This window comes from Prolixibacteraceae bacterium, assembly GCA_019856515.1.
GTDB lineage: Bacteria > Bacteroidota > Bacteroidia > Bacteroidales > Prolixibacteraceae > Halosquirtibacter > Halosquirtibacter xylanolyticus.
In genome coordinates this window covers 2,018,500-2,076,170 of record CP082230.1, presented here as the reverse complement: position 1 = coordinate 2,076,170, position 57,671 = coordinate 2,018,500, and the positions used below count along the sequence as shown (strand labels likewise).

56 protein-coding genes (2 of these 56 only partly in view) are annotated in these 57,671 nt (G+C 36.4%); 14 read left to right on the top strand and 42 right to left on the bottom strand.

The genetic code is table 11. The features are described from left to right. From K5X82_07415 to K5X82_07380, 8 genes are all read right to left on the bottom strand, one after another. On the bottom strand, positions 1-2,478 hold the 5' portion of the coding sequence (locus tag K5X82_07415) for a hypothetical protein (protein ID QZT38719.1). 636 nt of this gene lie to the left of the window's left edge; the window shows 2,478 of its 3,114 coding nt (coding positions 1-2,478); its start codon is at positions 2,476-2,478; its stop codon lies off the left edge, out of view. After that, a complete protein-coding gene (locus K5X82_07410; GenBank protein QZT38718.1) occupies positions 2,435-4,654 on the bottom strand; it encodes a hypothetical protein in 2,220 nt (739 codons plus the stop codon). Before K5X82_07410 ends, K5X82_07415 begins: the two co-directional genes overlap by 44 nt. Before the next feature lie 92 nt (positions 4,655-4,746). Then, positions 4,747-6,549 (bottom strand): hypothetical protein, encoded by a 1,803-nt coding sequence (locus K5X82_07405; GenBank protein QZT38717.1) that lies wholly within the window; start codon positions 6,547-6,549, stop codon positions 4,747-4,749. Further along, entirely contained in the window at positions 6,539-6,691 is a 153-nt protein-coding gene (locus K5X82_07400; protein ID QZT38716.1) for a hypothetical protein, read from the bottom strand. Before K5X82_07400 ends, K5X82_07405 begins: the two co-directional genes overlap by 11 nt. Beyond that, positions 6,688-7,128 carry a hypothetical protein gene (locus tag K5X82_07395; GenBank protein QZT38715.1) on the bottom strand — a complete coding sequence of 147 codons (441 nt, stop codon included), beginning with the start codon at positions 7,126-7,128 and terminating at the stop codon, positions 6,688-6,690. The genes K5X82_07400 and K5X82_07395 overlap by 4 nt, the downstream gene beginning before the upstream one ends. 2 nt (positions 7,129-7,130) lie before the next feature. Next, entirely contained in the window at positions 7,131-7,589 is a 459-nt protein-coding gene (locus K5X82_07390) for a phage tail protein (protein QZT38714.1), read from the bottom strand. A gap of 32 nt (positions 7,590-7,621) precedes the next feature. Next, positions 7,622-7,843: a hypothetical protein gene (locus tag K5X82_07385; protein QZT38713.1), complete on the bottom strand. Its 222-nt coding sequence runs from the start codon at positions 7,841-7,843 to the stop codon at positions 7,622-7,624. Beyond that, entirely contained in the window at positions 7,837-8,214 is a 378-nt protein-coding gene (locus K5X82_07380; GenBank protein QZT38712.1) for a hypothetical protein, read from the bottom strand. Before K5X82_07380 ends, K5X82_07385 begins: the two co-directional genes overlap by 7 nt. Positions 8,215-8,275: 61 nt before the next feature. Between K5X82_07380 and K5X82_07375 the strand changes: the two genes are divergently transcribed. Further along, a complete protein-coding gene (locus tag K5X82_07375) occupies positions 8,276-8,953 on the top strand; it encodes a hypothetical protein (GenBank protein ID QZT38711.1) in 678 nt (225 codons plus the stop codon). Then, on the top strand, positions 8,954-9,628 hold the full coding sequence (locus K5X82_07370) for a hypothetical protein (GenBank protein QZT38710.1): 675 nt from the start codon (positions 8,954-8,956) through the stop codon (positions 9,626-9,628). Here K5X82_07370 and K5X82_07365 read toward each other — a convergent pair. Genes K5X82_07365 through K5X82_07355 form a run of 3 tightly spaced genes read right to left on the bottom strand, consistent with a single transcriptional unit; the run spans position 9,623 to position 11,033 of the window. Further along, positions 9,623-10,111, bottom strand: a complete 489-nt coding sequence (locus K5X82_07365; GenBank protein QZT38709.1) for a hypothetical protein — start codon at positions 10,109-10,111, stop codon at positions 9,623-9,625. The two genes, K5X82_07370 and K5X82_07365, sit on opposite strands and share 6 nt — an antisense overlap. Next, positions 10,104-10,457, bottom strand: a complete 354-nt coding sequence (locus K5X82_07360; GenBank protein ID QZT38708.1) for a phage head closure protein — start codon at positions 10,455-10,457, stop codon at positions 10,104-10,106. Before K5X82_07360 ends, K5X82_07365 begins: the two co-directional genes overlap by 8 nt. Positions 10,458-10,463: 6 nt before the next feature. Continuing rightward, complete coding sequence (locus K5X82_07355; GenBank protein QZT38707.1) at positions 10,464-11,033, bottom strand: phage gp6-like head-tail connector protein; 570 nt, start codon at positions 11,031-11,033, stop codon at positions 10,464-10,466. 100 nt (positions 11,034-11,133) lie between these two features. On the opposite strand from K5X82_07355, the gene K5X82_07350 reads away from it, so the two are divergent. Beyond that, on the top strand, positions 11,134-11,325 hold the full coding sequence (locus K5X82_07350) for a hypothetical protein (protein ID QZT38706.1): 192 nt from the start codon (positions 11,134-11,136) through the stop codon (positions 11,323-11,325). Positions 11,326-11,352: 27 nt separating this feature from the next. On the opposite strand, the gene K5X82_07345 is transcribed toward K5X82_07350, so the two are convergent. From K5X82_07345 to K5X82_07280, 14 genes are all read right to left on the bottom strand, one after another. Next, positions 11,353-12,603 (bottom strand): hypothetical protein, encoded by a 1,251-nt coding sequence (locus tag K5X82_07345; protein ID QZT38705.1) that lies wholly within the window; start codon positions 12,601-12,603, stop codon positions 11,353-11,355. Continuing rightward, positions 12,593-13,228, bottom strand: a complete 636-nt coding sequence (locus K5X82_07340; GenBank protein ID QZT38704.1) for an HK97 family phage prohead protease — start codon at positions 13,226-13,228, stop codon at positions 12,593-12,595. The genes K5X82_07345 and K5X82_07340 overlap by 11 nt, the downstream gene beginning before the upstream one ends. A 1-nt stretch (position 13,229) precedes the next feature. After that, entirely contained in the window at positions 13,230-14,477 is a 1,248-nt protein-coding gene (locus tag K5X82_07335) for a phage portal protein (GenBank protein QZT38703.1), read from the bottom strand. Then, positions 14,474-16,156, bottom strand: coding sequence for a hypothetical protein (locus tag K5X82_07330; protein ID QZT38702.1), 1,683 nt, complete (start codon positions 16,154-16,156; stop codon positions 14,474-14,476). Before K5X82_07330 ends, K5X82_07335 begins: the two co-directional genes overlap by 4 nt. Next, on the bottom strand, positions 16,140-16,538 hold the full coding sequence (locus K5X82_07325; GenBank protein ID QZT38701.1) for a P27 family phage terminase small subunit: 399 nt from the start codon (positions 16,536-16,538) through the stop codon (positions 16,140-16,142). The genes K5X82_07330 and K5X82_07325 overlap by 17 nt, the downstream gene beginning before the upstream one ends. Positions 16,539-16,678: 140 nt before the next feature. Further along, complete coding sequence (locus K5X82_07320) at positions 16,679-17,050, bottom strand: HNH endonuclease (protein ID QZT38700.1); 372 nt, start codon at positions 17,048-17,050, stop codon at positions 16,679-16,681. Beyond that, complete coding sequence (locus K5X82_07315; GenBank protein QZT38699.1) at positions 17,034-17,408, bottom strand: hypothetical protein; 375 nt, start codon at positions 17,406-17,408, stop codon at positions 17,034-17,036. The genes K5X82_07320 and K5X82_07315 overlap by 17 nt, the downstream gene beginning before the upstream one ends. Positions 17,409-17,433: 25 nt before the next feature. Continuing rightward, positions 17,434-18,984 (bottom strand): HNH endonuclease, encoded by a 1,551-nt coding sequence (locus tag K5X82_07310; GenBank protein ID QZT38698.1) that lies wholly within the window; start codon positions 18,982-18,984, stop codon positions 17,434-17,436. Then, positions 18,963-19,448: a DUF4494 domain-containing protein gene (locus K5X82_07305; GenBank protein QZT38697.1), complete on the bottom strand. Its 486-nt coding sequence runs from the start codon at positions 19,446-19,448 to the stop codon at positions 18,963-18,965. Before K5X82_07305 ends, K5X82_07310 begins: the two co-directional genes overlap by 22 nt. Before the next feature lie 3 nt (positions 19,449-19,451). Beyond that, positions 19,452-19,865, bottom strand: a complete 414-nt coding sequence (locus K5X82_07300; GenBank protein ID QZT38696.1) for a hypothetical protein — start codon at positions 19,863-19,865, stop codon at positions 19,452-19,454. A 16-nt stretch (positions 19,866-19,881) separates the two neighbouring features. Further along, complete coding sequence (locus K5X82_07295; GenBank protein QZT38695.1) at positions 19,882-20,550, bottom strand: hypothetical protein; 669 nt, start codon at positions 20,548-20,550, stop codon at positions 19,882-19,884. 208 nt (positions 20,551-20,758) lie between these two features. Continuing rightward, a complete protein-coding gene (locus tag K5X82_07290; GenBank protein ID QZT38694.1) occupies positions 20,759-20,962 on the bottom strand; it encodes a hypothetical protein in 204 nt (67 codons plus the stop codon). Positions 20,963-20,973: 11 nt separating this feature from the next. Next, a complete protein-coding gene (locus tag K5X82_07285) occupies positions 20,974-21,216 on the bottom strand; it encodes a helix-turn-helix domain-containing protein (protein ID QZT38693.1) in 243 nt (80 codons plus the stop codon). Between the two features lie 49 nt (positions 21,217-21,265). Beyond that, positions 21,266-21,472, bottom strand: a complete 207-nt coding sequence (locus K5X82_07280) for a hypothetical protein (GenBank protein QZT38692.1) — start codon at positions 21,470-21,472, stop codon at positions 21,266-21,268. A gap of 121 nt (positions 21,473-21,593) precedes the next feature. On the opposite strand from K5X82_07280, the gene K5X82_07275 reads away from it, so the two are divergent. From K5X82_07275 to K5X82_07255, 5 genes are all read left to right on the top strand, one after another. Next, a complete protein-coding gene (locus K5X82_07275) occupies positions 21,594-22,229 on the top strand; it encodes a hypothetical protein (GenBank protein QZT38691.1) in 636 nt (211 codons plus the stop codon). A gap of 107 nt (positions 22,230-22,336) precedes the next feature. Continuing rightward, positions 22,337-22,894: a hypothetical protein gene (locus K5X82_07270; GenBank protein QZT38690.1), complete on the top strand. Its 558-nt coding sequence runs from the start codon at positions 22,337-22,339 to the stop codon at positions 22,892-22,894. 782 nt (positions 22,895-23,676) lie between these two features. Beyond that, positions 23,677-24,396, top strand: a complete 720-nt coding sequence (locus tag K5X82_07265; GenBank protein ID QZT38689.1) for a TIGR04255 family protein — start codon at positions 23,677-23,679, stop codon at positions 24,394-24,396. Between the two features lie 3 nt (positions 24,397-24,399). Then, on the top strand, positions 24,400-24,951 hold the full coding sequence (locus K5X82_07260) for a hypothetical protein (protein ID QZT38688.1): 552 nt from the start codon (positions 24,400-24,402) through the stop codon (positions 24,949-24,951). Further along, positions 24,944-25,348: a hypothetical protein gene (locus tag K5X82_07255; protein QZT38687.1), complete on the top strand. Its 405-nt coding sequence runs from the start codon at positions 24,944-24,946 to the stop codon at positions 25,346-25,348. The genes K5X82_07260 and K5X82_07255 overlap by 8 nt, the downstream gene beginning before the upstream one ends. A 335-nt stretch (positions 25,349-25,683) precedes the next feature. On the opposite strand, the gene K5X82_07250 is transcribed toward K5X82_07255, so the two are convergent. From K5X82_07250 to K5X82_07240, 3 genes are all read right to left on the bottom strand, one after another. Next, positions 25,684-26,739 (bottom strand): IS5 family transposase, encoded by a 1,056-nt coding sequence (locus tag K5X82_07250; protein QZT38686.1) that lies wholly within the window; start codon positions 26,737-26,739, stop codon positions 25,684-25,686. A gap of 97 nt (positions 26,740-26,836) precedes the next feature. After that, entirely contained in the window at positions 26,837-28,246 is a 1,410-nt protein-coding gene (locus K5X82_07245; protein ID QZT38685.1) for a sulfatase, read from the bottom strand. A 75-nt stretch (positions 28,247-28,321) separates the two neighbouring features. Further along, entirely contained in the window at positions 28,322-30,298 is a 1,977-nt protein-coding gene (locus tag K5X82_07240; GenBank protein QZT38684.1) for a T9SS type A sorting domain-containing protein, read from the bottom strand. 351 nt (positions 30,299-30,649) lie between these two features. Between K5X82_07240 and K5X82_07235 the strand changes: the two genes are divergently transcribed. The 4 genes from K5X82_07235 (at position 30,650) to K5X82_07220 (ending at position 40,383) form a co-directional block, all read left to right on the top strand. Continuing rightward, on the top strand, positions 30,650-32,581 hold the full coding sequence (locus K5X82_07235) for a family 20 glycosylhydrolase (protein QZT38683.1): 1,932 nt from the start codon (positions 30,650-30,652) through the stop codon (positions 32,579-32,581). A gap of 285 nt (positions 32,582-32,866) precedes the next feature. Next, positions 32,867-36,817, top strand: a complete 3,951-nt coding sequence (locus K5X82_07230; GenBank protein QZT38682.1) for a response regulator — start codon at positions 32,867-32,869, stop codon at positions 36,815-36,817. Positions 36,818-37,612: 795 nt separating this feature from the next. Then, positions 37,613-39,229, top strand: coding sequence for a sulfatase (locus K5X82_07225; GenBank protein QZT38681.1), 1,617 nt, complete (start codon positions 37,613-37,615; stop codon positions 39,227-39,229). A gap of 146 nt (positions 39,230-39,375) precedes the next feature. Then, positions 39,376-40,383, top strand: a complete 1,008-nt coding sequence (locus tag K5X82_07220; protein QZT38680.1) for a glycoside hydrolase family 18 protein — start codon at positions 39,376-39,378, stop codon at positions 40,381-40,383. Between the two features lie 311 nt (positions 40,384-40,694). On the opposite strand, the gene K5X82_07215 is transcribed toward K5X82_07220, so the two are convergent. The 14 genes from K5X82_07215 to K5X82_07150 form a co-directional block, all read right to left on the bottom strand. Then, on the bottom strand, positions 40,695-41,414 hold the full coding sequence (locus tag K5X82_07215) for an ABC transporter ATP-binding protein (GenBank protein ID QZT38679.1): 720 nt from the start codon (positions 41,412-41,414) through the stop codon (positions 40,695-40,697). A 920-nt stretch (positions 41,415-42,334) separates the two neighbouring features. Next, positions 42,335-44,353: a hypothetical protein gene (locus K5X82_07210; protein QZT38678.1), complete on the bottom strand. Its 2,019-nt coding sequence runs from the start codon at positions 44,351-44,353 to the stop codon at positions 42,335-42,337. Positions 44,354-44,415: 62 nt separating this feature from the next. Then, entirely contained in the window at positions 44,416-44,697 is a 282-nt protein-coding gene (locus K5X82_07205) for a hypothetical protein (protein QZT38677.1), read from the bottom strand. Between the two features lie 671 nt (positions 44,698-45,368). Further along, positions 45,369-45,959, bottom strand: a complete 591-nt coding sequence (locus K5X82_07200; GenBank protein QZT38676.1) for an LURP-one-related family protein — start codon at positions 45,957-45,959, stop codon at positions 45,369-45,371. A gap of 761 nt (positions 45,960-46,720) precedes the next feature. Then, positions 46,721-48,079: a 5-formyltetrahydrofolate cyclo-ligase gene (locus tag K5X82_07195; GenBank protein QZT38675.1), complete on the bottom strand. Its 1,359-nt coding sequence runs from the start codon at positions 48,077-48,079 to the stop codon at positions 46,721-46,723. A gap of 23 nt (positions 48,080-48,102) precedes the next feature. Further along, complete coding sequence (locus K5X82_07190; GenBank protein ID QZT38674.1) at positions 48,103-49,128, bottom strand: 6-phosphofructokinase; 1,026 nt, start codon at positions 49,126-49,128, stop codon at positions 48,103-48,105. A 118-nt stretch (positions 49,129-49,246) separates the two neighbouring features. Then, the gene (bioD, locus tag K5X82_07185) at positions 49,247-49,954 is read right to left on the bottom strand and encodes a dethiobiotin synthase (GenBank protein ID QZT38673.1); all 708 of its coding nucleotides are present in this window, start codon (positions 49,952-49,954) and stop codon (positions 49,247-49,249) included. 3 nt (positions 49,955-49,957) lie between these two features. Further along, entirely contained in the window at positions 49,958-50,719 is a 762-nt protein-coding gene (locus K5X82_07180) for a hypothetical protein (GenBank protein QZT38672.1), read from the bottom strand. After that, entirely contained in the window at positions 50,704-51,324 is a 621-nt protein-coding gene (locus K5X82_07175) for a DUF452 family protein (protein QZT38671.1), read from the bottom strand. Before K5X82_07175 ends, K5X82_07180 begins: the two co-directional genes overlap by 16 nt. Continuing rightward, the gene (locus tag K5X82_07170; protein ID QZT38670.1) at positions 51,321-52,445 is read right to left on the bottom strand and encodes an 8-amino-7-oxononanoate synthase; all 1,125 of its coding nucleotides are present in this window, start codon (positions 52,443-52,445) and stop codon (positions 51,321-51,323) included. The genes K5X82_07175 and K5X82_07170 overlap by 4 nt, the downstream gene beginning before the upstream one ends. A 12-nt stretch (positions 52,446-52,457) precedes the next feature. After that, positions 52,458-53,753, bottom strand: coding sequence for an adenosylmethionine--8-amino-7-oxononanoate transaminase (bioA, locus tag K5X82_07165; protein ID QZT38669.1), 1,296 nt, complete (start codon positions 53,751-53,753; stop codon positions 52,458-52,460). A gap of 13 nt (positions 53,754-53,766) precedes the next feature. Further along, the gene (gene bioB / locus K5X82_07160) at positions 53,767-54,738 is read right to left on the bottom strand and encodes a biotin synthase BioB (protein QZT38668.1); all 972 of its coding nucleotides are present in this window, start codon (positions 54,736-54,738) and stop codon (positions 53,767-53,769) included. 31 nt (positions 54,739-54,769) lie between these two features. Further along, positions 54,770-55,120 (bottom strand): hypothetical protein, encoded by a 351-nt coding sequence (locus K5X82_07155; protein QZT38667.1) that lies wholly within the window; start codon positions 55,118-55,120, stop codon positions 54,770-54,772. Between the two features lie 135 nt (positions 55,121-55,255). Then, entirely contained in the window at positions 55,256-55,804 is a 549-nt protein-coding gene (locus tag K5X82_07150) for a hypothetical protein (protein QZT38666.1), read from the bottom strand. Between the two features lie 397 nt (positions 55,805-56,201). Between K5X82_07150 and K5X82_07145 the strand changes: the two genes are divergently transcribed. After that, positions 56,202-56,702: a YkgJ family cysteine cluster protein gene (locus K5X82_07145; protein QZT38665.1), complete on the top strand. Its 501-nt coding sequence runs from the start codon at positions 56,202-56,204 to the stop codon at positions 56,700-56,702. Between the two features lie 61 nt (positions 56,703-56,763). Next, positions 56,764-57,671: the 5' portion of a PorV/PorQ family protein gene (locus K5X82_07140; protein ID QZT38664.1), read on the top strand. It continues 70 nt past the right edge of the window; only the first 908 of its 978 coding nucleotides appear in the window; the start codon lies at positions 56,764-56,766; the stop codon falls past the right edge of the window.

Here is a 57,671-nt window from a genome sequence, read left to right as displayed (position 1 = left end):
GATCTGTTTGGCATTAATCAATGATGTTTTGATATACCCCCCTTCAATAATTGTATTATCCAATCTAGCAACTCCAAACTTAAAGCCTGGTGCGAAGGTGGTGGTTCCATCAATTTGAATCTTACTTGCACTGATCTTTATTGCTTCTGCTGATTGATTGATCTCTGAGATAATCGATTTCTTAAAAACATGGTCTGTTATTGCTGGAGACCAATCCGTGGCTTTATTGCCTTTCTCTAGTTTAAAACGTTTCAGATAAACACTTCCTTTATATGTGCCTCCGCTTGGAAACATGTAAAAAGTAAGCGAAATGTTTCCAGACTTTGGAGGAGTAAAAGTGTGAGACACTTTAGACTCATCAAGTGATTTAATTGCAATTGAATGATTCCAACTCCAATCAGGGTAATAAAGAAATCCTCGTAATTCCTTTTTGTTATTAATTGCTTCTTGATTTATCTTTCCTTCAAAAGAAAAAGTATACTCTTGACCTGCATCAAGATAAACTGTTTGTGCAGCGAATCCATAAACATGATTCCAATTCTCATAAAGACTTTCTCTAAATAGGTTAATGCCTACATTCTGAATATTGCTAACCTTATCATCTACATATGTCTTACTTACCTTTAGTGATATTGCTTCGCTTGTTTGTGTAATGGAGCTTTCAAGTGTTTCTCTTACCTGTTGTATTTTAAGGTCGGTATCTTCTGGTGCAGGTGTCCAGTCCGTAGCTTTATTTCCTTTTTCTACTTTAATCCATTCTATAACACATAATGCATCGGCTTGATCTGTTTCTTGATATATACATATACCATTCCATGCTTGATCTGTTGTAATAGTAATTGGTTGATCGTTCAGCGATAAATAAGCTTTAACTGTTTGCCTTGGGTTGCCTCCATATCTGTCCGTAAAATAAACGTCTACTCGATCATTTGATTTGCTTTTCAGTTTGAATGAAAATGTATACTGTTCATTCTGGTTAAGAGGTTGAGAAAATCTGTAAAAGGTTCCGCGATACCCTCGAATTGATTTTTCACTATCTGAATCTAAAGCAAAGTTACGACCTCCAATTTTCAAGTTTGTAAGATTCTGTTCTTGGGTTGCAATTTGTCTTTTATTCTCGTCTACTTGTTGGTTTGTCCTGGATGTTTCTGCAGCAATACGATTGTTAAGCCCACGAACCATATTTGTAACACTTGAACTATTTGCTTTACTGGAAAGAACTGTTCCAATTTCATCCCCACTATCTAAAACAAAACGACCTTTGAGATAAACATTTTCGGCATACATACCATAACCAGAGAGTCTTCCCATGGCAGGGTCAGTAACACCGTCTAAGTTTCCAATACGTTGCACAAGCTTGTTATCTAAAGAAAAGCTATCTACACCACTTAAAAGATCAATGGAAGGGCTACTGCTACCCATAGAAGAGATGACAATAAGAGATTGTCGGTCGGAAATTTCAGTATTTCCAAATTGGACCAGGTGATCTCCCACTTCTGGAAGGAGTGTCCCGTCATAGGTTTCTTTGGAAAGATCGACATAGTCTAAACCGCTATCAACAACTATGGCACTATAGTATTTGGACGTAGTACCAAAGCGTTGACAACGTACAATATCATTAGTTACTAATGGATTTGAAACGGCTCCTTGTAAGGGCTCGAAATAACACCTCCATGTATCTCCTGTTTCTTGAACATGATTTACTTTTATTGCACCTGCAGAAACAACCTGTGATCCTCCAATATATTTCATTTGTTGGATAACCAAATCAAAGAAAGTGGCCTCTTTACGTACTGTTAGTTTATCTAATTCGATCATCCCATTGGGAAAATCAATAACTGCTCCAGATCCTGCAAAGCCAGATGAATAACCAGGAGAATAGAGTGCGCCTTGAACTTCTTGATGTTTGTCTCTTCTGATAAATTGAGAGGGGAGAAGGCCCCCCAAATGGTCACTATTCATTGCCTTTTTGACCTTATCCTCTACGGTATTACCATGAATCCATGACCAGGCCCTCTCCCAATTTCTTTTTTCCTCAACAGATGTATGTATTCCTGTATCATTACTATGTTGTTGTAGGGCTTTAGAAGTGGCAAAGAATGAAAGCTCTTTCCCTGCAAAAAGATCGCTGTTCAATGCTTTTATCTTCTCTCCAGACACACGAAGGTATTTGTCCCCATCTACTCGTAAAGTCTCTTTGTTCCAATAATGTGATGGTGCTTTCCCTCCAATAAGATCCGAATTTGCAGCATTAACCTTTTGACCTAAAACACGGAGATAACTTTCTTCATCCACCTTGATCTCATCTTTATTCCAAAGAAAGCGTGATTCGCTTCCCTCAGCATTTATGAAGATCTCTGTATTTGTTCCGGTGTTCGAACTGGATGGCTTTTTTCTCTCCTCAACAAACATATTTTCTTTAATATATAGACAATCATTGTCGACCTCTTCCACTTGTGGTAGGTGGTGTGGTTCCACCTTGAGGAGGATCACTTGGGTTTGTTCCTGGTTGGTTTATTGGTGGTGTGTTTTGTGACTCGATAATCTCTTCTGTATCCTCAAAAACCTCAACCATGGAGACCTCAGCACAACCATTATAATAATCAATCGATCCCCCAGAGATACGGAATACTTTATTTCCGAATACTCTACTATCTGTAATGGTTTGATGGACCATGAGATCATTGTTTAATCTGATAGAGGTTAGGCCCAAATGTGCCCTTTTGTAATTGCTCATGATAGATCTAAGAAGCAACTTCTCAATCTTGTTTTGAACACCAGCTCTTTCAAAAGTGTTGACTATGGAAGAAGTGTCCCCACTACGGAAAATTAAAGCTCCTTTTTCACCTGCAGATATTGAGGTGCCATGAATGATTTTAATCTCTTTCCCTTTCTCTTTGAAATAGTGATTCATTTTCCCTGTGTAGGTGATATCATTGCTTTTGATAGGGGCGTATTCATGGGCTTTCCCTTTCGGTTCCACTAACTCTACTTTGATATTTTTTATTTGTACTTCCCTTACAGTCTTGTAATGGTTAGATATTCCATCCTGTTGGTTGTGTCTAAACGTTTTAATATTGGATGCGAATGATATCAACATCTCTCCAGATAATCCAGGAGGAACAGGTAAAACAATTCCAGTATCACTGAGAATAACCCTAGAATTAGCATATGGAGAATATCCTTTGCCTGTGACCTTCGTCCACTTCTCGGCAATGTCTCCTCCTGCTTTTTTATCTCTTACCACTGCATAGATATAGTTGCTTGAATCTTGTTCCCAATTGTAAGTTAAATCAATTGACTTTGATCCTATTGTAACCTTAAGAGGAATGTTCAGACCTAAAACAGGATCTCTTTGATCATCAAATGGATTCTCCGAGGTTAAAACAAAAGCTTCAAAAGAGATCCTCAACATAGTATGTTCATTCCCTATTATATATTGATGTGGGATATATTTGACACTCCACTGGGGATTAAAACTGGTAGGCCTTGTCCTATTATAATTGGGATTAATCAAAGCCAAATGATTTGATTCTGTAGGATCCTCTTTATTGGTTCCACTTCCTTGTATTCCTTGAAGGTCCGCATAGTCATTCAAAAACGTAAAATATCTACTCATTGAATTTCCAGTACTCTTTTTTAGTGTCTCATATAATACTTGCGTATGGCTGCCTGCATGTCCTTCATGCATATAGGACCGTCCACGTTTCCAAAAAGAGTATTGTGGTGCTTTATCCCACATCTTTGTATCTTCTACTTTAGGAGCTCCTAACGATGGCGTGACTTTAGGAGAATAGGTGATCTCTTGCTCATTATATCCAGACATCTTTTTTAAGGTCCCACCTGTTTGATAAAAACCAATGGCAGAAATATCTTTAATGAGGTTCACTTGTAATTCTGAACGGCTCCAGTTGTTCTCCAGATCATAGCATACAGCAGAAATAATCCCCTTTTGTGCTTGATGATGGGTGTCCATAATCCAAATATTCCCATTACTGCACTTAAGCTGTAATCCAAAAGGCTTGAACATCTCCTCCAGTACTTCTCTTAGTGATAATGGCTTTTTGTCTTTGTCCAGATAGTTGTCTGTTAAAATGCTTAGATGTTCAATAGCTCCCAATTTCTCCGACTCTGAAACCACTATCTTCGTTCCAGATAGAAGATATAATTTCTTGTATGGTAGTCCTAATTTACCAATGATGGACTTAAGGACATCGAACATCTTCATCTCTCCAGTAAATAGCTTCCCATTATCTTGAATAAAGTTAATCCTGGAGAGAAGGTTCAACCCATCATTGCCCGTTAAGTTCACAGGATAATTACGGTATTCGCTGTAGTCTTCTTCGTATAGCTCTGAATCTAACCAACCACACCAGATCATCTCCTGTTCTCTGTAAAACCTCAATTGAATATCCTGCATCTGGATAGTGTAAAGATCTAATAGAGCTCTATCGCTTGGGCTATTTAGTTTTAGTTTACAACCAGTACCACAAACCACTTGGAACTTATGGCCAACGTTTGGAAGTTTGAGTTTAAAGGGTGATCCTGTCCCTGTTATTTCTCTTGTTGGACCGCTATGTCCTACTTTTAAGAAATCCAATCTAAACACGGTTCCTTGTGGATCGGTGAAATAGGTGTGGGCAAATACATTCATAATTTGAGAAATTAAGAAAGGGGACACGTGGTCCCCTCTATCATTTAAACAGTACTAAAAACTTAATGAGACATGATTCGTAATAATATATACTATCCCATTCGATCATTACGAGACCTATTATTAACTAATGTTCCTTCCATGGTGTCCCCTTCAATTCTGAAAATAACCTCTCCATTCATACCATTGTTCATAGATGATTTTTGTAACCATCCTTCTATGGTACTTCTACGTTGGATAATCTCAGGATCATATCTGGCCCCATTGTATTCGCCAACCCTTGCGATGGTGTCACCAAATACAGCCCCTCCAGTGGCAAAATGTGGGATCTTGGGTTTTGTGGCCAATGCACTTACTACCCCTGCAACACCTGCAGCAATGGCCGCAATATTTAAAGGGAAAGGTAGTGCAGCACCCGAAGCCGTTGCTTTGGTTACGGCTTCTGCTCCTTTGGCTGCGGTAACGGTGGCACTAGATGCGGTTTCCGTTGCGGTCAAAGCCAATATACTCGTGATCAATTGAGGTATGGCCTTAAGCATATTTGCAGCAAATGAAAGCCATTGACCCGTGGCTCCTCCAATAGCACCCCCAAGAGTTCCGAATGAGTTGGCCACAGACATAATCTGTTCATTAGTTGAAGGCATCTGTTCTGTGGTCGACTTTAAATCATTCATATGTTGATTAGTCTTTTCGATCTCCTCCTGGTAACTCTTCCACGCATCCAATGTTAGGGCCGATTGTTGTTTTTCTCTTAGTTCTGCAATACGATCTTCAAACCCTTGAAAGAATCCTTTTGGAGTAGTGATCTGAACTTCTTGATTTAGATCAGCATCCATCTCTTTATCCATCTCCTGTTCTAACTGCTTTGATATGGCTTCATTCTCTTCTTTGACCTTCTGAACGGCTGCTGCTCTCTGCTCTACCTCTTTGCCTATTTCCCTATTGATACGTTGTTGTGTCTCTAGCATTCTACGGCTTTGGTCTGCAATACTTTTTTGAACAGACTCAATTTTCATTTCACGATCGACGAGAGCTTGATCATCTTCAATATTGTTATCTCCTTGGTTGGCTTTCTTGTGCTCCAGGGTGAATTCATCTTGTGCCAGTTTAAGTTTCTTATTACCTAGCTCATTTTGTTTCTGAAGTGCTTGGTTAATGAATGATACTCTCTCTTTTGCTGAATATAAATCCTCTGCATTGGCTTTATTTCTAAGTTGTGAAATTTCTCTTTGCAATCGCATTTCCTCGATAGCAAAACTTTGTCGCCGATTTATTAAATCTTCCTCCAGGTCATTCATCCCAATCATAGGTTTGCCATCATCTCCGATTTTAATATTGCCAAATTCATCAACTTGTGTTTTCAAGTCGTCTAGATTTGCCGTGATTTGCCCCTTAGTTTTATCGAATGATTCAGAGGCTACCTTCCAAGCTTTTTTAAAGTCACCTGTCATCATGAGATAAACGGCTTTTCCTAGTTCTCCGATACTATGCTTAATGGGGCCGATCACTGCATTAATGCCATTCATTACTTTTTTAAAAGCAATTTCCCCATCTCTGGTACTTGTGAAGTATTCTGTTAAAGCTGCTACGGCTAACCCCAAAGCAACAACAATCGCACCGATACCCGTAGATATCAATGCGAGTTTTATTCCTTTGAGACTTGTTGAAAAACCCTTTGCGGATGTTCCTGCAGATTTAAAAACGGATGGAAGAGCGGTAAAATCACCTTGAATTACAGAAACAAGGGATTGAACCCCTCCCTTCGCTTCTCCAAATCCATTCTTTACACTGCTACCAAACTCCTTGGTCTTTTCGCTCCCTTTACGAAGTCCAGACATATAAGGCCCCATCTTGGCCTTAAACTCCACTGCTACACTGGTCGTTTTACCTGCCATGGTTCGATTGATTTAAGATGTTTGACAATGATTTACCTGCTTTATTGAGTGTGGCCACACTCTTTGTTTCTTTGGTTTTATCCCAAGGAAAAACAACTCCTTTTTTATCACCACCAATAGCACGTATAGGGTTTGCGATCATGCGGACTTTCTCCCAATCATTTTGAAAACCACGATTACAAGCGTCCAGATCTTCCAGAGTAGCATCATGCCAAAAATAATAGGGATCCAAATGGGAGCAAACCACAGCAATATAGAAAGCATCCATAACCCTAAAGTCTTCCCCATCCCCAATGTCTTCATCAACGACACTTTTTTTTTATCTTCTTTGCCATCGGTAAACTGGAAATCATTCAATAGCTCTGGATTTTCATCCATAAAAGCAATGAACTGATCTAAGTTGAGTAAGAAGGTTTTGTTCTTAGCTCTTAGAGTACAAAACATCAATAGTAGGGTGTCGTAGGTGGTGGTACATTCAGCCACGGACTTCCCTGTCAACTCTTCATACTCTTTGATGGCCATAAAAGAGAACCCCACCTTGTAGGATTCTCCTTGTATTGAAATAATATCGTGCTTCATGATTAAGGTTTGATATGTTCTAGTTCCCCAATCCCTTGCAGACTTAAACTTCCTGTGGCATTCTCCCCATTAGGGAATGAACTGGATAGTTTGACCATGGCTTGACCTCGATAGATACGTCGGGTTTTATCGACCTCTCCCTCTTTGGTGATCCATGCTCCAACGATGGTTGGTTTAACATGTTCTTTTTTCCAATCTTCCAACAGCTCAAACTTGATCACGCTGTTATCTGGATCTTTCTCGTCAATACGTTCCAAATCCACCGATACAGACCAACGCTCACGACCATACTCATAGTTTGCCCCATTACGGTCTAACTTGGTGGTGGTCTCTCTCTGATCGTTATCGTCCGAGATCTCCGCACTGGTTTGTCCTCCGATTGCCTTAAAAGTTTTATCTTCTCCAGATCCCTCCTCAACAAAGATTAAGAAGTCCGATCCACATGCAATAATATTTGCCATAACGTTCTATTTTCTTTAATATATGGGATGGTTTATTGTTCTGGAGAAAGGAGTGGAAGAAAATACCAACTGTTTAAAGTTTGTCCACATTTGATATTTTGATTTTTAACCAACTCCCACAGTTCCGCTCGAGGGAAATACCCAAGATGTTGGATATAGTCTTTAACCATCGCTTGGAATGGTCCTTTCTTTGTTTCTTTACGCTTGTTGATGATATCCACCGTAGCGTTATAGATCTCTTGTTCTTTTAACATACCACCACCTTAAAGTTGATTTTTTGCCCGTAAGTGTCCAGGTTGTATTCGTAATCATCTGTGATGCTGTTACATTGAAGATCTGCAATGGTGCGCCCATTAAACTCTTTTCGTCGTGCCTCCTCCAGTGTTTCATGGATTAACATGGATAATTCCCAGGAATCACTATAAGAGTCAAAGAAAGTGACGAGCTCCACTTGGTATTCCTGATTCTTTTGTGCCATCTTTCCTCTTCCTGGAATAAAGGTGACACGATAACATATTGCTGGTAAATCTTCGGATTGTACTTTGATGGGCTGGATCTCTTCCCCAACAATGCTTTTAATCTTTGGATTGTCAAGTAAGATGGTGCGAATAATATTTCCTATCATAGAAGTTTCTATAATATAGGACAAAAATATACCTTTGTAAGGTTGTAATAGCATAATAGTAATGGAGAAAGATACTCATAAGCCAAAAATGTATTTATTGCAGTTAAATATAAATCTGCAGATAGATCCACAGAAGATTGATTATAAATCATTTTCAAATGATTTGGTTCAGGATTTAAAAAGGTTTAAAAAGAAAATATCTATAAGCGAGTACCCTGTGAATGATTCTGATCCTGCAGATCTAAAACGTATGGTTATTACTGTAGGAGAGCTTTTCAGAATGACATTTTCAAAAATAAGAGTTGAGATATGGACGAAACCTCAAAATGATTTAACACTCAGTTTTTTGAGCAGAATAGTTGAAAAATTTAAAATTAAGAGAGTTGAGGTTGTACGTATTTCTTTTATAGAGAGTGAATATATACTTCCAAAGTTAAAAGATAAGATCCTATCAGATAAGCTGAATCCTAATGATTTTAATGATATCAATCTAAAGTTTAGTCAAAAAGATAAAGAAGAAGATGTAGATATTGTTAAAACAGAATCAATTAATACAAAGTCAATTACGTTAAATAATAAACTAACTTCTGGCTTTATTCTGACCAATAGTCATAGTACTAATAGTGAAATAGATCTTTCCACAAAGAAAAGTTATCGTAATAATCTACATGCTTTTAGTTCTTTGATAGAAAGATTAATTGATAATACAATCTATAGTATAACTAATCTTTACAACTAAATGGCTTGGGTAGATCAGACTGACGATAATTTAGAAAACATTTCAGAGGAATATCGAATTACAGAGACAGAGGATGGTTATAATGTAAACCAAGAAAACGATACAACAGATAACTTTGAAGATGATGCTGTTGCTCGTTTTAATGATCGACTTGATAGTTATGAGACTCGATTTGAAGAGTTTGAGCAGAAATTAAAATCAGCAACACATAAGAGTTTTGAGATAATTGGATTATTTTCTTCTGTAATGGCACTTTTAATTATTAATGTAAATATCGTTAGTTCATCACATTCACTGCCAAGTGCAATTGTTTTGATTATTGGATTAACGTGCTCTGTATCTGTGTTTGCAGGACTAATACACATTTTATTTGGTGCAAATAATATAAACAAATTACTTCTTTTTGCACCTCATTTTATCTTATTATTGCTTTTAATAGGTGCTATATTTATGGATTACAATTTTTATGGTAAAATTCATGATGAAGTAACGAGTAATAATATTGATAGTATTGTTGTGAATAATGTTGAAAGATTCACAGGAGAAAGAATTAATACGATTGTGAAAAAGAATATTTTTGAAGAGAATATATCAACTAAACAGTTAAATAAACTCGAATCGTTTTCTAAGATTGATAAAGATTGGAAAGACAGTATTATTGTTAATAACTTATAGAATTTTTATTTTTTTTAGCTGCTTTTGCATATATTTTTCGAGGCCATCTTGCATATGTTTGGTCATTTGACTTTCTGAAGTACGTCCTTCATTCTTGATGGTGTCGTCCCAGTAACCGAAACCAGGCATCGTTCCACGATTGGCTCCAGTCTCGGTTTTTCGGACCACGGAACCACGGTTCACTAAATAACCGTGGTATCCTTTAAATCGTCCAAAAGAACGAGCTCCTACCTTAGATCGTAATTGGTTTTTTGTCGAAAGAGGAACAAAACCAATCGATTTGGCTAGGTTTCCAGTGACCTTGTGTTTCTTAAGTCTCCCTCTCGCTCCTTGTATAATAGGTTTGGCAGCCAAACGATGTGATTCATTGACTACCTTTTTAATATCTGGATGAACATTCTTCTTTCCTGCTTCATGAAGAAATTTTGCTAGATCATCTAACATTTTTACATCCACACTACTTGATGAAATGGTATTACTCATTGCCCGGTGATTTTAATTTGATGGCTCCTTTAGGTATTTTGGTCCCCTCCAGAATCATAAAATGTTTGCGTGGATCTTTCTCTATACTCTTGATATTGTAGAATTGGTCTTCCATAAGAATGACGAGTTCTTCATTAATAATCTTTCGAAATCGGATCTTAAAACGTATTGTTTGGGATACGGTTTCCAGTTCCCCTCCGATAAGAGTTTCGTTAGATTTTTGATAAAACAATCCACACTTTAAATGAAGTAGGGGAGAATAGACCTCTTTCTCTTCTCCATAACTATTGGATTCCGTCTCTTTCTGAAAGAGCGTAATCGGTGTTCTTAACGTTGTGGCCAACATAAGCAATTACCAATAACAACGAATATAAGGAGAGACCAATCTCTCTACTAAATTTGTCTTTTGCAGTCCCGAAGCGGTATATCCACTTCGTTCCGAATCGTAGAAGTCGGCAGCCTGTACTAAAATAGCCTGTTTTAAAGGTTTTGGAATCTCATTTGAGGGATAACCCACTTCATACGTTATTTGTAGCTTAGAGGGTGTATTTGAAGGCAAAGAGGCAAACTTCAAGATAAAACCGTTATACCTTTCTGTAAGTTCATAAACCACAGAAACGGTTTCCCATTCTTGATTATCTGGGTTGATTGCCTTCACTCCTTGAATAGAAACTAATGGCGCAATAGGAAAATAGAAGGTATTCCCTTTTTCTAGGTCAATTTCTTGGATTATCTCTTTATGCTGAATATGACCATTAATCATATTCTCAATGGCCTCAACAGCCGTTCCCAAAAACGTCTCCAGTAATAGATTATCGTCTGTATATTCTTCCTCAACGTTTAATTGTTGTTTTAATTCGGAAAGTGTTATCCCTCTATCACCAATGAATTGCGAGTGTTTTCCTGTAAAAACTTGTATCATCCTTTTCGATAATATAGTACATAAAATCTTAGGGATTTCTGGGTAGATAAAAATTAAGGGACTATAATAAAAATATGTTCAGCAATTTAAAATTTATGTTATGGAATATAAAGATGAAAAAAAGTCTTTAATCTTGAGTGATAAAGAAACGATTGTTATAGTTGGAGGGGGCGTTATATTACTCGTAGTAATTTTCAAGTTTGCACCAGAATTGGCAAAGAATTTTGTTTTATTGCTCTTGGGTCATTTTGGTGGTACCAGATCAAATAACAAAGAAAGGAAGATACCTTAGTGGGGTTATCTTCCTTTAGATTCCTTTTTACCCTTCGATATGAGTACTCTTGACAAATGCAGCATTGTTTCTTACTGCCATATTTGCAAGGCGGTTTACTGTGATTTCTGTTTCACCATTCTTTTGATAAGTGTATGGGTTGATTAGAACTTCCAATCCTGACCATAAGCCGACCCACATTTCACTCCATGCACCATAAAGAAGTCGTTTATCTTTGGCTGCATCTTTGAATAGTGAGGTGTAGAAAGATCCAACACCCTCCCAGTTTAGGCCCACACCATTCTGTTTTCCAATCTCAAGTAGTCGTCTTCCAGAACCTTCATCAAATTTGATGGCTTTCCCTTTGAAGAATAAATTTCTACTCATGGCAAAAGCTCCAGGGAGTTCCACCTCTGACATTAACTTATTAAATCCAGCTTCGTCAAATGCTGCTGTAACCTCTCTTGCTGCAGCTTTCGCCTTAGCAAAAACATCCTCTGTAATTTTACGATCACAAGCCTTGTACATATCATTAAGCAAAGCCGCATGAACAGCAGGGTTTTCTTGTGAAAGAAGTTCCTGAGACCATTTATCACTCACGCCATAACGAATAGGTGATAATGTTACAGATTCTGGTTTATTGATTCCTTGTGTGATTGCTTCTCCTTCATTTTTGGTTTCTGCTGTTGCTGCTGATGCCTTACTTAGTTTCAAAACACCGTGAACACCTTCTAAGATGGTACACCCCATCATTCGATATAGCGGTTCTGGTGCAATAATGCTTAATCCTGTTTGAACTACATCTAATGTTCCAGCGTGGTTTCCTGTGTTGTGTGCTCTGGCATGAGTAGGAATTAAAAGTCCTTTGGCCTCTGGGCAATTTCTTTGAAGCTCTTGGTGTGTCTCTGCTTCTAATCCCGTCAAAGCATCACAAGATGCATTACGTGAATATTCTCGGATAGCTTTCGAAACATCATATTGATGGTTGTTTCGGTTATATGACGGAGATTTTGAACGTTTCGGTTTCTTTTTTTCGTCATCATCATCTTCTTCGTCATCATCATCTGTACCTTCTTCTCCTTTTCCTCTTTTGTGTGGGAGATAAGAGCGTGAAAAAGTGTTGACCTCTTCCATGCGTTCGATCTTCTTGTTTAAAGAACGAACTTGATTTCGCAAATTATCATATTGTGTCTCTTCTTCTTCTGAGAAATCACGGTTCTCTTTTTCCGAACGCTTTAGAAGGTTTTCAAGCTCTTCTGTCTTTTGCGCTCTTTCAATCTTTAGTTCATCAATTTTCATTGCTAAATAGTTTAAGAAATTCTACTTCTCTTTTTCGTTGTTTTAATAATATAGAGGAGGTTTTTCGTTGTTTTCCTTCCTGCTCAAACTGGAACTCTTTAGAACGTGCATTTACTTGGGTGTCTGCATAGGCTCCATCAATGACAATGGAGATATCCCATAACTTTAAGATATCTGTCACCTTTCTTACTTCAATCTCTTCGCTACGATCTACCGTTATCCCTTTTTCTGCAATAGAGAAGATGAACGAACTTTCGTAATAATCCCCTCTGGAGACCATCTCATAAATATCATTTCCTAGTGTGGTGTTCGGTACTTTGATACGATATTTCAATCCCTTTTCATCCACACTAAGTTCTAAGGTTCCAGATATTGTTCTTCCTAACATCTTACTTCGACAATGATCTACAGTGGCCAAACAGTTTAGTCCAGTATCTTGAAGAATATTGTCGAAAGCTCCAGGGGCAATCTCTTCATAAAACACGTCCCCCCATTCTCGGAGTAGCTTGGAACGATGATTGAAAATAGAGGCATACCCTTCGATATATCTTTCCCCGTTTTCGCCCTCCTCAGATCGTACCTGGATACGTTCTTTGATGTTGCGCTTTAGTGTATACTTGTCCATATTATTCTTTGATTTTGGATTTGTCTTTCAATAAAGGGTTGTACTGCTCGTAAAGTTCCAGTGGGATATATTGAGCCTGTACATAATGATATTGAGCCCATTTTGACGAAACAGGTCTATTTCCTAGCCTTTTGGCCCCCTCTTCTGGAGTCAATAATCCATTAACCACTTGTTCTTTTACAGCCCTTACTTTTTTCGTATAGTCCATCTCTAAAAGGACAGAACTATCAAACTCGATATGAGTGCCATTGATGATCTCTTTCTTTGTTAAAAGCTTTCTTTCAATTTCACTCTTATAGATCTTTGCAATCGGCCCCATGGTGTTGGTGGCAAAGTTTAAAGTCATCTGTTCGATATCCAGTTTTTCCGCACTTCCATCAATCATATACATGGGAACCCCATAAGCTGCAGCAATCTCTTCACGGGTATACTTAAGCGTTCCTAAAAGTTGAGCATCTGCAAACTGCATAGCCAATTTAGTGATCTTGGTATGTGGTGGTAGATGAATTATCTTTCCTGCATTTTGTGGCCCTGTAAAGTTTGATTTGAATTCGTCTTTCCCCTCTTTAATCATCTTTGCAGCTGGTCCCGAAAGTTGTCCAGGTAGTTCACTCTCTAAAGCCATGGGAGAGGTCGCATTGTTCTTGTAAAAGTTGTCAATAGTGGATGACGCTCTCTCATTGATTCGTGTCTCTTTCTGCAAGGCAATCAATGGTGAAAGACCAAACAATCCATCTTCCGACAATCCTCTAAAGTGGAGTATATTGTTCGAATGAACCGTATAACTACGACTATCATTCTCTTTTTGTATCTTGTAGATAATTCCATTTTTCACGATACGAGCTTCAATAATCTGTAACGGATGAATGATCTTTATCTCCGTGGGATAGGAGGAGTTCTTATCTCTAAATACTTGAGCGTACCCATTGCCGTATTGGTTACGATGGTATTCAATGGTAGACCAAAACTGTTGGGCATTCTGCAAAGGGTTGGGCGCATATCGAAGGAGGTAAAAAAGGCGGTGGTTTCGATCTTCCACGTCTGCACTTCCTTCTTCTTTCTTGATGAGAATAGGCATCCTGGAGAAGTGTTCACTAAGGCGACTATGGCAAGTGAACACCGTACTTATTCTACTGGGATCATCTGTCACCCCATTCTCTTCAATCTTTTGTACATCTGCGCCCACTACATAGTTAACGGCACGTTTCGCTCCAGAGAAAATATTTGTAAATCCACTAAAAAAACTCATTCCTTTTCATTAATATAGGAGTCAAAAATACTTTTCACGATATCACTATTGTTCTCCAGGTATGCTCCAATTGCCATGGCCAAACTTACCGCACCATCGACAGAGTCTTGAGATTGGTTTTTCATGATCTTAATATTCCCATTCCCGTCTTTATAGATGACAATATTTCGAAACATCCACCTCAACACGGGATTATCTGAAAGGTCGATGGACTGTTCAAAGATGCATTTCTCAATATACCTCAACGGGAAATTGAAGTATACCGTCGTTTGACTAAAATTTCTACAGTATAGCCCTTCGTCCATCTCCAGCGTAGGGATGATAAATCCAGAGTTCCACTTGTCATAGTTTATTTGGGTAACCTCAAAGATGGTGTTCCAATACTTGATCCTTTCGACAATAAGATTTTGATCAATGGTTTTGGTAGGGTGTTCAATGACATAGCCCTCTTCTATCCAATCCAAGATATTGATTCCGTTTTGTCGGACTCTCTTCTCTTCGTTTTGTGGAAAGTAGAACTCTGGTATCACTTTCAAACGTTGGGTTTCGGGATCTTCGAATATAATAACCAATGAGGCCAGATCTCTTGTGGCTGCAAGGTCTATTCCAATGAAGGCTGGAATACGCTCTTTGGGTAGTTGAACCGCATTAAAACAAGGTTTATAATCGTCGTCTGGTATCCATGTGTTGGGTTGGTCGACATAACGATTTAAGTTCTTTGTGATAAAATTGAACTTCTCTGTAATGGTGTTCTTTGCTTTTTTCCACTCTGCCTCCAAATCTTTTAAGTTGATGGTCACTCCGATATTGGGATTCGCTTTAATCCACACAGAGGAATCCTCCACATTATCGTCATCATCCAAACAAAACAGCGCATAGAAGGTAATGTCGTCTTCTGCGTTTCCCTCCAGGACACGACGGCCAAGGTCAACCATCTTGTAAAAAGGATACTCTTTATTGAACCCTGCAGTACTGGTAATAATTCCCAAAGGGTTCGCACGGCTCAATGTTCCAGACTTCATTACATTAAAGAAATCGAGTGTCTTATGGGCGTGCATTTCATCCAGGATATAGACGTATGGGTTTAATGAATCGTTGGCATCTGGTTTGTTGGCCAACACTTTCATTAAGCCTCTACGCTTAGGATATAGGATTTGATATTGCTGTACTTTTAAACGCCTTCTAAGCGATAGAGATTCGCCAATGATACTCTTTACATATTTCAATCCTTGCCCTGCTTGTTCTTTGGTGGTAGCACACAGATAGGCTTCTGGGTCTTTCTCTCTATCATACATGGTCATGTAGAGTTCAATCCCAACAGAGAAGACCGTTTTACCAGATTTACGGGCGGTATAAAGCACCGCATAACGATATCGACGGCGACCATCATCAAAGAACCATCCAAAGATCTCATACAACATCCAAGCCTGGTATGGAGAAAGAATAAACTGAGCGTATTCGCTCCCTTTCTTTATACGAAGAAAAGAGAAGAACTCATATACCCGACGAACGGCGTTTTCATCGAAATAGATATCTTCTCTTTCTCTATCCTGTTGGCTTCTTTGTACTGCCAAATAGATCCATACACTGGTTACAATTCGACCTTCTAGTACATCATGGATATATTGATCTGCATCCTTAAGCGTTTTAGATATGTATTGATCAATCGTTAAAGCCATCGTCGTGTTCCTGCTCTATTTTTAGTTCGTTCCTATCAAAAGGACTTAACCCAAGTTTTTTAGATATAAGGTTAATGTGTTTGATCTGATCATTGTATATTGATGCTAGATGATTCTTCTGTTTGATCGTTTGGTTCTTGTCGACAAAGACCGTTTCCCCCTCAATGACCATCTTCCAGTATGTCCGATCCCTCAACGCTTCACACATAACCAAAGATTCGATTAACATGTCATCCTCCACCATATAGCGATTGGCCTTTTTAAGAATTCGCTTATAACTGGAGAACCTCTTCACCATTCTATTGATATGGAATTCATGTTTTTGAACCTCGATTCCTAGCTCATTAAATAGCTGTAATATCTCTTGTTTGCGTAATGACATGTTAACATTTTTTTTATGCCGTTTTTTTAAGGGACAGATTTATAACTCCTTTCTGATTCCTAGTGTCTTAGAGTATTTACCCCCCCCTAGGTAAAACCTAGACAAAAAAGAGAGGGGCTTATGGGGTTGTGGTTAGGAGATTAGACCAATCCTTTCATGTATACCCCCCTACGTTCTGGAAATATCTTTTCTGCTGAATTCCAGGACAATGAGGATTTAATCAACTCTTGAGGGAACATCTGGTATCTTGGATACTCTTTGTACCTCTTCAAAATATACTGGTGCTTATGCTTTAGTTTATCGTTGAAAGAGCGGTGTTCATGTGCTTTATCGTGGCAAAAACGACACAATCCCATAAGGTTTTCAATGTAATCTTTGTCTTTAGATCCACCCATTCCACGAGCTTCTAAGTGATGAACATCGGCTGCAGGTCTTCCACACCACTCACATCCGATATAATCCTGCTCTCCATAGTCGAAGTGATTCATATAAATCTTAGTGTGCTTCTTCATCTTCTTGGCCTTTAATGTCTACTGTTAAAGAGTACTCCTCAATGTTCTTATCTGTGATGGCATCCTGTTCAATCCATAGATAAGATTCAATCACAACATACTTATGTGATTCGTCCATGAGCTTCTCTTGAATCTGTTTGGCCATACTATGATCTATCAGTTTACAACCATACATATGACGCTCTACATCCATACGTACCACAGCAAACCGATCATTCAGAGTATGGATCTTAATACTGTTGATATTCTCCTTCTTAAGAATCAATAACTCTTTATCCGTTGATAGAGAGGGTTGTTCTGTTACTGTAGGTGCTTCTTGTGCTGCTGCTTTATCCTTTGCTGTTGTCTGCTTTGCCATATTGTTTTCTTTAATATAGATATGTTCAACGCTGCTTTAACTCTTCCATGATCTGCTTACCACTCTTGATTAGTTTCGATCTATTACGGTGGCGTTGGTCTTCTCCAGTCTTATGTCTGTGGTGCCAATGACAAAGCGTCTGTAGGTTATTCCAATCTAAGGATAACGAAGCGTCATCACATACAGGGATAATATGATCTACCACATTCCCTTCTCTTACAATACCACGCTTCTCACAACGTACACATATAGGGTGTTCCTGGATAAAAGCATTACGAAGTGTACGCCATGCCTTCGATACGTAAAACCCTTGTTGGCTCTCTTTGGTCCATCCTCTCTTCTGTCTCTCTTTCTGTTTGGGCTTAATATATTTCTCTCTATACATCTTGCACCAGATAGGCTCTTCACTATGTTTCATAACCTCTTTTAAGAATATAGGAGGATGACAGGAACAACCAGGAGGGCCACGAATACGTTGTTCTATGAAGTAAATACAATCCGTATAGATAAGAACAGTTAGTAAAAAGGTACGATATCCCACTTCATCTATATTGGAAATAGTGGCTTTTTTATCACCTTTGTTACCATTCTGTATTATTTCAGTGCTGTTAGTAGAAGGCTCTTGTTTGGAGTGATCCTCTACTTCGCATTGATCTATCTCTAAGGTGGACAAAGAATCATCGCACACAGTAGATAACTCACCCCATTTTGTGCGAATTAATTGGGAGAGTGTCTCTACTGGATTCTTTTGTCCTACCTTTTGAAATATCTTATCTAGTTGACTTTTCTTTCTTGTCCGAGTCTTGCTGTCCCAATCCTCCCAACTTCGGGCATCTCTACATTCTACGTAGGTTAATCGCTCTTTTGGTGTTAACTGTTTGGTATCGATATCACGGGGTAGTAGTACGAGCAATTGAACTTTATTTACTAATACCTCTCCGAGTATCGAGATGTTATATGGATTTAAAAGATCTGATAAAACCAGGTCGTCACCTGATTTGATAATGCCAAACTGATCTAACCAACGGGTTCGCATGACCTTAATCTCTACACGTAAACGGTTCTTTTCTCCCGTCATCCCTTGTAATCCTTTGTCGTAGATCTTAAGATTAAACTCGCTGAATTCGGCAATGTACCCAATACGTACATTACGACGGTTCAGTTTATCAAATCCTCTATTGCTTATGCTTACCAGGTACTTTTGAAAGCTCTGGGCGTTCATTCCAGGAGGGAGTAATATGTTTACCCCAAACTCAAGGTTTATGATCTTACTCTTGGTTGGGTCTACCTTGTAACGATCGGTTATATCGTCAATGGTAGCCTTAACTTTATCAATAGAGAAATCATCGTGATTCTGGAAACCTCCATTATGGTACTTGTGGAGGCTTCCTTGAAAGTAGTGTTTTGTATTGTGGTACTTATTCGGTTGTTTGATGAAATAGCATCCTTGTTCCTTTGCAGTGCTTGGAAGTGGCAATACCTCACCCGTTAGCTCGGAATGTGATCCGATACTATCAAGTGAGGCAAACCCTTTCTTTGAATCTAGGGCCAGTTCTATTTTACAACCGTCATACAATTATAACTTACTTCAACTTTATCAAATAATGTGGGTCTTTGTTCTTCTGGAGTAGAGTGTAAAGCATCTACAATCACCGTCTTTTGTACGGAAACAATAGCGAAGCAAACATCTGGATAGTCACGTTCTAATGCTTCTTCCAACTGATCGTATGCATCGGTTAAATCTTTGGCCTGTACCAGGACATTATGGTGGTAGGTCTTTTTCTCTTCCTGGAGACGAATTTTCGCTTTGAACCATACGTCATGTTCTGATCTTACAAACATTGAAATATTGATACGTCGAATGGCTCTTACTGAGATCATCTCTTTATCCAGAGCTCTTTCACTTAGATAGCGTGAGATAAAACACTCCACATCACTAAAGTTCATGGCGTCGATAACATAAGAGTCTAAAGCCTTCTTTGTGTGTCCTTTTTCGTCCACCATTTCATAGCGGACCTTTGTCTCAAATAACTCTACCATGGTTTAGTTGTTTTCGGTTAACTGTTCAAATTGTCTATTGCTATAACCTGCACTTTGAATCCAAACAAATGGTTTGAATAGGTTGTGATTTTGTCTCTTGATATGTTCTTTTGCATCTTCATGGGTTAGAAAGATGGCTTTGATCTCTTCCGTGAAGAACTTGGTTATCTCCAGAGGTTGTTCCATATCTAGCTTTGAAGTGTTGAAGTGACGCTCTTCTTCATCTTTGGCCATGTCTACATATCCATAAATAGGAGGATATTCCAATCTATTGGTATGGTTGTAGATATGAACGACACCTTCACAATAGTTAAGCACTAATTGACATACATAGTAGATGGGCATCTTTGTTCCTTGGTTCACACCTTCTTTAAGCTCTTTGGCTCTGGTCTTTAATACGTGTCTTAGTTGAATCATTGATATGTTTTCCATATTAAAATAGTGTTAGATTTAGAGATGGTATCCACCCCTTTTTTATAAATAAATTGATTGTGTTTCTCTCCAGTTCTCTTTTATTGAAAGTCGTAGCATATCGGATACACATCTTCTCTATCTCTTTGGCCTCTGAAAGATTGGCTTTGTTCCAGAACTTCCAATGACTTCCATCGATACAGCGAAAACGATACACTTCAATCACCAAAGCATTCACTTTATGAGATCGCATCCTCTTAATGATCTTTGCATGTAAGCATCGGATCTTTTTCGCTTCTTCCTGGCTATTCTCCTCTTCAATGAACAGGGACTCTTCCAACTCTTCAATATCTACCTTTTGAGACTGTTGTCCCTCTTGATTCGAGGTTCGTTCACCTAGTATCCTTGTCCTAAATTGTCCAGAGGTAGAGAACGCATTCACTCTAAGCATATGCAGTACATACTTATCTAGTTCTCTGGTTGGCTTTCCATTTACAATCATGGAAGTTTCCGCCTCATACAAGTTGTAGAGTAGTTCTTTGGGTTTATCCAATAGGTTCATGATCACATTCTGTAAGAGGTCATCTTCCCATCCTACAAAGTGATGTTCATGAGATAACTGGACCGCTCGATCTCTCCAGTTAGGATATCTAAAAGAGATATATGCCTCGATATGTTGAAAGGAGCTCATAGGATACAGTTACAAAAGAATTAAGTGATCATACTTTCCATCTCTTCCAGAATCCGCCCATACTGTTTCATGGTCGGTTCCTGGAGAAAGTATCTTATTTTAGGTGCATGCTTATACCAGTGGGTAATGATGCAGTTGTGGCGTAAATCCACTATAATACGAAACAGTGGCTCTCTATACTCTTTAATGAGTGGGTGAGAGGTCGCATTCATCGTATGAGTAATTTTAACATGGCTATCTCTTTATCGACCACCTCTTGCTTATGTGCTGGAATGGTCATCATTCCGTCCATATCGTAAACCGATAGGTCGTCATGATCCACAAACACACTGGTATCATCATCAAAGATGAAGTGAATACAATCTTTAGTGATCGTCATTTCGTATGGTAGCCCTTTTTTAGTCGTTTTCATGGTGGTTTATTTTATTGGTTAAAAGCAATGATTCGACAACTCTCGATATATTTGTCAATGTCTGCACGTTTGTAGACGATTCGTTTTCCAAGTTTGTAGTAAGTGAGAACACCATTTTCTCTCCATCTTCTGAAAAGATCTTTACTCCCAAAACCTAAATAGGTAATTGCCTCTTCTAGGCTTAACCATTTCTTTGTATTGATATCACAAAAAATAGTAGTGACTTTTTTTTCTGAAACTGGTATTGTATGCATGATATATTAATTTAGGATAGTTTGTAAGTATTCTATGAATAGCGATGCTTTATAGGAGTCTTTCCGTTCTCTCAATAAGTGAGATCTCATTGAGAAGTAGTTCTTTCGCTCGACATCTTACTTCACGAGAGTTCTTTGTATTGCTTCGGTAGTTTAAAGCATTAAAGATCGTCTGGCGTGACATCTTAGGAAGGAATTCATTTCTAAGTACTTTATGGTGTTTTCTGCCGAGGCTGATTTGTACGGGGTTGGTCATTTGCAAGTTTTTATAAGTTGTTAATAGATCAAAAAATGAATTTTGCTATCTTTACTAAAGTAAAATATGATAACACAAATATATAGAGTTATCTCAATATTTAAAAGAAAATAATAGAGAAATGTCTATAATTAAAAATAGAATTATACAATATCTTGATTTTAAAGGTGTTCCAAAGTCTGATTTTTACAAGATGACAGGGGCTTCTAATGGGGTATTGTCTCAAAAGAGTGGAATATCAGAAGATAATATATTGAGATTTCTCAATTCATATAGGGATGTTAGTGTCGAGTGGTTAATTACAGGCGAGGGGGATATGATTAGAAATGAGAAGGATTCTAGCCACTATAAAGTGGCACCATTAGGTAAAAGCATACCGTTATTACCAGTAAATGCATCTGGAGGGTATCTGGATGACTTTGTGGCCCAAGTTACCGATGCGGATTGTGAAACCATGTTGTCACCAATTCATGATGTCGATTTCGGGATTACTGTTGTTGGAAATAGTATGGAACCTCTTTATCCGAATGGATCAAAGATTCTTATCAAGAAGATCAACGAAAAAGCATTTATCGAATGGGGTAAAGTGTTTGTCCTGGATACAACAAACGGTATCGTAGTAAAGCAACTTAAGCCATCCAAGAAGGACGGGGTTATTACTTGTGTCTCTTTTAATGAGAATTACCCAGCTTTTGATGTGTCCATGGAGGATATCTTTGGTATCTATAAAGTGATGATGGTGATGAGTATGGTGTAAATTATAAGGCTACAACCTTATAATAGCTCAATATAAGGTTGTAGCCTTATAATTCACGTAGTGAATGTAAAATAAGATTATAGAATAACTTAAACCAATATATACTAATGAAAAAACTAACTGTTCTCCTTTTAGTAGTCTTCTGTTCGTATTTCTCTTATTCACAGTCCTTATATAAAGGATTCGAATATAACATGTCGAAGAAGGCAGCATATAAAGAATTTAAATTGCATAAATCCGATTACACAAACATTCAATTAGGGAATGGTGTAAATTGGCGTATGTACAAACAGAATCTTCACATATACAATAACCTTCTTAAGGGAATTATTTTAGTTCCTAAAGGTTCGGCATTTGGATTATCTAGCTCCAGCGGAGAGGTTTACCTAAATAATACATTTAAATTTTTGGTGAATAAAGGATATAAAGTGTGGTTTCAGCCTGATAATTGGAATATTCCTATTTTGTTTGATCAACATAGTAAATATGGAACTGTTCTTATTCATCCTGATAAAACTACGTCTGTAGAGCTTCGTCCTAAATTTCTTCCTGCAACTAATAATTATACGGTAATGTTAGTGATCAATAACTATGAGAACTTTATAAGTGGTGTCGATACAGAATTTGAAAATGCAAAAAAGAAACAGGATAATACTGGATTTTGATTCTAGGGATGGTAATATGTATAAGTTCTGTGTGTCAAAAGGAGTGCATATTAAGGTTTTCTAGATGACTTTGTAGAGCTGATTGTATATGTTGATTGTGAAACAATGCATTGTTCAATTGATGATAATCTTTGTCAGTGCTTACCAAATTCAATAAGTTGCAGTGTCAGATTAAAAAAATAAAGAGTATTAGATTTCGTTTGATATCATCTAGGATGAAATAGAATGGAGGAATTTAAATCATTAGATGACAATGAACAAACTATTCAATGTCATGATGAAGGTAACGAACATGGTCTATCTACAATTAAGAATGTTACTTTATGAGGTGAAGATCTTGGATATTTGAACCTTGGGATCGATGGAATATATTCACTTGGCGAATATTTCTCAGATAAAATAAATTATGTCTGTCACTCCGTTCCAATTTTAAGGAAAAAATGAAATGTTAAAGTTTTGCATTATCGAACACTTGGCTAAATAACTTTGTTTATAATATACTAATACATTTTTGATTCTTACAATCTGTTTATATATCTAGCTATATTGATATTTAATATATATGATAAAGTTGGTAAACTAATGAGGTACGCAATCATATCTATTAAAGTTTTTATACGGAGAATTGGATAAGAAAAACTTGATGTAAGAAAGAGTGTTTTTAAAATTAACAATTTATTAGTTCAAAATATTGGATATAATATATACTTTTAATTAATTAATTGAAAGAAACTAACTTTTTTGGATACTAAAAATAGTTACGATTTAATGAATTTACTATTATGAAAGAATTGCCAATTGAAAAGTGCCCTATTGTACAAGTATTTATTGATATAAGATTCGAACTTATAGATAATAAGACTGCCAATGAAGTCGTAGGAAAATTAATGCCTGTGATTTCATCAACCTACAATCAGTTTGAAGCTTTACCAATTAATAACATTCCAGAAAATGTAAGAAGGAAAGATCCAAATCTTCAGTATAAACCATTATTTAAACTTTTTAATAATAACAGTTCTGTCCAAATAGGTTCTGATATCATAATTCTTGATATAATAGGATCTTATAAGGGATGGGATGATTTAAAAAGTAGATTTGACTTAATCTACAAAGAAATTACTCCTATGATTAAGACAAATACAAGAATAGGAATGCGTTATGTTAATTTAATTGAACATAGATCAGTTGAGTATAATATTTTTGATGACCTTAGTTTGCAAATCTCAACAAAAGATTTTGAGATCGATTTAAGTAACTCTTTTTATCGAAATACTTTCTTATATGAAGGATTTAATTGCAATCTTAGCTTAGCGAATAAAGTTAATTTTGAAAGTAAAAACTTATCGAAGAATGGTTCTTTAATTGACATTGATATTTTTAATCAGAGTGATATAGAACCTTCTAAAGTTTCCACTTTACTTAATCAAATGCATGAGGTAGAGAAGAAACTCTTTTATAAGCTTATTACAGATGATCTATTTGCAAGATTTCAAACACTATAAATTATGTTCGAAAACACTCCAATAACCACCACAACAACATTAACAGGTTTATTATGTTTCAGTAATATATGTTCTGCTGATACTAATCAAGAAAAATGGAAGGATTATGCAAATATAAGTTTGCCCCAGATAGAGATATTTCAACCTGTAGAAAATGACATTTCAGGTATTACAAATATATACCTTGAGAATTTTAAAGAAGAATCGACTGATCTTTATAATAGATTAAGTGACATCAAAAAACTTGAATCTAATTGGGATGGATACGGGGCTGTTAAATTTAATCCGAAAGTTATATCTAACGCTATTGATTTAATAAAGAGCTTACCTTCTTTAGATCTGGTAGAAATTACTCCATTTTCGCACGGAACAATCGGATTCGACTGGGAGCTTGAGAATGGTGAGATTAATCTAGAAATTGGGATGTCAGAAATCAACATTGTTTTTGATGACTTTGAAAAAGGTTATTCAGATAAATCATTCACTATTGAAGAATCATTTGATAATGAACTTAGATCTATACTTATCGAAAAAATTAATATTTTTAATGCCTAATATAGTTCCATCAGAAGAAACCGTGTTAAGACTTATTTTTTCTCCTTATCACTATAGTAGTAAGAACAAAATCAAATATCAATGCCTGATGCCTCCTAAAGATACGAATGAAGTTTCAGTAAATAGACAAAGACTATTTGATTCAGATATTGAAAAACGAATAATTCAAGAGATGTCTAGTGACCATAAAAAAATAGTAGGTAAACTTCCTATTACTGTTAAGGTTATTAATGAAAATCAAGCAGAGGTCATAATAAGTCCGTTATTTAATAATAAATCACATGCTGATATTATCTATAATTTTGAAGTCAAAGAAGGTGTTCCTATGCCTTCGGATATCAAAGTTATAGCAAAAAAGATCTTAAAGGAATCGGGGCCTAATTTTATTGTATACTAAATAAGCGAAACCATATTTCGTGCAAAAATAGTGCAAATTTCCAATGTGTAGCTAAGTAGTATCTTGGTTATCTGTTTTTTAAGTGCAAACGCCTTCATCTCTGGGGGGCGTGGGGTCGGAAGTTCGAATCTTCTCATCCCGACATAAGTAAAATAAAGGAATTATAAGATGAGTTCTTATAATTCCTTTTTGTTTTAAAGGGAACCTCTCAAAATTAGTTTTTTTGTTTGATCCTATATGTTCGGTAAATTTGAGAAACCTCACATATAATAGTGTGTATTTTTAATTATTGATAATCAGTGCATTACATTTCATTATTTAAAGTGTAGACACAGTTATTTTACCATTAACTTTAATCTTATAATTTGTTCATACCTAAACAAGTTGTATGTGAGGTTGATTAGCCCAATAATTGTACTTGATCTTTCAAATCCAATACACCTCATTTGCAAATTTCCCATACTATTTTCCATAAAACCAAACACATGCTCAACTCTTGCTCTTGTTTTTGATTTTTCTTTATTATTTTCCTTTTGCTGGTCAGTTAAAGGTTTATTTCTTACTCCTTTCTCATTTACATTATTCTCCATTTTACTTTCGTCTATAAGCTTATCACATCGTTCTCCTGTATAAGCACTATCAGCATAGAATTTACAATCTTGATCTGTATCATCTCCAATGAGTAAATCTAATGCTTTTGAGTCATGAACTTCAGCACTTGAAGAAGTATAATCTGTAATCAATTTACTATCACTGTCTATTTTGATATGATTCTTATAGCCAAAATGTTTTTCATTACGTTTTTTCGCCCAACGTGCATTTACATCTTTCTGACGAAGTTTATTCTTATTTGAATGCCATTCCTTTGGAGCACAGTTGTTTTCTTTGATATATTCATTCTCTTTTTTGCTATTTCTTTGTCTTGGAACTTCCACAAAACTAGCATCAACAATTTTACCTTCAGAAACAAGCAAACCCTCATTATTTAATACATGATGAAACTGTTCAAAAAGTTCTCTTTCTAAATCTAGAACTGAAAGTCTTTCTCTAAATCGCCAAATTGTTTTTTCGTCTGGTATAGAACTACTCCGAACTAAACCTAAGAATTGACTAAATGAATGCCTATCAATAATCTGATATTCTGTTTGAAAATCACTAAGATTATAATAGCGTTGTAGTATCAAAATCTTAAACATCATAATAGGACAGTAAGCTGGAGCACCAGCATTACTTTTGCGATCTTTTTCATATACCTTTTCTAAGATGGGGAGAAATAACTCCCAATCGATAACCTGATTTAAACGATATAAAGGATCTCCCATTTCTTGAAGCTTCTCTAGCCTAAAAACGTCATCAAATAATGAATCGTTAGTGATATTCTTGTAGTTCATATTTATAAAGATCACTTTTTTAGTATAAGAATTACAATGTAATATGTTAAATATCAGTTAAATAATTATGAGAGCCCCCCTAAAGTGATAGTGGGAATTAATTATCCCAGAAAGTACCTTCTTCTTTAATTTGACTTTCTTTATTCTCTAATTCATTCAAGAGTTTATCAACGATAAGCGGATTCTTATCGGCGACATTGATACGTTCACCAAGATCTTGTTCTACTTGAAATAGTAAAGGTTTATCTTTGGATGCAGTAAAACCATAGTTGTTTTTCGTTTGTGATCCTATTCTTATATGAAGCTTCCAAGGCCCTTGTCTAATTGCTGATGGATTATTTCGTGTGTAGTTATATAGGAAATTAAAGGGTTTAACGAATTTCTTCCCAAACAGTAGAGGGGTGATGTCTCTACCATCAATTGTTCTATCTTTTGGTAACGGTACACCTGTTATTGAAAATATGGTTGGCAAAATATCTAGAGTACTTACTGGTACTTGCTCATTATGATGTTTTTTGATCTTTGCAGGCCAACTAATCATACCTAACACACGATGTCCTCCTTCCCACGTTGAACCTTTGCCATCTCTAAATGGTGTTGCGTAACCTACCTGAAGTCTTGTGTCTCCATATTTAGATTTAGTTTCGGTTTCAAACTTAATCCATGGACCATTGTCAGAGGATATAATCACAATGGTATTTTCACGAATATGTTTACGTTCTAAGGTTTTGAGTATTTCGCCTATGGAAAAGTCTAACTCCTCCATAACATCACCTAATGTACCTCTTCGAGAGTGCCCTTTAAATTTATCGCTTACCCAAAGCCCAAGGTGGGGCATATTATATGCGACATAAGCAAAGAATGGTGATTTATGGTTTTTCTCAATAAATCTAATTGCCTCTTTTGTGCAAATTCCTGTTAATGATTCTGCTACCTTTTGATGATGTCTTACAGAATCACTAATAACCTCATAGCCGACAGCAGGTTTGTTGCCATTCTTTTGACTTTTAATTAACATTGAGTTCTCATAGTCATGAGAGACATTTGTTCCGATCCATGAGTCAAAACCATGTGCTAAAGGTAGAGCATCTGGGGTGAAATTGTTTGCTTTGTTAGGAGTACCAAGATGCCATTTGCCAAACATGGCTGTTTTATAACCTATAGACTTTAGTCCCTCAGCTATCGTAATCTCTTTGGGGTGAATATATTGTTTGGTTTTTGGATTAATCACCCAACTACCTAGACCAGACCTACCAGGATAGCGTCCAGTTAATAGTGAATATCTTGATGCAGTACAGGCTGCTGTAGGGACATAGAACTGTGTAAAGTTTATGCCACTATCTTTTAATGTTGAAAGATTTGGTGTTTTAATTGTTGGATTACCATTATGTTCATAATCACCATAACCACTGTCATCAAGAAAAATCATTACGACATTGGGTGATTTTTTTTGTGCTTTCACATTATGACCAGCCATAAGAAAGGCCAGACATATAACGAATTTCAAAAAGAGTGTGTTTTTCATTGTTGTTGAGATAAATGAAAGAGGGAGACTTTTCTCCCTCTTTGCGCATTATAATAATTATCTTATTAGTTTAGATTTATGGATCAACTTATTCGTGTCGTCATATATCATCACAATATATACTCCAGATGGGACAATAAGAGGCACTCTTTGTTCATCATTACTAAACAAGGTGTATCTCTTGCTTGCTACCTGTTTTCCTTGCGCATTGAAGACTTCAACTCTATATTGACCTTGCTCCGCTAAACGAATATTGAAATGGTCAATAATATTTGAAGGATAGATTACAGTATTAGCATCCATTATATTGTCTCTTTTTGACAGCTCTTCTGAGAATAGATCGCCACTCTTTGTTTTTACTTCCCCTTCGTTCATCACTTGGTTTATTGCTGCTAAGAGTGAAAAATCATTATCTGCAGGCATATCTTGTCCAATCTCCCAAATCATTACTCCTCCTAATTTGTTTTTACAATAGCGAGTTTTTTTCTTTACAAGATTTACCCCATTATAATTATACACTTTACCATTAAGTGTGATGGAATTCATTTCTGGAGTAATTACTTTACCTGCAGCTTTAGCAGTCGAAACCATCTTATTGTAGGTCATTACATTTACTTTAGGGAAAGTATAAAAAGGAACACCTGCAATGACTTTTTCTTTAGGAAGTTTGTATTTTTTCACAAACACATTCTCAGCTCTGTATATTCCACCCATTGTGTTTACATATCCCATCACATTAATAAGGTCTAACAACGGTTCGTTGCGAACAGCTGATAAGATACTAGGTTTCTGTGAGTATTCATAACTTGAGAATGCACCTGAAAGAGACAAGTTGTTTGGTGTTAGATGATTATATAGAGTTTGAAACAAGAGGTCAACCTTGTTTAAATCACTATAACTTGGGAATTCCCAATCAACATCTACACCATCAAGACCTAATTCAATACATAAATTGGTGAGATTCTCTGCAAATTTTTTAGCATTTCCATTGTCAACCAATCGTCTAAATGGCAAGGCATAATCTCCTCCGCCAATACATAGATGTGCTTTAACTCCATGGGTGTCACAATAGGAAACGACTCTTTCAATATCTGCTTGCTTTAGACCAGAGCCACCTTTCTGATGTTTAAAAATTCGTTTCCCATTCTTATCGTATTTTGAGATCTGAATTTCTCCTGTATTTGGATTTGGGAATACTGAGAAGATAACCACGTCTGTCAATAATGATACCTGTTCTTCTGATACATTCGACATTCTATAGTATGGTAAATATCCTACAATACGGTTACCTTTTCCTGTAGTAGGGGTAACTATGTCACTTTCGTATTTCGTTGTAGATGATGTTGATATTGTTCCATCCAATTGATTTCCACTTGTATCTATAACATTATATGGCATGTCGTTATCTTGCATCGTGTAGTGAACCACAAGATTACTATTTGTAGAAACTTCTTTATTATAGTTTTGTTGGATTTGATCAGAGGTTCTTGCCTTTTTCCATACACGTAGAGACCTCATGTTTGTTCCCGTCTTATCTCCAACAACATAAGTATCTCCAAGCTCTATAGATGTTGGTATGTCATGCCTACCGAAATGACAAGGAACAGCTTCACCATTAATGTAAGCATGAAACTGTGCATTCTTATAGACCCATGCAACATGCGTCCACTCACTCATCTCCGCCGTATTCTTAACCTGTCTGTAGACAGGTTTTTGACCAGCCCCATTTCCAAAAACAAGGTTAAAGCCTCCAAATTTTGGTACTTGTATCCCTAACCCTTTTCCGCCAGATAGACCAATCTTTATATAGTGTCCCCATTTATCGAGTTGAGGCTCTCGATATCTTTTACACCAAAATTCAATGGTAAATTCATCTAAAGAGGTTCCTAAACTACTTTTTAGATTAGGCATGGTTATTACTCCCTTCTTTGTACCATCAAAACGAATTGATGTTTTTGCATCAGTCTGTTGAGATTGAGCCGATACGTGACTCAAAGTAACCATGAAAATAATGAACATGTAAATTTTCTTCATAAGCATAAGTGTTTGATTTAATTAATTTAGTTCTTATGAAGTTACAACACTTTAGTAATAATGATATCTGATTCTGTTTAGAAGTTGTTTGATTTAATCCACAGTTCCTTCAATATTAAAACTATATTTTCCTTGAGAAGATGTAGTTTAAAATTACATCTTCTAATAGGCAGGTAGTTAGAGTTCTATAGTCCTCAATAAATCAACTTTTTCGGATTATTAAATAATAAGAAACACATTGTGAATAATATAAAACATCTCTAATTGTACAATTAGAGATATTTCGGGAAATGAAATCCATAAGGGAAAGTTACATTTTAAAAGAGAACTTTTCTGTAAAAAGAATCAAGCATGAGACATCACTTACAATTAACCCTTCTGCTATTTATCTGTTATTCATTTATCCCTCGAATAGCAAATGCTCAAATTTTTCCTGTACCTCAAATACATGAAATCAAGACGACTCAACTCTCGATCCAAGGTGATCGTATTGTTGTTGATGCAGCATCTTTTCAGAAATTTGCTATCCAAATTGATCGTATAAAGCAGTCACTAGGTCGTCGATTTGATAATGAATTTACTGTTACTGCTGGAACTTTCCCAGGAGAGGTTCCTGCTGTATCATTCCAAATTGCACCTAAAACGACCCTAGAACCTCAAGGGTATAAAATTGATATCAATGAAAGTGGGATTAAAGTCGTCGCTCATGATGATTATGGCCTCTACTATAGTATTCAGACTCTTGAAAAGATTTTATCAAAAGCCGATAAATCTATTTCTTGTCAAACAATTCATGATTGGCCTGATTTTGAACGAAGAGGAATCATGCTTGATATCTCAAGAGATAAGGTTCCAACGATGGAGACATTAAAACTTTTAATTGATCGTTTTGCAGCTTGGAAAATTAACGAAATTCAGCTTTATGTTGAACATACCTTTGCGTATAAGAACCATAAAGAAGTTTGGAAAGATGCATCTCCTCTTACAGTAGAAGAGGTTTTGGAACTTGACCAGTATTGCGGTGATAGAATGATCGACCTTGTTCCAAATCAAAACTCATTAGGTCATATGGGTAGGTGGCTTAAGCATTCTGACTATTTTTATTTATCAGAACGTCCAGACAGTATTGCGTCTGATAACTGGATTATAAATAAACGAAGAACTACACTATGTGCTGTTGAACCTAAATCTATATCTTTTATGGATAGTTTATATGCAGAGTATCTTCCAAATTTTACTAGTAAATATGCAAATATTGGTGGTGATGAGCCTTATGAATTAGGTTATGGAAGATCTAAAGAGATGTGTGATAAGATAGGTAAAAGCAAGGTTTATTTGAACTATATAAAGGAGGTTACACGTCGAGTTAAGCAGTATGGCAAACAACCACAGATGTGGGGAGATATTGTAACCAAACATCCTGAATTAATTCCATTGATGCCTAAAGATGTAATCTGTATGATTTGGGGATATCGTCCTAATCATCCCTATGAGAAGCAGTGTAGAAGATTTCATGACGAACAATTACCATTTTACGTTTGTCCTGGGACTAGTGGTTGGAGAACTTTTATTGGAAAGACAGAAAGAGCAAAACAGAATATCCAGAATGCAATAGTGAATGGAAAGAAGTATGGCGCATATGGAGTATTAAATACCAATTGGGGAGACAAAGGACATATGCAACCAATCAGTACAGCCTTTCCTCCATTGATCTATGGGGCAGGTATGTCATGGTGTGTCGATCATAATAAAGATGTAGATCTTGCTAAATTAACAAATGACCTGATCTATAAAGACCCTACTAATAATATGGGCGAAGGTTTACTTCAATTAACAAATGCCTATATGGGTGGCAAAGGAGAAGATCAAGCAGGGAGACCATATTTTGATATGATTGATAGAATAGATGTTTTCTTCTCAGATAAATATCGTGTGAAATTTTATGATCCAACACTTCTACCAATGATGCGCAAAGAGGTTGCAGAGGCAACAAAAAAGATTGCTGCAGCTAAGCCTACAAGTGTTGATGGTCAAATCACAAAAGATGAACTCCTCTTATCAGCAAAGCTTGCTACATGGGGATGTGAGTTAATCGAAGCAAGGTTAAAGGTGAAAGATCACTCAATAAAAAACATTCCTTTAAAAAAGAGAAAGAGAATGTCTAATCAGTTGAATGAGATTATTACTGAATTTGAAAATAACTGGGTGAAGCGCAATAGAATAGGAGGTCTGTCGGATAGTGTTGAAAGATTAGCTAGTGTTAGTCAAGAGTTAATAAAATAAATAGTTGCAATTTGAATAAGCTCAATTCTATGTAAGAAAATAGTTACATTGGGTTGGGCTTATCTTGTTTATAAACATATTGGGCTATAAATCCAAATGTCAAAAATATTTGTTTCGCATTCCTTTGTTTATTAACTTGTGAAAGTTCGAAAACAAAAATGCCTTATCTTATGATTAAAACAACTATCCAACGATCTTCATTAATCGAGTGGCTCTCTCCTCCTTGAGTCGTAATATTCAACACAACACACTAAACTTAAGACTAACAACAACACATTTAACTATATGATCCGTAACGTACTAACTATCGGAATATTAATATTAATTACATCTTTTCATGCACTCTGTCAAGAAGACTACGATTTTAACAGAATTACTGTTGAAGATGGTCTTTTATCAAATAAAGTGCGTGTAGTATACAAAGATTCATATGGATACATGTGGATTGGAACTAGTGAGGGAATTAATAAGTATGATGGTACAAAAATCCATTCGTATAAGTTTGGGTCAAAGCGTAACCATAACCTAAAAGGACGTAGGATTCTTTTCATCTTTGAAGATGATGACCATACACTATATATTGGTACCAATACAAAACTAAGTATATACAATCGAGAGAAAGATCGTTTTGAATCACTAAAAGTACCTCAGCTTAAAAAATCATTCTTTTGTTACCAGAACCTCCAAGATAAGATCTATTTCGGAAGAAGTAACCAAATAGTCATATACGATAAGGTCCATAAAACAGCTCGAACTATAGAGATTAAAATACCCCAATTCAAGGATGTTCTTTACAAGATAGAAGCTTTTAAGGATGGGGCTATTGTCGTTGTAACCAATAAGGGGGTCTGGAGGATCGCTAACGACAACTCATTGGATTTAATATCAAAACACCATGTTGTAGGACCTATTGCTTCCTTAGTTGATCATCTTGATATCCTGTGGGTTGGAAATACAGAAGAAGGGATCACTTGTCTAGATTCTAATGGAGATAAACAAAATATTGGGGTGCTTAAAGAGAATGTAGATCCTGCTAAGGTGTTTATCCAGGATTTTGGAGAAAAAGATGATGAAGTTTTCTTTACAACGGATGGTCAAGGGATTTGGATATACAATCGGTTGACAAAGAAGATTAAGAAGGTAAAACATATTAGAGGGGATCGTAATTCAATTCCTACCAATTCGCTGATTGACTTATTTATAGACAAACATGGAAATATTTTAATGGGAACTGTTCGGTTTGGGTTAATCAGCTTGCATAAAGTTAATATTAAGTCCTATACAGAAAGTCCTCGAAATAGTCATAGTGGTATTTCAACATCTACAGTTATAGATTTTTATGAAGAGTCCCCGCGTAAAGTATGGATTGGTACAGAAGGTGGTGGCCTTAATTTATTCGATCCTTTAACTGAAAGATTTGAGCATATAGAGCAGTACAATAAAGAAAAGGTTGTATCTATTTGTTCATATAAAGAGGGGTTAATACTTGTAAGCTTCTATAGGAATGGTGTACATATGTTTGATACTAAGAGTAGAAAATTCATTCCAGATAATCAGTTTCCGTGGTTGAAGAGTATCTCTAACTTATCATTATCGACACCTATTATTTTACGAAAAGATTCCAAAGGTAGAATATGGAAATTTGGTTGGAAAGTCCAATTCATTACTCCATCACAACAGATCGTGTCGATCTCAGAAAAAAATGGATGGGAAGGAGGGGCCCCTTCTCAAGTTAGTGATCTTATAGAGCTTAATGATAATGAATACCTTCTTGGAGGAATGAATGGCCTACATCATATTGATTTAGATTCGAGAAAATCGACATATCTTTTCAATCTTATGGAGAATAATATGTCTGAAAAAAGTGACAATCGATATGTATATTCAATGATTAAAAAGGACAATATAATATGGTGTGCGACAAGTATAGGTCTGATATCTTATAACCTTGAAACGAAAGAGATCAAGCATATATCTAGTTCTTTTTTTGGTTATAGTTATTGTATCGCAGATTGTGATAACGATAGTTTTTGGATCACATCTGAAAGAGGGCTATATAAATATACGATTACCAAAGATAACTTTAGGTCTTATGGTAAACCTGAAGGGAATCCATTTGTCTCCTTCTCAGGCAGACATAGTATATCTACTGAAAATGGTGACACATATCTTGGTACTATCAATGGGTTTCTACGAATTTCCCAGAATATAAATAGTAAACAAATTATTTCAAATCCGTCATTGACTATCGATCATATTATGGTTAATGGTATACCACTAGGACGAAATAAAGAGTGTAAAATAGAAAACAATCGCCTTCAATTACCTACTGATAATTCGAGTCTCCGATTAAATGTGGTTGTTGATGAGAAGAACTTCTTCCGTAAAAGGATGTATAAATATAAAATAGAAGGATTCACAGAAAACGAAATAAAGACTTCTAATCCAGAGATCAACATAACACACTTACCCCCTGGGGAATATACTCTAAATATCTACTGTAATCGAGAAGATGGAGAGTGGATTCAATGTGCTAATCAACTATCAATATTTGTTCCTGCACTTTGGTGGAAAAGGTGGTGGTTTATTCTTATCCTTATTATAGGTATCGTTGCAATATTAGCATTGATTCGTCATTATTTAATTAAACAGTCTGAGTTGATGATTGAGTTAGAGGTAGAGAGAGAGAGGAAGAGCCAAGTAAAGAAACTTAACGATGAAAAGTTGGAGTTTTTTACAAATATCTCTCATGAGCTACGAACACCACTTAGCCTTCTTTATGGTCCATTAAAACAGATATCTAAAAGGGGGGCTGCTCCTCAAGAGCTTGATTCAGAGATTAAATTAATGACAAGACAAGCAGAAAAGATGAAAACCCTCATTGATCAAGTGCTTGATATCCGCAAAATGGATGCCAATAAAGAGGTTCTTGTCGTTTCTGAGATCAATATCCAGCAGTGGATGACGAATTTTATTGAACAGTTTAGCTACGAACTGTCATCTAAGAACATTAAACTAATATTGAATTTTAATTATACTCCCATCGTATTTTGCGATACTGATAAGCTAGATAAAATATTAAGTAACTTAGTGTCAAATGCGATTAAATACTCTCCTTCAGATAGTGTTATAACAATTTCTGGTAACAAGAGAGACGAACAATTGGTAATAAGTGTTATTGATCAGGGAGTCGGAATTAAGGAAAAAGACATTGAGGCTATATTTGAACGTTTCTTTCAAGGAGAGGGACATAAAAAAGGCACGGGTATTGGTCTTGCATTCACTAAAAAGTTAGTAGAACTAATGGGTGGTGAAATAAAAGCATATAATAACACCACTGCTGGAGCTGTATTTGAATTATCTCTGCCTTTAACTCCCAATAAATATTTTATTGAAACCAATAATAAAGTAATAAAACCTTTAAATGATAAAAAGAGTGATGTAAACATACACCATATCCTAAAAGGGAAAAATATAGTGGTTGTAGAAGATGATCCTGATCTTAGAAATTTTATCACCAAAGAGTTGAAGTGCTACTGTAATGTAAAAGATGCATCTGATGGTAAAAAAGCATGGCCATTAATACTTTCCGAAAAACCGGACTTTATTATTAGTGATGTGATGATGCCTAATATGGATGGGTTTGAGTTAGTAAGTAAAGTGAGGCAAGATATCACGATCAGCCATATTCCAATTCTTCTTTTGACTGCAAAGAATGATGAACAAACCAGAATTGAGGCATATTATGGCGGTGCCGATTCATATCTTCCAAAACCATTTGGGATAGATATTCTTCTAGCACGAATGGGAAATATATTAATCAATAGGCAACGTTATCGAGAACTATTCCAACAAGGAGAGATCGTTAATATTAATGCCATTTCAACAAATAATCGAGATAAGGTATTCTTAAATCAAGTTATATCCATTATCAATGACAACATGGAAGATTCTGATTTTGATGTTACGAAATTAAATAATGAATTTGCGATGAGTCGTTCTACTTTCTATGCAAAGATAAAATCCTTGACAGACCTAGGTGTAAATGATTTTATCAAGAGTATTAAGATAAATAAAGCAACGGAACTATTGCTCCAAACAGATCTCCCTGTGGGTGAAATTGCATATAAAGTAGGATATACAAACCAGAGGTATTTTAGTACGGTATTTAAAGATATTAAACAGTGCACACCTTCTCAATTCAGGAATCAAAAATATCATACGAAGACTAAGTAGTTAATTGTAAATATTGACGTATGTTTTATTACTTGCTATGAGAGCTGTAAACTCTTATGATTCAACTTAAAATACGCCGAAATTCTTGTGATGAAGAATGCGTCATCAATTACATGTAGGTACTTAATAGTGATACCCAGTCTATTATTTAAGACATTCTAAACTTTAACTACTATTACTTCCCTCTACTGCATTTATATCTCTATTAAACTTAAGCCTGTTAACTATTATTAGTTGACGGGCTTTTGGTATTTGTACACCTTCTAGTTTTTCAACGCCACCTTCCACTTAGTCAAGAAAAATTATACTGACGTTCATTTTTAAACCAAAAATATCAAGAATTTGAACAATTGAGAACATTTAATTGATAAAAGAACAAAAACAAACATCAATAAAACAAGACAAAACCCATTTGTATTTAAATCGAAATAGTTTCGTAAACATTAAATTATAGAGTACCAAGTTGTATGAATATTCTTATTCTATGGGATATAATTTCGATTGCTTGATTGTATACATCGTTGTTAAAACAATGATGTATTGGTTGAATAACGAATCGTATTATGTGGAAATAACAATCTTCAGATACTATTTACAAGATGAAATAAAACAAACATTTATCATATAATATTAACAGATTGACAACACAAAATTTAAAAGAAAATGAAGAGAGGGATGATGGACATAGGAAATTAAAAAAACTTAAAGTTCAAACATATATTCTATTTATCATCCTTTTCATACAAATAGTAGTTTTTATTTTCGTTGTTTTATAATAACAAATACTCCAATAAAATGAAAAAACTGAAGATGATCGCAGAAGGACTACTTCTGACCACTTTACTCTCATCATGTCATGCTGAGGTGAAAAAAGAGGTGAAGCAGCCGAATATTATTTTTATCATGAGTGATGATCATGCATTTCAGGCAATCGGTGCTTATGGTCATAATATTAATCAAACTCCGAATATAGATCGAATTGCAAACGAAGGTGTTCTGTTCACTCATGGATATGTTAACAACTCTATATGTGCTCCCAGTCGAGCAGCGATGTTGACAGGAAAGCATAGCTTCAAGAATGGTAAGGTCGATAATGTACTTCCTTTCAACTGGGATCAGAATAATGTGGCAAAGGAACTTCAAAAGTCAGGCTATGAAACGGCTTTAATTGGAAAGATTCACTTAAATGGTCTACCACAAGGTTTTAATTACTCTAATGTTCTAGTTGGCCAAGGTCAGTATTACAATCCTGATTTTATAGAAAATGGCAAGCCTAAAAACTACCATGGATATTGTACTGAGGTTACCACTAATCTTGCCATGGATTGGTTGAAAAATGGACGTAAGAAGGATAAACCATTCTTTTTGATGTACCATCAAAAAGCACCACATAGAACATGGATGCCTGATCTAAAATATCTAGGGAAATATGATAATCAGAATTTCGAGCTTCCTGATAACTTCTTCGATAAATATGAAGGTAAAGTTGCCGCGAAACACCATGAGATGGGAATATTCGACCATATGGACCTTGTATATGATCTTAAGGTACTAGATAAAGATGGAGATGTTCAAACCAAGTACAGAAAACATGCACAGAAGATGTACGACCGTATGGATTCTACTCAAAGAGCACAGTGGGATGCATATTACGAACCAATCATTAAAGATTTTAAGAAAAGAAATCTAAAGGGAAAAGAGCTGGCAAAATGGAAATATAACAGATATATGAAGGACTATCTAAGTACCATTCAGTCTGTTGATGATGGTGTTGGTGAACTACTAGATTATCTTGACAAGGAAGGGTTGGCAGAAAATACGATCATTGTATATACTGCTGATCAGGGTTTCTATTTGGGAGAGCATGGATGGTTTGATAAACGATTTATGTACGAAGAGTCGTTCCGTACTCCGATCATAATGAAATACCCTAAAGAGATTAAAGCTGGAACTGTAGAGGATCGACTTGTTCAGAATATTGATTTTGCACCAACATTCTTAGATTACGCAAATAGCGATATCCCTAAAGATATGCAAGGAGAGTCATTTAGATCAATTCTTAATGGTCAAAGTAAAGAGTGGAGAGATGCGTTATACTATACATATTATGAATATCCTGGAGAACATAGCGTTGAGAGACACCATGGTATTAGGACTGATAGATATAAGTTAATCCACTTCTATTACGATTCAGATACATGGGAGATGTATGATCTCGATAATGATCCGAATGAAATGCATAATTTATATGGTGATCCAACTTATGCAAACATCCAAAAGAACTTGCATATTAAACTTGATTCGATCCGTGCAAAATATGGCGATTCTGATGAGTTAGATCAACAGAATATTGAACGATATTTAGCGCATAAGAAGATCAAGAATCGTTTACAAGCAAAGAAAAAAGATTAAACTGAATACAATTCCACATATTACTAAATAGAAGAAGCGAAGCACCACAGGTCAATCTTACATGTGGTGCGATTGCTTCCCTATAATCAAATATTGGGTCTAACACACAACTCATTATCAAAGTACCACACCTTATTGTAATAGCTATGAAACATATACTTCTTCCATTACTCTTTTTTGTAATGATTTCTAATCTGTTTGCAGATGATAATTGTACAAAATCAAAAGGGAAAATTGTTGGTTATCTTCCCTCTTATAGTATGAAACACTTTACTGAAGATCAAGCGAAGAAACTGACTGATATTATTATTTTCTCTATCATTCCTGATCCATCTAATGGGAAATTTAAAGTAGCAAAAGTTAATTCAGATAAGTCTCTGATATTCCAAAATAAACATGGCCGCAACGGCCTTAGTGAGAAAGATATCAATCAAGTAGTAAAGACGTGTAAGAAATACAACGTAAAGACCCATCTATGTATCGGTGGAGGAGATGTTGCAGATGAATTTAAAGCATTGGTTGAAAACAAAAATCAAAAGAAATTCGCTAAGTATGTAACTAAATATTGCCTTGAGAAAGGAATTGATGGCGTCGATATCGATTGGGAGTTTCCAAGAGAGGATGATTTAGATGGTATCTCATCTCTATTACACGAATTATACCAAAAGCTTAATAGAAAAGGAATCACATTATCTGCTGCATTTAGTAGTAAAATATGGGCACAAAAACCGAGTGTTGAAGCTGCAGCTAGGAACATCCAATATCTCCATATGGTTAATGTAATGGGCTATGTAGACACCATGGAAGGTGTGGAAAGAGCTGAAGATATCTTTGTAAAGCAGTATAAACTCCCAAGATCAAAGATCATTGTTGGAATTCCATTCTTTACATACCCTAAGAAACAGGTAATCACTTACCGAAAAATGATTGCAAGAGCATTAGATCAAGGTACTGATATTACCCCCAATACTAACAGTGTCACGATTGACAATAAAGAACATCACTTTAATGGAGTGAATCTTGTAAAACAAAAAACTAAATATAGTATGGATAAAATGGGAGGAGTTATGATCTGGGAGCTAGGTCAAGATCTACCTGCAAACAACAAACTATCCCTCTTGAATGCGATCCACGAAGAGGTGAGTAAAAACTAAGCAAAATAAAGGTATTAAATCGCATATAGTACAGTTCGGTTAGTTAGATAGAGTACGTTTTTTAATTAGGCAAAGTCACATAATCGTGACTTTGTTTTTTTGATATATCGGGTCTGTGATGAAGTATGTCGATAACTATTTCTGCCCTATAATAGGAAATATTCATGTTCGGTAACGCTACTACTACCATATATCAAAAGAGTAGTATATGGTAATGTATTAAGAGTAATCGATGTGAAGAGTGTGAATGTGTGTTCGTGTAAGGTGAATACGAGCGGAGATCCGATTCTTGCGACGTGTATTTTATATTACTAAATCCCATTAAAAGTGTGGACTAATGAAGATGTATCTTGTATACAATCTTTAGCTATAATCTTCTTAAGCTCCATATAGTAGCTCTTGTATATAATCTTCCCAGCATCTATTATTGACACTAGGTCTGCAACTTCATCCAAACAGTCAATATGACTTGTTGTATATAGAATCGTCGTTCCATTCATCGCAAGATCTCTTAGGACATCAGACATGACTCTTTTAGTAGCAGTAGAAACACCATCTAGAGGTTCGTATAGAACTAAATAACGAGGAGAATGTACTAATGTAGCAGCAAGTTTAAGCTTTTTCTGATCATCATATGAAAACGAATCTACATACCCTTCATTCGGTAAATTTAAACTCTCTACTAGATATTCAACTTTAGCCTTTCTTATTCGGTCACTCACTCCATACATCGCTCCTAACATATCCAAATACTCATCAGAGGTCAGACGACAACAAATTGCTTCTGATAAAAAGAGAAACCCAACAAACGACCTATACTGTTCTCCTAAACTTTTAATGGTCTCTCCATCAATATATACCACGCCACTATCCGCACATGTTCTAGAACCAATAATATCAAGTAATGTGGACTTGCCAGCATCTTTATTTCCAATAATAGCATGTATCTTCCCCGTAGGGCATACCAGATCAATATTATCTATAATGCCTTTGGAAGAGCTTCTACTGGTGAGTTTTTTAATCTTAAGCATGTGTATACAGTATTTGTAAATCTATAAGATCTCAGTTAACATTTACGTTTTAGTAAAACATATATCCCCAGAACAAGTATTGGATCGATCAATATGAAACCAATAGGTAGTGTGTTCAAACATGTTATACCACATGACATGTTATGGCATAAGAGTGTCACACCAATAGAAATGAGAATAATAAAACATGAATAGATAATTTTCCCTCCTTTTTTATAATACAGATGTATTATAATCTTCAATATCATCGAGATAAAGGTGTAGGATATGTATAGTATAATGAAATTCAATATGTCATATAATGAGACACTTTGCCACAATAAAAACAACGCTATTAGTAATGAGGATACAAGTTTAAAAGGAAACCACTCCGAAGCGATATAAATATTTGTACGTTGTAATGCTGTTAGTGGGATAACTCTCAGGTGGTTAAGATCAAAGAATTTTAAGTGTAGAAACAGTGTCATCTCTAGAATTGCCAATGAAACCATCAATAACAGGGGGATAATGCCTGTTGCAGAGTATTCTGAACAACAGATTATTGCCACAAATAGAGTCATTAGGTGAAAAGAATAACCTAGCAAGAAAGACCTCCGCCTTACCATGTTCTTGTAAGAAGATTTGATTGCTGTCAAATACATAAAACACTTATTTGCTGCCACTTTCACTCTAGTTCTCAATCATGCCAATATAGATTGATATCTTTTCTATAACATTATTGTTATGAGAAAAGAGATACCCAATAGCAGTAACTAAGACAATTAGTAAACAACTAAAAATACTAATAACAGAGATAACAAATTTAAACTTTTAACAATGATAGCAAAATAATAGAAGCGTACCAAGAAGCGCAATAATTATATGACATAATAATTATTGAAGAGTCTAAAGATAAGTGTAATAAGAAATAAGAGAGAGAATCAATATGTTACATGAAGTTCTTTCCACTGCTTTGGTACTATAGGAGAAGAAGTTTGTTGAATGCCAGTGTCTGTAATCTCTAATCCATAAAATCCAAATAATACAGATTGTAATAGACCGCCTGCAGCCGTTACAAAATAAGGATTGTCTCGATCAACTGTTTCAGATAATACACCAAAAGGAGCTTTTTTATTATTGACATATGCCTTCTTGAACAACCTGTAGGCCTCTTTCTCATGCCCCAACTTGGCATAGATAATAGAGTAGATTGCATGTGTCATTGCAGGACCTTCTTTGGCGACTCTCTTTTCGTAATACTTAACATTTTGAAGCATCTCCCTTTTATTTTGCACAATACCTAAAGGAAAAGAGAGTAGATTAACATCCGCTTGCTTTATTATTTCACCCGAATATTCGCGATGCTCTTTCATTACGCCATCATCAAAAAAATGAAATGCCAGATTGTCTGCAATACGATTCCACTCTTTATCCTCAGGGAGCTCGAGTATTTTTGCAGCTTGGGTTGCTGCATTAAGTACATATTTTGCAATACCATTGGTAAATGCATTATCATCAACATTTGGGGCATATTCATCTGCACCTACAACATTTAAAATTGAGTAACTATGATCTCTATTTTCATGAGCTCGTGACACCCAGAAATCTGCTACTTTTCTTAAAACAGGATACCCACGATCTCTTAGCCACTCTTTATCTTGAGTAACACGATAGTAATTCCATATAGCCCAACCAATATCTCCTGTGATATGGTGTTCAAATGTTCCCGTTAATGCCCATGTAGGAGTCATCTCTTCACCACTATCATTGGTCTCCCATGGATACATAACCCCTGCGTAGCCATAATTGTGAGCTCTTCTTTCCGCCGCATCTACCTTATCGATTCTAAAATTAATCATAGACTTGGCAAGAGGGGGATTCATAACCAATAACACAGGATACATCCATATCTCTGCATCCCAAAAAATATGACCATCATATCCATCAGAACTTGATAGCCCCATAGGAGGGATACTCCAATCGTTTCCTTCCCGTACAAAAGAGTATAGATGATATAGAGCCAATCGAACATCTAGCTGGTCATTAATATCTCCTTTAATCTGGATATCATGCTTCCATAGCTTTTCCCATGCTCTACAGTGATCGTCTATTATTCGGTCTGTTCCATTAAGCATTGAATAGATAACAAATCTCTCAGACTCGCTCTTGGCATCCACAAAATGCTGATCTGTACAGAAAGACGATACTAAGGTGAAAGTATAGGTCTGTCCCTTCTTTAGAACTCTTTTGAAACCATATAAATTTGGATGATATGGAAAGTCTTTCGTGGTCACCTCACTCGGCTTATTGGTCGGGAAAATAAACCCCGTGGTAGTAAATGATTTCGTATCTCCGGTGATCGAACTCGCTTCACACTGGTGTAACGAAATATGCGTTTCTTCATCAATAAGTACTCTTGAGTTCATCGATGGTTTTTGCCAACAGCGATCGCTCCATCTAACCATACTTCTAACATCTAGAGTAAACTCTTTCAATGCCGTAACCTGTACTTTTATCATGGATACATAAGGCAAATTACGAGGAGTAATCAGGTCATAGGATATTTTTGCCTTTTTAGAATAATCGAAACTTGAGTTTAATATGGCACGTCTCATGTCAAGCGATTGTTCCCAGTTCGAAACATTAGCCATCTCTAGCATAACATCATCGATAGCCATTCGCAAGTTAAGAGGGTTCACTCCACTAAGTAGGCCTGTGGTCTCCTTCCCTTTTTTAAGGTCATAAACTCCACCGAGCACAACCTCTTTAGTTAGAAATAGCTCTCTTTTGGGAACAACCCCAATACATCCATTAGACAGTGTAGCTCCTGCATAAGCCTGAGATACCTCATTCGTTTTTATTATCCACCTTTCAGATGCATCTTGTGCTGATGCATTCATATGGAAAACAGTCCAAAAAATGAAACATAAAACTGATAGAAAACGATCAATACTTGACATCACTCTTCATTTTATTATTACATTATAGATGACACATTTCTACTAAAAAGGTACTCACAAAGTTACTTCTTATTAAAGTGTAGATATATTTTCCATCCCCATTTAACCCAAAATGAGAAATATAGAACCACACCAAGATATCCTGCATATTTACCTATTGCACCAAATGAAAAGCTTAATCCCCAGACAAATAGCTCAATATTATCAACGATGTTCAAGTTGATTGGTTCATTCGAAGCCTTGGAATAATGACTGATTACTACTGAAAAAAGCAACATGCCAACAATCAATGAAACCAGAATATATAGAAGTTGTTTAGGAAACTCTTTTTTATCGAATATCATATTTATGACTTTTGATGATGATACGTTTAATGATTATAATGGACATGAATATCTTATGATATTGCATGAATCAAAGATACAAATTCTAACTGTGAGAACCTCTTCTTGAATAGCGAAAACAATAGTGGAGAGATTATTTTTGCCCATGATGGATTTGCAAATTATCACAATTCCTAATTCATTATCAAATATATAAAACACAATAATACATTTGAATAATGAAATTATAATTAACTTTATTGCAGTAGAAAACAATTTTCATTTACAATTATATTAGAAGTAAAAAAAAATGTCATGAAGCATAATGACATAATTTGATCTACTCCATTTTTTCTATTGCTTTGTTATAACAATCAACGATAGAGTTGATGTGCATCACATCTCATGACGATATAAAATGAGATGTCAATTTCAGATATTAATATCATTTAGGGTTAATATACTTTGGAAGGTATCTCAAGATGAGATCCTTCTTTTTTTTGCATATACTTTCGCTGGTATACCCTAACGGTACTATAGAACCATATACATCCTGTTGAGAGAGAATGAATGAACTTTAACACTGCTGTAGCTTCTTTAAGAGTGCATTCATTTACTATAAAAAAAGGGGATATTAGATTTAAAGATCTAATATCCCCTTTTTTAGAATGCAAGAATTGACTCGTATCGTTCTACTCTTTAAGAACCATATCAATACACATCACTGATGCCATAATTAGAACCCTTTCCGCTGAGTTCTCTGCAACACGTGGGTCTATTGTAAGCATATAAGTATCAGCAGAGGTGAAAAGTTCCTTTGCCAATCCTGCCCATTTCTTAGAAACTTGTGCTAACTGAACATCCTCTTTAAGGAAAGAAAATTCCCATGAAGTCCATTTACCTTTTACCATACAAACTTCATTGTCATCTGTATCATAAACTCTGAATTTTCCACCAATGGAAAGAAGTTTTTGTTTAAGCTTACCTACTATTTGATCATTGTGATCAAGTACTTCTACCTCAGATCTCCAAAAAGTCCATTTTCTTTTTACTGTAAGTACTTTTTGACCATTGGCATCCGTTAGAACAATCTCGAAAGGAGTCATTCGTTTGTAATCCTTATTGAAACGTAAGATCTTAGCAAACCAGCCTAGATTAATCTCTCTACACTCGATAAGCATCTGATCGCTCTCAGGATCATATATATCATAATTATTGCTTGCTTTGAACATACCTGTATGTTCTTTTACAAAAAAGTTGTTTTTGTTCAGTATGGGATTCATTTTTTCATCGTTATTGATTATTGTGTAAAATTATGAAAATTAATTATTGCTCCAATAAAATATTTTAATAATGTCAATAGTTGATGGTAGAAAACTTGATTTGATTTTTTATATACAGGAGAGATAATGTCTTTTTATCGTCGAATAAGACAGTCTTTTAGCGTTGTAGTATTTATTCTTGTTCAATTTTATGTTTTATATATTAGAAGATAGACATAGGAAGAGAATCATTCATAGTCTACGTAATTTAAAGTGCTACCAACAATTTATCACTATTTAACCTTATTATCCCTATCCTCTTTTCGTGGTGTACCTAAAATCCGATCAAACATATATCTGCTCCACAGTAAAGGTCTGTTTAGTATATATTAAGATTTAATTTATGTGGAGTGAGGCGGTGTCTGTGTCATAGACCCATGCTACTCATATCATTGCCTCGTGCCGCCCATAGAATTAACTGATAGTACCCTCCTTCGTATCTTATTAGACTCACCTTCGACTCTGGTTATACCCTCCTTCGTATCTCCTTCGTCTTTTGTTCACATGTTGGTCATATATTGTTCACATATTACTCACACATCCTTCACATATCTGTGGAAAAAGGATAATCAATATATGACCAATGTATATCTATTATGTGACCAATAGTCGAAGGAGATACGAAGGAGAGTATAACCAGAGTCGAAGGTGATTCTAATGTGATACGAAGGAGTATGCTATTAGGTTGTCGTTTGGCCTCTAAACACTTCTATGCAAAGAGTTTATGCGTTGGTTATTATCATTGAGAGAAGTTGGTCATGTTTTTCTTTGGGTATACTCCATACCAGTTGGAAATCTAAGCCTATACCAATGGTTTTTGTATTACACTGTTGAAGAAGTCTATCATAAAATCCTTTACCTCTTCCCAACCTACCTCCTTGGCGATCAAAGGCTACACCGGGAATGATAATTAGATCTAATTCGTTATTGTCTAGGAGTATTTCGTTTGAAGGTTCGAATATGCCAAACGGATTATCATTATCTAGGTTTTCGTCTGAAGTGTATTTTGCGAGGTCTAGTTCAGCACCTTTCATCACGGGAAGATATATATCTTTTGTTTTTGCATATTTTCTTACAAAATCGTGTGTGTAAACCTCATCTTTTAGTGACCAATATAACAACACTTTCTTGGCATCGATAAACTCCTTCATCGATTCGAGTTTGTCAAGTACTGCTTTGCTTTTATCGTGGAGTTCTTTAGGTGGGATGTTTGCCCAGTTTTGTTTTATATACTTTCGGAGTTGTCTCTTTTCCTGTCTCAACATTTCAAGGTTCACCTTATCCTCTTTGTAACTTCGTGGATAGATATCTCTTCTAGTATCTCTGGTTTTATGGTTGTAAGGGTTCAGCTGTTTGTCCCTAGAATAGTCTGTGTCAATGGTTCCAATAATGATCTCCTCTTCTGTTTTTGATGCATGCACCAGCACCTCAGCATCTGGTGCGATAATTGAGGAGGCACCGGTGAAAGTGAGGTCGCGTTCTGTTCCGACCCTGTTGGATTGGGCGATGTAGAAGTGGTTGGAGAATGCATATGTTTTGACCATCTGTTGTGCGTGTGGCATCACAAGGTTACAGAGATGACAGACTAAATCTACTTGTCCTTGTGCCATCCATTGCCATACTTCGGGGAAAGTCCAGTCGTAGCAGATCATTAGACCTATTCGTGCCCCTTTCCAAGTTACTATTGGGCATGCTTCCTTGCCTGCGTTGAAGAACAAATTCTCTCTGGCAAAAAGGTGTGCTTTACGATAAGTTACCTCTACGCCTTGGGGAGTGATCCATAAGGCACTATTGTATCTAATCCCATCTTTTTGTTCGGCTAAACCGATGGCAATAGCTACATCATTGCTCTGTGCATATGCTTTTAGATCGTTGACTAGACCACTCTGACTAATCTCTTCTGAACTACGCTCAGCCTGTTTCTCATCGATAAAGTGATATCCTGAATTGGCAAGTTCAGGTAGTAAAATAATATCTACATGGTCTGGGATTTTGTCCAGCCATGTAGATATCTTTTCTCTGTTTGCATCAAGATCGCCTAATGTAGGTTCGCATTGAATGAGTGCAATATCTAGTTTCATTGTGTGATTTTTGTGTTTTTCATTTAGTCTCCAAAAGAGACGCCAAGATTACGGGCTTTAATTACGAGTTTGTTGTCTGGCTTAATCAGGCTTAGTTTTCCACCCACTTCAGATAGTGGGACGCCAATCAATTCGTTCTGTTGGAATGCAACCATCTTGCCGTAATCCTCATTAGCAATTAAGTCGACAGCATATGCTCCATATTGTGTTGCTAGGATTCTATCCATGGGTGTAGGACTTCCTCCTCGTTGTACATAGCCTAATTGTGTTTGACGGGTTTCTATCCCTGTCATGTCGTGAATACAGTAGGAGACATAGCTTGCAGCATTGGTGTTGTTGGGTTTTTTGATTCCTTCAGCGACCACAACAATTGCATACGGTTTTCCTCTCTCAAAACGTTTGCGTATGGTATGACAAACGGTTTCGATATCAAAGTCGATCTCTGGTAATAGAATGACATCACCTCCACCTGCTACTCCTGCATAAAGTGCGATCCATCCTGCATGGTGACCCATTACCTCTATCACCATTGCTCTTTGATGTGAGTTGGCTGTGGTATGCAGTCTGTCTATGGCGTCGGTTGCAATACTTACTGCAGAGTCGAAACCAAACGTGCGATCCGTTCCGTATACATCATTATCAATAGTCTTAGGAAGTCCAATGACATTGAGCCCTTCTTGTTGTAGTTTATTGGCTGTTTTCATGGTTCCGTTACCTCCAAGACAGACCACACAATCAAGATCGAGCTCTTTATAATTCTCTTTTATTAAAGCGACTTTATCAATAGGGTTCTCTTTGTCAATCTTAAAAGGTTTTTCCCTTGATGTACCTAATATGGTTCCTCCGAGAGTCAGTATGCCGGATAATTTAATCTCGTCTAATACTTGATAATCTTTACGAATGAGTCCACTATATCCGGCATTGAAACCAAGGACTTCCATCCCATAGTTAAGTATTGCAGTTTTTCCAATACCTCTTATGGCAGCATTTAATCCTGGACAATCCCCACCAGCTGTGAGAATACCAATTCTTTTCTTCTTTTTTCCCATATCCTAGATGTTTTTGTGTCCGAAGTGATACTTCAACATGAATGTGAAGTGCAATTCTATTGACTATATAATGATGTAACAGATGGGAATCAAAAATGATTCATTATAAAAGTAAATATTATGAAATGATTCTTTCTTGTTTGAACCATTGCTCTATAACAGGTTCAGGAATGGTGTAGTTTTTATGGTCTTCAATATTAGGTATTTCTGTGAATAATACTCCTTGGAAGTTCTCTGATAGATACGTTTTAATTATATTAACTGTGTCTACTGCTTGAAAATTTTCGACATGGGGAAGATGATTATAGACCACACCATGTAGCGGAATATCATATTTTTTGATGACTTCTAGAGATAGGAGTGTATGGTTGATACTTCCGAGCTTAGAAGAGGTGACAAGAATTAGAGGAAGAGCCGACGCTTTTAGATAATCTAATGTGGTTTGTGATCTACTGTACGGAACCATTAGACCTCCAGCTCCTTCGAGAAGTATATGATCAAAACGTTTTTCTAGTGTTTGGGTTGCATCGTATACTTTCTGAATGTCGACCTCCTTAACATCGATCTCAGCGGCAAGGTGTGGAGAGACAGGAGTGCTGTATACCAAAGGAGCGGTGGTGTGGTCAAAATCTTCTTGAAATAGATTGACTCCCATCAGTTCTCTATGCTTCTCAATATCTTCGGAGTATCCGATATTACCTGTTTGGATAAACTTTTGTGTAATCACTTTATGTCCATAGTGATGTAGGCTTTTCGCCATAATACCCGTTGCGATTGTTTTGCCACAATCTGTATCTATTCCTGAGATAAAATATGTTTTTTTCATTATCTATTTTCGTTTAAGTATAAAATATGATGGAACATAGGTTAGTTGATATTTATGGTTAACCGTGGGATAATTCCTCATAAAATGGAGGTGTTGTGATTTATTCCATGATATTCCTACGCCGTTGACCCCTGTTCTTTTCATGTGAAGGAGGACCTCTTTTGGGGTGTTAAAAGAGAGTGTATGTTGCTCTTGGGAAGCGTGTAATATGTCGTATTGTTGCTCTACCATTGTTGTAATCTCATCAAAGTGGAGATAGTTTAGGCCTGCTCCAGTGGTTTGATGAAACTCTGTGTATGTTCCTTTGGTGTATATTGAGAATGCTAGTATGTCGCCTCTGTTTTGTGTTCCAGATAGCTTGTTGAGCAGGGTAGGAAGGCGCTGTATCCATTGGAATACTGAACTAGAGATGATCAAGTTGTTCTGTTGAGGCAAATCAATTTGTTCGATATCTCCCATGTAATCTTTTGCGATCGTCACAGCATGAGACTTGGTTATACCTGCTAATTTTGGAAAGCAGTGTGTCACAATATCATTTAATCGATATTCCCCAACCATATGTTTTGACAATAAGCTCTCTGTAAGTATCCCCGACCCAGCGCCGATCTCAAAGACGGTAGGTATAAATAGTGGTTGTTGTGCCAGGCAATCCACAAGTTTTTCTGCAACACGTTTCTGTATTGTTGCTTGCTGATCATAAGTGCGAAACCCTTGTTTGAAACAGGTTTGAATACGCTTCTTATCTGTTGTTAATTCTCTATCCATTGTTTCCATGAGTAGGTGCTGTAGAATGGGTTATGAAATTTATCTTTTATGATCACAATATTTTGATGTTGCCAACAGCGAATAAGATTCTTTGCTGGGTAGATCCATTCATTTTCACTAATTAAGACTGTAATACACGGGTCATTTACAGTTAATAGATTGGATTGGATTTCATCATGGTGTTCCATCAGGAAGATTAACTCTGCTTTTTGGTCCTCTATAGAGCGGTTGCAAGGAACTATGACTTCGGAAGTCCCATTCATCTTTTCATTAAAGCCTGTTAAGGTAGATGTGTTCCACCTTTTTGCTGTTAGCATAGACATCACTTTAGGCAGCCCTTTATGTTTGTCAAAACCATCACATGCGCCATTGATGACGATGAATTTATCGATAAATAGGTTGTGTTGGATATAGAATTTGGTGGCCATTATTACCCCTAGTGACCATGCTACCACCACTGTTCTATCACAATCATTGGTGATGGTCGGTTCGTGGTATTGGTGGTAACTATTGACCTCTGTGATTTGAATATCGTCGCTAGTATTAAAGTGTTTAAACACCCCTTTGTCCATCCCCCATCCGTTAAAGAATATAATATGCGTCATGGTACCATGTTTAGATTGAATGTGTCGATTGCTTCTATGATACTTACAAGTTGTTCCATTTTCATCTCTGCTGTTAATGAGAATCGTAGTCTTGCCGTCTCTTGAGGGACTGTTGGATACCTTATTGGTAGGCAGGATATATTTCTTGTCTCAAGGAAGTTTGATAACGCGATTGCTCGTTTGTTGGAACCCACTATGTATGGAATGATATAGGATTGATGTTCGATCCCTAGTTCTCTAGAAAACCAACTTGCCAAAGCTGCTAATCTATCTCTAGCCTCCTCTTGTTGGGTTAAATAATGAATAACATGTCTATTCCAGAGTGATGTGATCTCGGGTAGGGAGGTGGTGTAGATTAGTGATCTAGACTTTTGGATCAGCCACGTGCGATATATATCGTCACACACTAGGAATGCCCCCTGTGATGCTACTGCTTTTCCAAAGGTTCCAACAATAAAGTCTATGGATTTGATCAATCCTAGCTGTTCACCCAACCCCAATCCTCTTTTGCCTACTCCCCCAAATGTATGGGCTTCATCCACATATAGAAGACAGTCATATCTATTCTTTAATTCAACAAGTCTATGTAGATCAGCATAGTCGCCATCCATGCTGTAGAGTGACTCTACCACCAATATCACTTGATCATAATCGTTTCGGTATTTTATTAGATAGTCTTCTAATTGATCGTAGTTTTGATGGCGAAACCTCCAGCTTTTAGCTTTTGATAGTTGAATCCCGTCAATGATACTCGCATGTACATATTGATCTGCAATGATCAAGTCTCTTTTGGTTGTAATGGCAGGCAGGATGCCAATGTTGGCATGATATCCACTGTTAAAAAGAAGTGCAGCCTCTCTTTGGTAAAGATCTTTGAGATCTCTTTCTAGTAGCTCCATGGCTTCTGTGTTTCCTGTCAAAAGTCTAGAGGAGCAGCTTCCCATACTTGTACCATCGATACTATTTTGCTCGATAAAATCTTTATATAGTTGCTGATTCTGAGATATCCCCATGTAATCGTTGGTCGAAAGAGAGAGGTGGGACGGCGAGGGAATGGACAATCTACGAAGATTGTCCATTCTCTCTAGTTGCTCTATCCCAGCTAAGATTCGTTTTTTCATATCTATGTTAGGTTAAATGTCAATATGGTAAACTTCACTAATGGATTGTTTCAACCCTTTGATCAATTGACTAAGGGCTTTGGAGCTCATGATGTAAGGTGGCATCATATAGATAAGTTTGCCAAAGGGTCGTAGCCATATGCCATGTTTAACAAAGCTCTGTTGGAGCATTTGCATATCTACTGCCTCTTTCATTTCGATAACACCAATCGCTCCAAGGACTCTCACGTCATCAACGATTTCGAGTGCTTTGAATGGTGCTAGCTCTTGGATTAGTTGTTGTTCTAAAGTCTTAACTTTTGTAAGTGTCTCTTTCTGCATGATGATTTCTAGGCTTTGTGTTGCTACTGCACATGCCAAGGGGTTTCCCATAAAGGTAGGACCATGCATGATAACACCAGGGGTTCCTTGAGAGATGGTTGTGGCCACCTCTACAGTAGTCATGGTGGTAGCGAAACTCATCATCCCTCCTGTAATGGCTTTGCCTAAACAAAGAATATCTGGTACTACTCCTGCATGTTCTAAGGCGAACATCTTTCCTGTTCTTCCAAAGCCTGTTGCGATCTCATCGAAGATTAGTAGGATGTCATGTTGTTGGCAAAGACGATGTAGTTCGACAAGGTATTGTGGATGATAAAAACGCATGCCTCCTGCTCCTTGTACAATGGGTTCTAGAATGACTGCTGCCACCTCCTCATGGTTACTTAATATGAGTTGTTCCATGGGCTTGAAATCAGAGGTGTCCCACGTTTCAAAAAATGAGACCTTAGGAGATGGAGCGAAGAGGGTAGGTGCAAGTCTGTCTTTATAGATAGAGTGCATCCCTGTGTCGGGATCACATACGCCCATTGCATGCCATGTATCTCCATGATATCCATTTCGGACCGTTGCGAATTTTGTGCGCGTAGATCTTCCTCTTGACATTTGATATTGCAGTGCCATTTTAAGAGCTACCTCTACTGCAACAGAACCTGAATCGGAGTAGAATATTTTCTGCAATGCATCTGGTGTAATTTTTAACAGCTGGGTTGCCAGCTCTACGGCTGGACGGTGGGTTAATCCCCCGAACATGACGTGTGACATCTTCTGTATCTGATTCTGTATTGCTTGGTTAAGTTGGGGGTGTTGATAACCATGGATGGCAGCCCACCAGCTTGACATACCATCAATCAGTTTCTCTCCTGTCTCTAATGTGATTTCAACACCTTCAGCAGATGCCACAGGAAAGCATGGGAGAGGATGGTCCATAGATGTATATGGGTGCCATATATGATTGCGATCTAACTCTAGTAGTGACGTTGTATTCATCGTTAGGTTCGTTTTATTTGATGTTAAATCCAGCACTCTGAACCATTTTAAGGTCTTCATCTACAGAGGAGCCCATGGTTGTTAGAAGGTCACCAACAATAGATGCGTTGACGCCAGCAGCTAAAAGCCTCTCTTCGACATGTTTAATTTCACAACGCCCTCCTGCCAAACGTATGTTCGCATTGGGGTTGATGAATCTAAAGATGATGAAAGTGCGGATTACCTCTTCGTCGGTTAGTGGCTTACACCCTTCTAGTGGTGTTCCTTCGATTGGCATTAAGATATTGATGGGAATGGATTTTATTCCTAACTCACGTAATGCAAAGGCCATCTCTATTCGTTGCTCCATGGTTTCACCCATTCCGATAATTCCTCCTGAGCAGACTTTTAATCCGACTTCCTGTGCCGCTTGTATCGTTCTCTTTTTGTCTTCGATAGTATGAGAAGAACATAACGTATGGAAATGTGATGGGGCTGTCTCAAGGTTACAGTGATAGTGGTCGACTCCTGCCTCTACCAATGATTGAAGAGCTGTTTTGTCTATGAGTCCAAGTGAGGCACAATATTTAAGTTTTGGTGCTTCTCTCTTTAGGACTTTGTAGGTCCCAATAAGATGCTTTATATTTGATTTGTTTAATGCTTTTCCACTCGTAACCAATGAGTGTCTGTGCACCCCTTGCTGTTCAAGTGTTTTTGCCTCCTTAACCACTTGCTCTAGTGGTATAAATTCATATTGAGGGACCTTTGTGTTGAAGTGGATAGATTGGGAGCACCATTTACAATCTTCCCCACAAAGACCTGATCGTGCATTGGTGATGGAGCATAAATCGAAATGGTTTCCACAAAGGGTCTCACGAATGGTATTGGCATATGCTGACAGCTCGTGAAGGTTTTCATATTTTACCAACTCTAAGGCTTCTTCTACTTGGATCATTTGACCATTGATGATCTCATCTACTTTTCTCTTTAAAGCTTCTTTTTTCATACCGTTTAAAACCAAGAAAGGCTAGATATCCCTATCTTATATAGGGGCATCTAGCCTTTCTTGTATTCTTTTTATAATACGTGTAACAATCTATTTTATCGCATGGAATGGACGTGGATTGAGGTATTAGCCCTTCGTATAGAGATACCCTAAGCCTATCCAGTTCTTGGATACACTCTTCTTCCTCGTCCTCTTCTTTCATTGTCATAGTACTCTTTGACGATGGTATATTTAACAGTACGTCATCAACTTTAGACAAGTCCATGTTTAGAAATCCAATACGTACCAACCTACCTATCACTGCAAATAGGGCATAACTTTTTCTGCTCCACTTGGTGAAAGTAATGATGGCATTAGGTGTTATATTACTATATCTCCTCATATTGATCTCTACAGTGGGTGATCTTTAATCCCCCTTATTTGATAGACAAATGAAAAAAATAAAAAATTAAATTCATAAGAAATAAGTTATAAAGAGTCATTTAAGAGTTCTTTGACCTGTAATTTATATCTACTCTTAACTGTAAGGGATTAATGCTGTGTTCTGTATGGCATAGACGATAGCAGCCAATCCAAGAAATAATAAGTTTGGAGACTTCTTGTTCTTGATACTTCCATCTAGATGGAAATGATAATTATTAGTGTCAACAAAGTCAATACTTCCAAACGTTTGATCGTCTCTTGTAATCACACAACTTTTATCATGATTAGAATATTGTATGCGTCCTAGTGTACCCCATTCATTACATTGAACTTGTCCCATAACAGAAGGGGTCTTGTTGTTTGTTAATACCTTTCCAATAAGAAAATCATCTCTGCCGTATAGGTTCCATTTGTTGGAAAATAGGGTGGATTGAGATTTAATTAGTAATATCTCTTCATCATGAGGTGTAGAGAGAGAACACTGTAAAGTGGATAGAGATATGAGGTTATTAATACCTTGTATCTCTCCATAAAACGCAGGACGGTCTTCTTGATTTGCTGAATCAAGATAGTAGCTAATAAGAATTCTTTGGGGAGTAGGGGTAAATACTGCCCGATAACCACTTGACATAAAACTGCTCATAAGTGATAACCTTTCGTTTTTAAAATCAAATAAAGTGTAATAAGTGGTGGTGTTGCGTTTGGTTACAAAAATAGTAAAATAAACAATAAACTTTAAATAATATTTATTAATCGTTAATCTATTAACTTCTGATATTTAGAGGTTATCATCTATTGATTGTAGCGTAAATTTGTGTTTTGGTAAATATGACTAGAATCAAATATTTGCTTGTGTGTCAATTGCTAATCGTATTCGTTTAAGGTTGAATTTTTGTGATTGTAAGGTTTACTTTTTCGTGGCTGTTATGTTGAAAATTAGCTCTATAAATTTAGATCCATGTTGCTACTTAAATCCTTCACCATGGAATGTGTAATAGTTTAATGAATCGTTTATCTTTGCCCAACTAAAACTGTTAGGTATGGATTTTACAGGAGTTACACCTGTCTCGATTGTGGAGTTGTCAAAACAGAATGGGCAACAGGTAAAAGATTTATTTAAGAAACTGAAGAAAAAGAAACCAAAAAATCTAGATGCAATTATTCATAGGCTTCATGAAGAGGCTTTTGATAGTTATGACTGTCTCGATTGTGGAAACTGTTGTAGTAGTATTAGTCCTATTGTACTTGAGAAAGATATTGATCGGTTAAGTAAGCATTTTCGGATGAAGTCATCAAACTTTATTGATGAGTATCTGGAGATGGACTCTGATCAAGACTTTGTTTTTCGTACCCAGCCTTGTCCATTTCTAGGAAATGATCTGTATTGTATGTGTTATGAAAGTCGACCAAAGGCTTGTCGTGAGTATCCGCATACGGATAGAACAAAAATGTATCAAATATTAAACTTGACAGAAAAGAATAGGTCTTACTGTCCAATTGTTTATATGATTACTGAGACGATGCTTAAAATGGAGTGGTAGTAAACAATAATAACCGTATGCATACGTTTTTTCTTGAAAGGTATATTATAAGTAACAATTCATGTTAAAGAAACTATTATTATCCTGTCTAGGAGTGGTTCTATTATCAAATATAGGTCGATCTCAAGACGCTCCATATCAAACGTATCCTCTGTTAGATGTCACAATTAATCCATCGACAAGAGCTTTGGGAGGAGTGCTTTATAGTGATGTTGAGACTAATTTTGGAGTGACTCAGTTTGCGCCTAGTGAGCTTGACTCGACTTACCATAAGAAGATTGAAACTGATTATGCAATTCTATTTGATGGGGTCAAACATATCTCTTTGAGTGGAGCTTGGGCATGGAAGCCGACGGATATCTTTTCGATCAACTTTCAGACGATTAATTATGGTAGCTTTGAGAGAAGAGATGAAGAAAATATATACCTTGGAGACTACTCAGCTGCTTCATATGATCTCTCCTTGAACTACTCCAAGAAATTAAGTTCTAAGTGGCGTGCAGGAGTATCCATGCATACGCTGTTTTCTAAAATGGATATCTATGATGCTTTTGCACTCTCATTTAATGCCTCTGCAAGTTATAAAGTGAAGAGTTTCTCTGCAGCATTTGTCGTGAGAAATATCGGTGTATCGATAAACCAGTTAGATGAATCTAAAGTTTCTCTTCCTTTGGATGTTGGTTTTACTTTGGTAAAATCGCTAGATCACGCTCCATTTATTTTCTATCTGACTGCCCATCACTTGAATGAGTGGGATGCTGTTGTGATCGGTGATGATAGTGATAGTAAAGAGGACTATAGCCATTTGCTTAATCATATCAATTTTGGTACACGATTAAGGTTTAGTTCTCATTTCTGTTTGATGGCAGGATATAATAATATGATTCGTGAATCGATAGGTTCTTCCTCAAGCAAAGGCACTTCAGGAATGTCTTTCGGGTTTCAAATAGATACTTCAAAGTTTCAGTT

Coding starts and splice junctions, on each gene's coding strand:
- K5X82_07200 (QZT38676.1), bottom strand. CDS start 45,959: ATGAATCCCATACTGAACAAAAACAACTTTTTTGTAAAAGAACATACA.
- K5X82_07230 (QZT38682.1), top strand. CDS start 32,867: ATGATCCGTAACGTACTAACTATCGGAATATTAATATTAATTACATCT.
- K5X82_07375 (QZT38711.1), top strand. CDS start 8,276: ATGGAGAAAGATACTCATAAGCCAAAAATGTATTTATTGCAGTTAAAT.
- K5X82_07260 (QZT38688.1), top strand. CDS start 24,400: ATGTTCGAAAACACTCCAATAACCACCACAACAACATTAACAGGTTTA.
- K5X82_07405 (QZT38717.1), bottom strand. CDS start 6,549: ATGGCAGGTAAAACGACCAGTGTAGCAGTGGAGTTTAAGGCCAAGATG.
- K5X82_07285 (QZT38693.1), bottom strand. CDS start 21,216: ATGCATACAATACCAGTTTCAGAAAAAAAAGTCACTACTATTTTTTGT.
- K5X82_07370 (QZT38710.1), top strand. CDS start 8,954: ATGGCTTGGGTAGATCAGACTGACGATAATTTAGAAAACATTTCAGAG.
- K5X82_07395 (QZT38715.1), bottom strand. CDS start 7,128: ATGAAGCACGATATTATTTCAATACAAGGAGAATCCTACAAGGTGGGG.
- K5X82_07145 (QZT38665.1), top strand. CDS start 56,202: ATGGATTTTACAGGAGTTACACCTGTCTCGATTGTGGAGTTGTCAAAA.
- bioB (QZT38668.1), bottom strand. CDS start 54,738: ATGAAAAAAGAAGCTTTAAAGAGAAAAGTAGATGAGATCATCAATGGT.
- K5X82_07255 (QZT38687.1), top strand. CDS start 24,944: ATGCCTAATATAGTTCCATCAGAAGAAACCGTGTTAAGACTTATTTTT.
- K5X82_07215 (QZT38679.1), bottom strand. CDS start 41,414: ATGCTTAAGATTAAAAAACTCACCAGTAGAAGCTCTTCCAAAGGCATT.
- K5X82_07250 (QZT38686.1), bottom strand. CDS start 26,739: ATGAACTACAAGAATATCACTAACGATTCATTATTTGATGACGTTTTT.
- K5X82_07155 (QZT38667.1), bottom strand. CDS start 55,120: ATGAGGAGATATAGTAATATAACACCTAATGCCATCATTACTTTCACC.
- K5X82_07240 (QZT38684.1), bottom strand. CDS start 30,298: ATGAAGAAAATTTACATGTTCATTATTTTCATGGTTACTTTGAGTCAC.
- K5X82_07340 (QZT38704.1), bottom strand. CDS start 13,228: ATGGACAAGTATACACTAAAGCGCAACATCAAAGAACGTATCCAGGTA.
- K5X82_07305 (QZT38697.1), bottom strand. CDS start 19,448: ATGGTAGAGTTATTTGAGACAAAGGTCCGCTATGAAATGGTGGACGAA.
- bioA (QZT38669.1), bottom strand. CDS start 53,753: ATGAATACAACGTCACTACTAGAGTTAGATCGCAATCATATATGGCAC.
- K5X82_07400 (QZT38716.1), bottom strand. CDS start 6,691: ATGATCGCAAACCCTATACGTGCTATTGGTGGTGATAAAAAAGGAGTT.
- K5X82_07350 (QZT38706.1), top strand. CDS start 11,134: ATGGAATATAAAGATGAAAAAAAGTCTTTAATCTTGAGTGATAAAGAA.
- K5X82_07180 (QZT38672.1), bottom strand. CDS start 50,719: ATGGATAGAGAATTAACAACAGATAAGAAGCGTATTCAAACCTGTTTC.
- K5X82_07355 (QZT38707.1), bottom strand. CDS start 11,033: ATGATACAAGTTTTTACAGGAAAACACTCGCAATTCATTGGTGATAGA.
- K5X82_07190 (QZT38674.1), bottom strand. CDS start 49,128: ATGGGAAAAAAGAAGAAAAGAATTGGTATTCTCACAGCTGGTGGGGAT.
- K5X82_07300 (QZT38696.1), bottom strand. CDS start 19,865: ATGATTCAACTAAGACACGTATTAAAGACCAGAGCCAAAGAGCTTAAA.
- K5X82_07270 (QZT38690.1), top strand. CDS start 22,337: ATGAAAAAACTAACTGTTCTCCTTTTAGTAGTCTTCTGTTCGTATTTC.
- K5X82_07195 (QZT38675.1), bottom strand. CDS start 48,079: ATGAAACTAGATATTGCACTCATTCAATGCGAACCTACATTAGGCGAT.
- K5X82_07385 (QZT38713.1), bottom strand. CDS start 7,843: ATGTTAAAAGAACAAGAGATCTATAACGCTACGGTGGATATCATCAAC.
- K5X82_07235 (QZT38683.1), top strand. CDS start 30,650: ATGAGACATCACTTACAATTAACCCTTCTGCTATTTATCTGTTATTCA.
- K5X82_07295 (QZT38695.1), bottom strand. CDS start 20,550: ATGAGCTCCTTTCAACATATCGAGGCATATATCTCTTTTAGATATCCT.
- K5X82_07265 (QZT38689.1), top strand. CDS start 23,677: ATGAAAGAATTGCCAATTGAAAAGTGCCCTATTGTACAAGTATTTATT.
- K5X82_07170 (QZT38670.1), bottom strand. CDS start 52,445: ATGAAAAAACGAATCTTAGCTGGGATAGAGCAACTAGAGAGAATGGAC.
- K5X82_07225 (QZT38681.1), top strand. CDS start 37,613: ATGAAAAAACTGAAGATGATCGCAGAAGGACTACTTCTGACCACTTTA.
- K5X82_07275 (QZT38691.1), top strand. CDS start 21,594: ATGTCTATAATTAAAAATAGAATTATACAATATCTTGATTTTAAAGGT.
- K5X82_07175 (QZT38671.1), bottom strand. CDS start 51,324: ATGACGCATATTATATTCTTTAACGGATGGGGGATGGACAAAGGGGTG.
- K5X82_07410 (QZT38718.1), bottom strand. CDS start 4,654: ATGAATGTATTTGCCCACACCTATTTCACCGATCCACAAGGAACCGTG.
- K5X82_07220 (QZT38680.1), top strand. CDS start 39,376: ATGAAACATATACTTCTTCCATTACTCTTTTTTGTAATGATTTCTAAT.
- K5X82_07335 (QZT38703.1), bottom strand. CDS start 14,477: ATGAGTTTTTTTAGTGGATTTACAAATATTTTCTCTGGAGCGAAACGT.
- K5X82_07290 (QZT38694.1), bottom strand. CDS start 20,962: ATGAAAACGACTAAAAAAGGGCTACCATACGAAATGACGATCACTAAA.
- K5X82_07390 (QZT38714.1), bottom strand. CDS start 7,589: ATGGCAAATATTATTGCATGTGGATCGGACTTCTTAATCTTTGTTGAG.
- K5X82_07365 (QZT38709.1), bottom strand. CDS start 10,111: ATGAGTAATACCATTTCATCAAGTAGTGTGGATGTAAAAATGTTAGAT.
- bioD (QZT38673.1), bottom strand. CDS start 49,954: ATGAAAAAAACATATTTTATCTCAGGAATAGATACAGATTGTGGCAAA.
- K5X82_07280 (QZT38692.1), bottom strand. CDS start 21,472: ATGACCAACCCCGTACAAATCAGCCTCGGCAGAAAACACCATAAAGTA.
- K5X82_07325 (QZT38701.1), bottom strand. CDS start 16,538: ATGTCATTACGCAAACAAGAGATATTACAGCTATTTAATGAGCTAGGA.
- K5X82_07150 (QZT38666.1), bottom strand. CDS start 55,804: ATGAGCAGTTTTATGTCAAGTGGTTATCGGGCAGTATTTACCCCTACT.
- K5X82_07380 (QZT38712.1), bottom strand. CDS start 8,214: ATGATAGGAAATATTATTCGCACCATCTTACTTGACAATCCAAAGATT.
- K5X82_07315 (QZT38699.1), bottom strand. CDS start 17,408: ATGGCAAAGCAGACAACAGCAAAGGATAAAGCAGCAGCACAAGAAGCA.
- K5X82_07205 (QZT38677.1), bottom strand. CDS start 44,697: ATGATATTCGATAAAAAAGAGTTTCCTAAACAACTTCTATATATTCTG.
- K5X82_07320 (QZT38700.1), bottom strand. CDS start 17,050: ATGAAGAAGCACACTAAGATTTATATGAATCACTTCGACTATGGAGAG.
- K5X82_07210 (QZT38678.1), bottom strand. CDS start 44,353: ATGTCAAGTATTGATCGTTTTCTATCAGTTTTATGTTTCATTTTTTGG.
- K5X82_07330 (QZT38702.1), bottom strand. CDS start 16,156: ATGGCTTTAACGATTGATCAATACATATCTAAAACGCTTAAGGATGCA.
- K5X82_07360 (QZT38708.1), bottom strand. CDS start 10,457: ATGTTGGCCACAACGTTAAGAACACCGATTACGCTCTTTCAGAAAGAG.
- K5X82_07345 (QZT38705.1), bottom strand. CDS start 12,603: ATGAAAATTGATGAACTAAAGATTGAAAGAGCGCAAAAGACAGAAGAG.